Here is a 44,405-nt window from a genome sequence, read left to right as displayed (position 1 = left end):
CCCGTCGGAGGGAGCGGCGGTCAGCCAGTCGTTTCAGACGAACCCTTGTGGGATTGAAGCCACGTCAAAAGATGGTGACAGCGGTGACCCTCTGAACGTTTCAGACGAACCCTTGTGGGATTGAAGCAACCGCTCGTCTGGGAAGACGACCTCCCGGAGCGTTTCAGACGAACCCTTGTGGGATTGAAGCCGTTGAGAGTTCGGTCGCTCCCCGCCCCGTGCGAGCGTTTCAGACGAACCCTTGTGGGATTGAAGCGGACGCGGCACGCGAGATGCGTGACGAGCTTCGCGATGTTTCAGACGAACCCTTGTGGGATTGAAGCTGTCCGGCTTTGTATCCAAACAGGGACATGGCCCGTTTCAGACGAACCCTTGTGGGATTGAAGCCGCGCATAGAAATCGACCGCGAGAAGCTTTGAACCAGTTTCAGACGAACCCTTGTGGGATTGAAGCTCGGAGTGGTCGCCGTTGCCGATGAGCCGCGTGGTGCGTTTCAGACGAACCCTTGTGGGATTGAAGCGCCCCTCCATACGCTTAGAGGTATCGCCACCGACTGTTTCAGACGAACCCTTGAGGGATTGAAGCTGCACCGCGCTGGTGAACCCACCAGGGCCAGCCTTCGTCGACGGAGTGGAAACGGTGGAGGTCGACGGTGTGTCTGTTTGCCTCGAGGTGATTGGTGCGAAAGGTGGTTTCGGAGAACAGACCGTCGAGGTTTCGGTGATAAACTGGGCGTAGAAATCGATAAAGAGGTCACCGAACCTGGGACTTAGAGATGGCAGTGGCTGCGTAGTAGCTGCCGAAGAATACGTAGTAACTGGGGACAGCGCTACTCGCGCTCTCTAGCTACTGCCTACTCTCGCCCACGAAAGCGTCTGTAGGCAGTCAACACACTATTGAATGGTCCGCGCTGAGGCGAGTTCGACATCTGCGTCCCCCAGTCAGACCCCTTGTGCGACTCGTCTAGTTCACGGTCACTCGAGGCCATCTTCACACCCGACAATATGACATGGGGGGTTTTGAATACTTCGTTTTGTATGACATGTATAACTTACAGAAACATGGATGGGTGTTACGATGACTCTGGCTTCAAAATATCGAAGATGTCGTCGGAGTAGTAGACCATCATTCCAAGAACAACACTAACACCCAATTCAAGTGCTAAAAGGCCGTAAGAAACGCCCATCCCCCGAATCTGCAGTACACCTACGAGTACGCCTCCTGAAAAGAGAACAACACCAACGATTGCGAGAATCATTGCCCAGGTGATTGCGTACGCGTTAAACTGGTGAACGCTCTTGTTGTGGCTTATCCACGTTGAGTACTCGTCGCTTAGTGTCTGGAAGAAATCTTCCTGGCTGTTGTTCCCATTTGCTGCCAAATCAACCTGGGATGGGTCAACGCCCATCTCGAATTTAGAGGAGGTGTATGCCATTGCGGCGACAACTGAAGAGACTAATAGAGCAAATGCACCAATCGCTGTGTGAGCATTTAAAAAGCCAGATGTAGCTAGATCATCTGTTCGGACTGAGAGTGATAACGCACTACCAAGCACGCCTATCACTAGCAAATTGACCCGGAAAATACCAACAGCCTTCTGATCCTCTTTATGTATCTTCTCTATCTGTTGGTCAACTGTGTGGCGTGCCTCACCACATGCTATTGCAAGCTTTGATTCCTCTGAGTCGCTGTCCCTGCCAGTTCCCATAGCCACCCATCATTCGTGTCATACTATAGTGCTATTGATTAGTCATTTCCTGCCTGATTTGAGAGCGACATTTTGATTGGATTGGCATTGAATACAGAGGTGCGAAGAAATTTTACGCAGACAAGACCTCGCTACTTACGAGGCGGTTGCTTCCCACGCCGGAACTGAATCCCCATCCAGACGATGGCGTGGATGATCGTGGCCGTTGCTGCTGCTGTTTGAATCGCGGGTATAATTCCCATGGCGAGCGGCCGCCCTACGGCGACATCTCTCGATTAAGCGGGCTTCAGTAAAGCGATTACATCCGTGGGAACCAGAGTGTGAATTTGTATTCTGACCACTATGGGAATCCGCTCGGAGAGGCGTCACGTTGACGCCACAACGGTCCCTCTGACGAGGCTGAGTTCGGCCAATACCAGACACACCGCCGCCAGCACGCGAACAGGCACCAAATCGACGCCAGTCCAGACGCCAGCGTCGAAGAGCAGTTTCAGACGAACCCTTGTGGGATTGAAGCTCGCAGGCAGGTACCAGTGGCGGGGGTCAGACCGTGTTTCAGACGGGATCTTGTGGTATTGAAGCAATACCAATATCGACGTCGACCGAATTGTCCGCTGGATTGAGCGCGCTCACCGGAAAGACACCCAAGAAAATCGAGCGCGAGATCAGCGACTTGAAGTCGGATATCGGCGATCTCGAATGGCCGCTTCGGGAGCGATGACAGTCGCTTAGGTGTGCAACAACCGGGAGTGCCCTGCGACCAGACCGATCATCGCTCCGGTGAAATGTGCAAATAGAGCACTCCCGGGGGCACTGTAAGACATCGTCAGCCCAGCGGCGACGAACACGATCACAACAGCCCCAAACCATCGCGGGAGGCCCAACCGGTCGGAGACAAACTTGGACAGGATATTCGAAGTCAGAACGTAGCCCATCAGCGCAAACGCAGCGCCGCTCGACCCCAGTACGCCAAGAAAGAGTATCGAGTCTTGCATGTGGTAAGCGGCAACCTGTGCAACTCCCGCGGACACGCCCGATATGAGAAAGAAGAGATGGAACCGGAGTGATGTCGTTGAGATCGATACGAGTCCACCAAATATAAGCACCATAATCGCGTTTCCAAGCAGATGATCGGGCCCAATGTGGGCGTACACACTCGTCACAAGCGTCCACGGACGATCCGCAAGCGGTGCAGAGAGAACGAATAACTCGCGAGAAAGCCCGACGAAGTTCGCCACCCACGTGGCCGCAGACACGAGCGACATGAGGAACAGCGTCTGAACGACTGGGTTTCGGACAATCGCGCCGCCTATCGTTTCATCTGCGCCGGGATGGGGTTGCTCCCCACCTTGCCTCCATTCGTTCATTTTCCAATACTTACCACCCGCTCGACATAAAACCAACCTCACGACCACCACCACCAATAAATGACACTTGCCGACAATTCCAGACGAACCCTTGTGGGATTGAAGTTCGAAGGACGACGGCCAGCTGGTCGAGACGGACAACTGTTTCAGAAGAACCCCTGTGAGACCGAGTCCCGTTCGAGCGTACAGTCGTCACAACCGCTGTTGACCGCGACAGACGGCAGAGAACACCATCGCTTCCAGTAAAAATCGAGAGACGGCGTCGCGACTCGCGTTGCAGTTGTTCACGTACTGAAATCGAAGAGTGCCCGGGGTGGGCTCCGAACCCACGATCTCCGCATGTCCCAGGTGCGAGGCCGGCATGACCTCGCGGGGGGCGGAGGCTTCCAAGGCGTTCCGCACCGATTGTGAAACCCTATGAGTGCGGCGCTATGTCCAGCTAAGCCACCCGGGCTCAACTTCCCGTTGTGTGCTGGTTGTATTTAAGCTTCTCATCTTCGGCGACCGCGGGGCGAGTCACCACGCCACTCGATTCGAGACATCACCCGCGGATTTATGTCCCAACACCGGGTGCACACACGCATGAGCCAACCGGAGACCGTCCAGTCCGTCCTCGGAGAGGAAGACGTGGTGACCCGCGTCCACCTCGGGGGCGAGGACGAACTGTTTGTAACTCCGACGCGGACGCTCGTCTATCGGGCCGAAGGCCTCCTTTCGGACGAGTCCGTCGACGAATTCTCGCACGCCGCCGAACGACTGTCCGTCAAGGAGGGGCGACGAAAAGCGAAGATATCGCTCGACTACGGCCTCGACGGAAGCGAGACGTTCTCGCTGTCCGCGAAGCGACTCGACGACGCGCTCCAGCCAATCGTCGAGGGCGTCCTCGCGGCCGCCGGCGTGACCGACGAAGACGGCGAGCGACTCGTGCAGGCGTTCCGATTCAGCGAACTCACGTTCGTCATCACCGACGCCCGCGTCGTCCGGCACATCGGAAGCGCGGTCTGGGACGAAGACTACGAGTCGTACCGCTTCGCCGACGTGACCGACCTCGAATTCGAGTCGGGGAGCGTCGCCACGACGGTCGTGCTCACCGTCGACGGCCGCCAAGAGCGGTTCAAGATTCCCAACGAGCAGGCGCGGCTCGTCCGCGAGAAACTCGCGCGGGCGCTGTGTGACTACCACGGCGTCGGGAGTCTCGAAGAGTTCCGCGTCCAGATGGAGAAAGCGCAGACGGCGGCTGACGCCGCCGACACGGAGCGCGACAACACCGACTTCGGCGCGGGGCCCGACCCACTGAGCGCGAACCCCGGCGAACTCTCCGACGAGCCGGCGAACGCCACTCGCACCGAGGGCGACGCGCCCGCCGAACAGAGCCGGCGGGCCGCCCAGACGCAGTCCGTCGAGTCCGCGCCGGCGACCGGCGCGGTGGCGGAAGCGAAGGCGGCCGAGGCCGCGACGACTCAGTCGGCCACCGAATCGCCGGCCGCCGAGCCGTCGTCCGGCAACGTCGCCGACGCCGGCGACCTCGGGTTCGAGGGGTCCGGCTTCGAATCGGCCGCCGAGTCCGAGGCGGCCGGGGGCGCCGGTTCGGACGCCGACTACGCCGAACTCGCCGCCGAAATCGAGTCGCTCCGCGAGGTCGTCGAGGCCCAAAGCGAGCAGATTCGCCACCAGCAGGAGCTGGTCGAACAGCTCATCGAAGAACTCCGCCGCGGGCGGTAGCGCGGAACGCGGCCACCGACCGGTCGCGACCGCCCGCGAGCGTCACTCCCGACCGAGCACTTTTCTGACACACGACGAGCCGAACGGCCCGAGTTCGCCGGACTCGAACCGCACGAAGTGGCCCGTCGAGATGGACGCGCCACAGCGGCGGCAGTCGAAGTCGCCCTCGCGCTGGACGACCTGACTCTCGAATCGGACGAACGTGCCGCCGCGGTTGTGGCGGATGCGGCCGCCGTCGCGCTCGATGATGCCGCGAAGCTCCGCCGCGTCGAGGATGTCGCGGGTGAGTGTTGGGTCGGTGGTGACCGTCTCGATGCGGTCGACGACCTCGGCGAGGGAGAGTTCGTCGGCTTCGAGGTGCACGAGGAGGTCGAGCGCGAGTTCGACGCGCTCGTCGCGTGTGGGCTCGGTCACGGTTCGGGAGCCAATCGAACGGGGTCGGGCTAAAGCCCTCCGAAGCACAAAGCGTTTGGTCGCCGCGCGACGACGGACCGCAGAGCTTCCGTGCCCCGTCCGCGCCTCGCCGCCGGCCTCGCGCTCGCGGCCGTCGTCGCCGGTCTCCTGCTCGCGTCGCCAGACGCCGTCATCTCGCGCGCGGCGTGGGTCGCCGCCGACCCCGTGCGACTCGTCGTCGTCGTGAGCGCGCTCGCGCTCGTGCGCCCCCTTCTCGCGTGGCCGACGACGCTCCTCGCGCTCGTCGTCGGCTACGGCCTCGGACCGGTCGGCGTGCCGTTCGCGCTGGCGCTCATCGTCCTCACGAGCGTCCCGCCGTACCTCTTCGCGCGGCGCTACCGGGGCACCACCAGACTCGCCGCGGTCGGCGAGCGGGCGGTCGAACAGACCGGGTCGGTGACGGGCGTGGCCGCGAGCCGTCTGTTTCCAATCCCCTCCGACGTGGTGTCGGTGGCGGCGGGCGTCGCCGACGTCCGACTCGGCGCGTTCGCCCTCGGGACCGCCGTCGGCGAACTCCCGTGGGCCGTCGCGGGCGTCATCGCCGGCGCGTCGGTCGAGACGCTCACGACGGAGTCGCTGGCCGCGGCCGTCCGCCCGGAGTTCGTCGTCCTCGCCGCCGTCGCGGGCGTGTCGATGCTCGTCCCGACCGCGTACCGTCGCTATCGAGGCGAGTCCGGCGCGTAGGGGAAGGAGACGGAAAATCGAGCCGAGCGTGCGGGTGGTGACCTATTCTAACAGCGACTCGCCGGTCATCGCGGCCGGCTGGTCGACGTCGACGAGTTCGAGGATGGTCGGCGCGATGTCGCACAGCGAGCCGCCCTCGCGGACGGTCCGGCCGCCCGAAAGCGGGTGGTCGGGGTCGACCTCGGCGTGCTCGCCCTCGGCGTCGTTCTCCGCGGCCGCCTCGTCGTCGCGGTCGGCCGCGAGGTAGACGAACGGGACGGGGTTGAACGTGTGGGCCGTGTGGGGGTCGTCTTCGGTGCCCATGTCGTCGGCGTTGCCGTGGTCGGCGGTGATACAGACGTGGCCGCCGTGGGCGCGGACGCTCTCGACGAGCCGCCCGAGCTGTTCGTCGACGGCCTCGACCGCTTCGATGGCGGCCTCGTAGTCGCCGGTGTGGCCGACCATGTCGGGGTTGGCGTAGTTGAGCACCATCACGTTCGGGTCGTCGGACTCGATGATGTCGATGGCCGTGTCCGTGAGTTCCACCGCGGACATCTCGGGCTGGAGGTCGTAGGTCGGCACGTCGGGGCTCTCGACGATGTTCCGAATCTCGCCGTCGAACTCGACCTCGCGGCCGCCGTTGAGGAAGTAGGTGACGTGGGGGTACTTCTCGGACTCCGCCATCCGCAACTGCGTCATGTCCGCCTCGGCGAGCACCTCGCCGAGCGTGTCCTCGGGCTGTTCCGGCGGGTAGGCGACAGAGACGTCGAACGTCTTGTCGTACTGCGTCATCGTCGTCATGAGAATCTCCGGCGGCGTCGTCTCGAACTCCCAGACGGGCTCGATGTCGCAGAGCATCCGCACGAGCTGTCGCGCGCGGTCGGCGCGGAAGTTGAAGAAGACGACCGAGTCGCCGTCTTCGAGCGCGGGCGCGTCGTCGACGACGGTCGGCTCGACGAACTCGTCGGTGTCGCCGCGGTCGTACGACTCGGTGACGGCGTCGACGGCGGTGTCGGCGGTCCACTCCGCCTCCCGGTTGACGATGGCGTCGTAGGCTCGGTTGGTGCGCTCCCAGTTCTGGTCGCGGTCCATCGCGTAGTAGCGCCCGGAGACGGTGGCGACGCCGCCGGTTCCCTGTTCGTCGGCGACGGCTTCGAGGTCGGCGAGGTATTCCTCGCCGCCGGTGGGGCTGGTGTCGCGGCCGTCGGTGAAGGCGTGGGTGACGGCCTCGACGCCGCGGTCGGCGGCGAGTTCGATGAGCGCGTGGAGGTGCTGTTGGTCGGAGTGGACGCCGCCGTCGGAGACGAGGCCCATGAGGTGGACGCGCCCGTCGTGTTCGTCGGCGTGGTCGTAGGCGGCCGTGATGGCGTCGTTCTCGTAGAACGAGCCGTCGTCGATGCTGTCGCCGATGCGGGTGTACGCCTGCTTGACGACGCGGCCCGCCCCGATGTTGAGGTGGCCGACCTCGCTGTTGCCCATCTGGCCGTCCGGGAGGCCGACGCGCCGGCCGTCGACGATGAGCGTCCCGAACGCGCCCGCGTCGCGGTAGCGGTCGAAGTTCGGCGTGTCCGCCGCCTTGATGGCGTCGCGGCGGTCGTGGTCGCCGAGTCCCCACCCGTCGAGGATGATGAGTGCTGCGTCCATACGTCGCCGTTCGGCGCGCCGGGGTAACTGTCCTTTGCTCCCGACATGGGATGACAACGTATCGCGTACGGAGCCATCGAACCCGGATTTTCGCCCCGACGACCTTTTCTTTCGGCGCGCCGTCCGACTCGGCGATGGGTCTGCGCGATTTCGACCTCGACGCGGCGGTCGACGACTGGGCGGAGTACTACCTCGGAAACGGCCCGAGCCTCGTCGTCTTCCTCGTCCTCAACGCCGCCGCGTTCCTCGTCGGGGTGAGCTTCTACGTCCACTCCGACCCCGCGCTTTCTGACCTGCCGACGTTCCTCTACCCGCTTTTCGGCGACTCGCCGACCGCCCTCGCGCTGATGACGCTGTCGGCCGCGACACTGCTTCCGAACCTCGGTCGCCGCGTCGCCGACGCGCCCGTCAACCGGCCGCTCGCGTACCTCCACACCCTCGCGTTCGTCTGGCTCGTCAAGTACGGCGTCTGGACGGTCGTCGCGCTCAACCTCCGCCCCGACCTCTACGTCGGCTTCTCCGGGGCCGCGCTCTGGGACTACTGGGGCATCATGCTCACCCACGCGGGCTTTCTCGCGCTCGCGCTCCTCGTCCCGCGCTACGGCGCGACCACGAAGGGCGCACTCGGGTTCGCCCTCGTCCTCGCGCTCGTCAACGACGTGTTCGACTACGGCTTCGGCTACTACCCGCCGCTGAAGTACGAGGCGGGGGCGCTCCTCGCGGGCATCACCGTCGCGCTCTCGTTTCTCGCCGTGTTTCTCGCGTCGCGGGCGTTCGACCGCCTCTCGGACCCCCCGGAGACCGCCCCGTGAGCGCCCCGCGAGTCACAATCGCTAATCGCACGACGGCGCGGGGTATCACATGAGTCAGGCTTTTCCCCGCCCGCAGTCTATGACCTCGTAATGGACTCCGCGGTACTGCTCGACCTACTCGGGAACGAAAACCGCCGGCGCATCCTGCGGTTGCTCTCGCACAAACCGTGCTACGTCACCGAGATAAGTGAGTACCTCGGCGTCAGCCCCAAGGCCGTCATCGACCACCTCCGAAAGCTGGAGGACGCGGGGCTCATCGAGTCGCGCACCGACGACCAGCGGCGCAAGTACTTCCACATCTCGCGGAACCTCCGACTGGAGGTGAACGTCTCGCCGTACGGGTTCGGCGCGAAAAGCGCCTACCCGCCGAGTCCGAGCCTCGACATGGCCGGGCGCTGTCCGCACGTGACGCTCGAAGTCGAGAACGCCGGGAGCGACGACATCTCGGAGTTGGCGCGCGAACTCGGGAAACTGGAGGAACTCGACAACGAACTCTCCTTGGCCCAGCGGTGGGTCCAGGGCCGAATCACCGACGTGCTCGACCGCCTCAACGACCGCCTCGGCGTCGACGCCGACAGCCGCTTTTACGCCGAGATTCTGGCCGCGCTCGCCAACGGGTCGAACACCGTCCGCGGCATCGCAAAGGACCTCAACGCGGACCCCGCGGTCGTCGACAGCGCGCTCCACCACCTCGCCGAGGGCGACCTCGTCGCCCACAACGGCGACCGCTGGCGAATCGACTGACGCCTACAGCTCCTGTGTCAGGCCCGCCCGGAGGTCGCGGCCGAAGTAGTGACCGACGAGCGCCGCGAGCCCGCCGCTCGCCGCGCCGACGCCCGCGATGGCGACGCCGTAGTCCGCGAGCAGTTGGACCGCGAAGGGCGCGAACACGGCGAACAGCGTCGAGAGGACGAACGCGAGGCCGGCGGCGATTGCCCCCGCGAGCACGACTTCCGTGTAGCGTCGCTTCGACCCGACGAGGCCGATGAGGAAGCCGGCGGCGGCGATGCCGACGAACCGGCCGATGAAGCCGACGATGGGAATCGCGCCGCCGACGAGGAGGCCGCCGACGGAGAGCAGGAGCGCCGCGAGGAACGCGCGCGGGGAGAACAGCCCGCCGAGGCGACCGCCGCCGGACGACCCCGACGGACGGGTCTGCGTCGCCTCGTCGCGCTCGCGGGTCAATCCGGAGAGCACGTCGTCGACGGACTGCTCAGTCTCCTTTTGGTCCGACCGTTGCATGTGTAGAGGGTCGCGGGCGAGCCTGATGGCTCTTGTGCCGGTGAGTCAGCCGCGGAGACCGTTCGCGTCGGTTCGCGTCGCGTGACGGTGCGCCGCCGGTCTCGGAGCTACGCGTTGCGGCCGAGGATGAAGTACAGGACGAGTCCCAGAAGCGGCGCGAGGAAGACGACGACGGCCCAGAGGAACGCCGGGTGACTGCTGTTTCGCTTCGCGTCGCGGTACGTCCACACCACCATCCCGAGGAACAGGAGGAAAAACAGCAGGCCGATTACGAACGCGCCTGCGCCGCGCGACTGGAGGAGTATCGTGGGGAGCATACGCGGGCCGACGGACGGCCGGCTAAAATGTCTTGTGCCAGTTATGTCGTGGAAGCAGACATCTCATTGGTTGCACCCGGCCGGTTCGGTTCACCCCCGGTCGTCGTCCCGAGTAGTTCGCTTCGCTCGCCACTCGGGATTTTCCCTCCAGATTTTTGCCGTGACCGGGTCGCCGGAGGCGACCCCGAACGGTAAAAAGGTGGGTTTGAAGTCTGCCCCCGCGGTATCCCGCGATATGAACGCAGGGGACCGCGTCCGCGTCACCCGCGCGGACGTCACGAACGAAGGCGTGCTCATGCCGTCTTCCACCGAGGACCACCTCGTCGTCAAGCTCGACGGCGGGTACAACGTCGGCATCGCCCGCGAGGGAGCCGACGTGGACGTGCTCGAAACCGACGTGTACGACATCGAAGACGCGCAGTCCGAGGGCGACGGCACCTCCGAAATCGAGTTCGACGACGACCTCCCGACCGTCTCGCTCATCTCGACCGGCGGGACCATCGCCTCGACGGTCGACTACCGCACGGGCGCGGTGACCGCGCAGTTCGACGCCGAGGACGTGCTCCGGGCCGTCCCCGACCTCGCGGGGCGGGCGAACTACCGCGGCCGCGTCGTCGCCAACATCCTCTCGGAGAACATGACGACCGACGTGTGGGTCGACCTCGCCGAGGCCATCGCCGAGGAAATCGAGGCCGGCGCCGACGGCGTCGTCGTCATGCACGGCACCGACACGATGCAGTTCTCCGCGTCGGCGATGTCGTTCATGCTCGACACGCCCGTGCCCATCGTCTTCACGGGCAGTCAGCGCTCGGCGGACCGCCCCTCCTCTGACAACGTGATGAACGCCGTCTGCGCCGTCGAGGCCGCGAAGGCCGACGCCGCCGAGGTCATGATCTGCATGCACGCCTCGGAGTCCGACGACGCCTGCGCGCTCCACGAGGGGACGCGCGTCCGCAAGAACCACACCTCCCGGCGCGACGCGTTCGAGACCGTCGGCGCGAAGCCGCTCGGCGAGGTCGACTACGAGGCCGAGGAGGTCACGTTCCGCCGCGACTACGCCCCCCGCGGCGAGGCCGACCTCGCGCTCCACGCCGACATCGAGTCCGAGGTGGAACTCGTGAAGTTCACGCCGGGGATGGACCCCGCGGCGCTCGACTACCTCGACGGGAAGGCCGGCGTCGTCATCGAGGGGACGGGCCTCGGCCACGTCCACACCGACCTCATCCCGCGGTTCGAGGAACTCGTCGAGGACGGCACGGTCGTCGCCATGACCTCGCAGTGTCTCGAAGGCCGCGTCTGCGACCGCGTCTACGACACCGGCCGCGACCTGCTCGACGCCGGCGTCGTCGAGGCGGGCGACACGCTCCCCGGCACGGCGAAGGTGAAGCTCATGTGGGCGCTCGCCAACGTCGCCGACCCGACGGGTGCGATGGGTCGGAACCTCGAAGGCGAACTGACTCAGCGCTCGGTCCCGTGGGAGTGACCTGATGGAGATTCGACCCGCGCGGCCCGAGGACTACGACGCGGTCGCCGCGTTCACCCGCGACACGTGGGCCGACCGCGGGGTGTCGGACTACCTCCCCGACATCTACCACGACTGGATTGCCCCCGGCGAGTCGGAGCGGGCGACGCTCATCGTCGATATGGGCGAGGAGACGCCCTCCGACGACGTGGCCGCCATCGCACAGGTCGTCATGCTGTCGGAATACGAGGGCTGGGCGCAGGGCATGCGCGTCGCGCCCGACTACCGCGAGCGGGGGCTCGCGACCAAACTGTCGCGCGCGCTTCTCGACTGGGCGCGCGAGCGCGGCGCGCGCCGCGTCCGCAACATGGTCCACTCGTGGAACGTCCCGAGCCTCGCCACCACCCGCACGGCCGGGTTCGACCCCGGCATCGAGTTCCGGTGGGCGATGCCCGACCCCGACTCGACCGCCGACCCCGAGGCGGCCGTCGGCGACGACGCCGACGCCGCGTGGGCCTACTGGACCGGCTGTGAGGCCCGAACCGCGCTGTCGGGGCTCGCGCTCGACCCCGCGGAGTCGTGGGCGCTCTCCGAGCTGACCCGCGAGCGCCTCCACGACGCCGCGGACGACGACCGACTGTTCGTCGTCGGCGACGACCGCGCGACCGGCTTCACCTATCGCAACCGGACCTTCTCCCGAGAATCCGACGACGAGGGCGAGGTGACGTGGGCCGAGTACGCGGTCGCCGCGTGGGACGACGCGTCGGCCTGCGGGTCGCTTTTGGACGCCGTCCGCCGCGACGCCGCTTCGGTCGGCGCGGACCGGACGCGCGTCCTGTTCCCCGAGCGCGTCGACTGGATTACCGACGCCGCACTCGCCCGGAGCGACCTCGCGGAAGAGCCGACGTTCGTCATGGAAGCCGACGTCTCCTGACGGGCGCGAAAATCGCTTTTCGACGACCGGCCGAACGCCGGTCAGTTCCAGTCGACACCGCGGACTTCGAAGCGTGCCCCGCCGAGTTCCGAGTCGCCCACGTCGAACTGCCAGCCGTGCAGGTCGGCGATTCGTCGCGCCGTCGGGAGATGCGGGGAGTCGTAGTCGACGCCGAGCAACTGGCTCACATCCGCGGTCGCCGCCGCGCGCTCTGCCGGGGACGGGTGGGGGCCGTCGTCGTCGATGTAGAACCCGCCGGCAGTCGTTCCGACGACGACGCTGAACGACGGATCGGCCGACGCGTTCCGCTCGAAGCAGGTCGTGAGCACCGCGACCAGGAACAGCCCGAACAGGTGGCCGTCGGCCGAGAGCGACCCGTCGCCGACGACCCGGAGCGAGGCGTCGCCAGCGTCGTCGAGCGAGGCGACCGCCCACGCCTCCGCGACGCGCTCGCGGAAGTCCACCGGCGCGAGGTCGATTGTGCTCGGGTGCTCGGCGATGCCGATGCCCCACTCGACGAGCGAGTCGATGCGCGAGAGGCTCTGGGAGAGCGCGACCGCGTCGTCGCCGTCGACCGCGGCGAGTCGCTCGGCGGACGCGGCGGCCGACGCGAGCTGTGCTTTGAGTTCCGAGGCGAGCACGCTGACGAGCGCCGCGAGGTGCTCGTTTTTCTCGTTGACCTGCAGTTCCGCGAGCCGCCTGTCGGTGATGTCGAAGTGGGAAACGAGCGCGAAGGTCCCGTGTCTCGGCGTGTCTACCGAGACGACGCGGAGCGCGAACCACCGATAGACCGCGGGCGAGTGACACGGGTACTCGGCGGTAAAGAGGTCGCGGTCGCCGCGGAGCACCGCGCGAATGCCGTCGGCGACGACGCCCGCGAGTTCGTCGGTCTCGCGGGCCGCGTCGCACACCGCGAGGTAGTTGATACCCGTCGAATCGGGGTCGCCCACGTAGTCGTTCGCGTCGGCGAACGCCCGCCACGCCCGGTTCGTGTAGACGATGTCGCCACGCCTGTCGAGGAGCGCAATCGTCGCCGGAAACTCCTCGAACCCCCGTTCGATGAGCGAGACGTCGTCCATCACAGCGTATACGCTGGGAATCGGTTTGACAGTTTCTACCACGCGGGTCTGAACTGCGCGTCGCGTCGCTCGCGGCGCGAAGTATGTGAAAATCGGCGTTCGACCGCCGGCGGTCGGGGTGCAATCGACCGGGCCGTCGAGAGTCGGAGGTCGGGTCGGTCGCGGTCGCGGTCGCGGTGGTCAGTCCGAGGGTGCGACTTGGGGCTTACGCTCGTTTCCCTCCGTACCCGCCATGGCGAGCACGTCGTCGAAGAAGCCGAGCGAGTCGTGGGGACCGGGGTGGGCTTCGGGGTGGTACTGGCGCGTGATGACGCTCAGCTCCTCGCTGGCGAGGCCCTCCGCGGTGTCGTCGTTGACGTTGACCTGCGTCACGTCGAGTTGGTCGCCGGGGTCGGCGACGGTGTAGCCGTGGTTCTGGGTCGTCATGACGACCTTGCCGGTCTGGAGGTCGCGGACGGGCTGGTTGACGCCGCGGTGGCCGAAGGCCATCTTTTCTGTGGTGCCGCCGAGCGCGCTGGCGACGATCTGCTGGCCGAGGCAGATGCCCGCCAGCGGGACCTCGCCGGCGAACTCCTCGACGAGTTCGCGCGTCGCGGTGTAGTTCTCGGGGTCGCCGGGGCCGTTCGAGATGAAAAGCACGTCGGGGTCGAGCGCGGTCACGTCCTCGGCGTCCGCGTCGTAGGGGAGCACGTGAACCGTCGCGCCGCGCTCGACGAGGGAGTCCACGATGGAGCCTTTCGCGCCGCAGTCGACGAGCGCGACGGTGGTGTCGCCGTCGCCCTCGAACGTCGTCAGTTCGGTCGTGGTGACCTGCGCGCCGATGTCGACGTGGTCGCTCATGCCCTTGCACTGCGCGAGTTCCTCCTTTGCGTCCTCCGGAGTCACGTCCTCGCCGACGGCGATTCCGACCTTCATCGCGCCCTCCTCGCGGATGGACGTGACGAGGTCGCGCGTGTCGAGGTGGTCGACCGCCGGGACGCCCTCGTCTGCGAGCCACTCGACGACCTCCTCCGTGAACTCGCGTGCGACGGCCGCCCGAGGGTGGACCCGGTCGGACTCGAATCGCTCGGCTCGGACGCCGTAGTTCCCGATGAGGGGGTACGAGAAGGTGAGGACTTGCTCTTCGTACGAAGGGTCGGTCAGACTCTCTTCGTATCCCGTATATGCGGTTGTGAACACCAGTTCACCGCGTGTGCGCCCCGGAACACGGCCACGCGCTTCGACCACGCGTCCGTCTTCCAGCGCCAGATAGGCGTCCGACATTACGAGAAACGAACGGAACACGGGTGCATAAGTGTTGCTTTCGAAGGTGAGTTACGAAATTCGTAATCGGTAAGTCGCTGGGGTGGACACGTGGTGTATGGACGAGCTTGACCGGCGCATCCTCGATATCCTTCGACGGGACGCTCGGACCCCCAACACGGAGATTGCGGCCGAGGTCGGGACCTCCGAGGGGACCGTCAGGAACCGCGTCGAGCGGTTGGTCGAGGAGGGCGTCATCGAGCGCTTTACGATTTCGACCCGGACGGGGAACCTGAAGGCGATGATAGAGGTGACCGTCGCGGTCGACGTCGACACCAACGACGTCTCCGAGCTGATGGCCGACTGGAAGGACGTTGACTTCGTCTGGCAGGTCTCCGGCGAGGAGGACATCGTCCTCGTCGTCGACGCCGCCGACACCCGCGCCGTCAACGACCTCATCACTCGCGCCCGCGAGCACGACGACGTAAAGAGCACGAAAACCCGCCTGATTCTCGACGAGCGCCTCGGCTGACGGCGCGCCGCCATCGGCCCGCGGCACCCGGTTCGCATCGAAGCTTAGTTGACCCCCGACTCCGACGGAAGGCACATGAGCAACGCCGCGGCCGACGAGGCTACTGAACTCCACAAGAACGCATCTCAGGACGTCATCGCCGTCGACTCCGACGACAACGCGGAGGGAACGGTCAACCGACTCGACGCCCACACGGGCGACGGCATCCGCCACCGCGCCTTTACCTGCCTCGTGTTCAACGAGGAGGGCCAGATACTCCTCGCCCAGCGCGCGCCGAACAAGCGCCTGTGGGACACCTCGTGGGACGGCACCGTCGCCTCCCACCCCGTCGAGGGCCAGACCCAAGAGGAAGCCACCGAAGAGCGCCTCGAAGAGGAACTCGGCATCAGCCCCGACCAGTACTCCGACCTCCGCGTCACGGACAAGTTCGAGTACAAGCGCTACTACGAGAACGCCGGCCTCGAATGGGAGGTCTGTGCCGTCCTGAAGGTCACGCTCGAAGACACCTCGCTCGACCCCGACGAAGACGAGATTGCGGGCATGCTCTGGGCGGACTACGAGCACCTCCACGACAACCCCGAGTGGTACCGCCAACTGCGTCTCTGCCCGTGGTTCGAAATCGCCATGCGCCGTGACTTCGAGTAGGCTCACCCTCGCAGACGACGCGCGAGCTGTGATTCTCTCGCACGCCCGCGAGGGTGCCGCCCGCGACCCGCCCGCGGAGGTCTGCGGCGTCCTCGCCGGCGACGGCGACGCGCGCACCGTCACCGCCGCCCACCCCGTTTCGAACGTCGCCGACGAGCCGCGGGTCGCCTACGAACTCGACCCCGAGGAGACGGTTTCGATTCTCGAAACCGTCGAATCGGCCGGCGACGACGCGGTCGGCTTCTACCACTCGCATCCCGAGTCCGACCCCGTGCCGAGCGCGACCGACCGGGAACAGGCCTCGTGGCCGGGCTACGTCTATCTCATCTGCTCGCCCGACGGCCGGCTGACCGCCCACGAGTGGACCGGCGACGAGTTCCGCGAACTCGACGTCACGGTCGAGTGACTCGTCGGCCTCCCGGACCCTCGCCAGTACGCCGCGCCCGTCGGCGCGCTTCGGTGAGAATATCCTTTCCGAGTCCGCAGACCCGTCCATGGAACCCGACCGCTACGACGACCTCGACGGACAGGTCGCGCTCGTCACCGGCGCGAACCGAGGCATCGGCCGCCAGATAGCCGAGAACCTCCGCGACCGCGGCGCGACGGTGTACGCGGGGTCCCGAAGCGTCACGAACGAGACGCCCGAGGGGACGGAGCGAGTCCTCCTCGACGTGACCCAAGAAGGCGACATCGAGGAGGTCGTCGACGGCGTCTTCGCAGACCAGAGCCGACTCGACATCCTCGTCAACAACGCCGGCGTCGGCGGGTTCGGCGACGATATCGTCGCCGAGCCGACCGAGCGAATCGACCGCACCCTCGGCGTCAACCTCCGCGGGCCGATGCTCATGTGCAAGCACGCCGTTCCCCTCCTCCTCAAGTCCGACGGCGGCCGCGTCGTCAACGTCTCGTCCGGCATGGGCGCGCTCGGCGAGGAGCAGTCCGGCGGGTCGCCCGCGTATCGAATCTCGAAGACCGGCCTCAACGGCCTCACCGCCTACCTCGACGGCCAGTACGGCGACGACGGCCTCATCGCCAACTCGGTGTGTCCCGGCTGGGTCCGCACCGACATGGGCGGCGAGGAGGCCGCTCAGCCGGTCGAGAAGGGCGCGGAGACGCCGACGTGGCTCGCCACGTTCAAGCCCGGCGCGCCCTCGGGGAAGTTCTGGCGCGACAAGGAAGTCATCGACTGGTAAGCGACCGACGCCCCGCCGCCGCGACGCTCACGTCACGCCGCCGCTCTGCATCTCGAACGCCTCGTATTCGTCCTCGTCCAGAGTCTCGCGGAAGTGCTCGACCGCCCGGTACACGTCCTCGAAGCCGACGTAGGCCGGCGCGGGAGCCATGCGAACGACGTTCGGTTGGCGGAAGTCCACGACGACGCCGCGCTCCTTGAGCGCGAGGCTGATTCGGTAGGCCTCGGGGTGTTCGACCGCGACGTGGCCGCCGCGGGCCGCGGGGTCACGCGGGGTGCCGACCTCGCACTCGGGTAGTCGCTCGTCCACGAGGTCGATGAGGTAGTCCGTGAGCGCCAGCGACTTCTCGCGGAGCGCCTCCACGCCGCCGGCGTTCTCGACGATATCGAGCGCGCCGTCGAGGGGGGCCGCCGACAGCACCGGGACCGTCCCCGACTGGAACGCGCCGGCCGACTGGGCCGGCTCGTAGGTCATCGCCATGTCGAACTGCGTCTCCTTGTCGTTGCCCCACCAGCCGGCGAGCGCGGGCGTGATGCCGAAGTGACGCTCGTTGACGTAGAGACCGGCAATCGCGCCGGGACCGGCGTTGAGATACTTGTAGTGGCACCAGACGGCGAAGTCCGCGCCCACCTCGGAGAGTCGGTGCGGGACTGCGCCGACCGAGTGCGCGAGGTCGAAGCCGGCCAGCGCGCCGGCCTCGTGAGCCGCCTCGGTGATGGCCTCGATGTCGAACAGTTGCCCGCTCCGGTAGAGGACCGAGGGGAGAAACACCATTCCCACGTCGTCGTCGATGGCGGCGAGCACGTCTTCGGTCTCGATGGTCCGCCCGTCGCGGCTCTCGACCACGCGGAGCGCCTCGTCGGGGTCGCGGCCGGCCGCCCGGAGTTGCGCGCGAACCGCGTAGTGGTCCGTCGGGAAGTCGAGCGAGTCCACGACGACTTTTTCGCCGCGGTCGGGGTCGTAGAACGTCCCGACGAGCGCGTGGATGTTGACGGTGGTGGAGTTGGCGACGACGACCTCCTCGGGCGTCGCGCCGACGAGCGGGGCGAGTCGCTCGCCCAGTCGCTCGCCGTAGCTGAACCACTCGGGGTCGGCGTCGGTCCACCCGCGGATGGCGAGGTCGCGCCACTCGTCGACGACGCGTTCGAGCGCCGCCGCCGCGTCGACGGACAGCGGGCCGAGCGAGTTGCCGTCGAGGTACAGTTCGCCCTCCGGGAGGAGAAAGCGGTCGCGGAGGTCCGAAAGCGGGTCCGCCGCGTCCATCTCGCGGGCGGCGTCGACGGTGAACTCGCCGAATTCGTCGGAGTCGTCGGAGTCGTCGAGGTCGCCGGAGTCGACGGAGTCGGTCATACCCGCCTCGAAGCGCCCGCGCGACAAGTAGGTGCGCGGCCCGCGCTGGAAACCGAGTGGGGGGTCCGCTTATTCGGGGTCCGCGCCCGACGACTCGGCCTCGCGGGCGAGTCGGTCGTAGGCGGCCCACGAGGGGTCAACGTCGGGGTGTTCGATGCGCTCGCCGTCGACGACGACGCCCTCGCCCGCGACGACGGTGCCGGCGACGCCGACGGGGGTGCCGCGGTCGTCGAGCGCGGCGACCACGTCGTCCGTGACCGAGGGGTCCGTGGCGACGACGAGCGACCCGGCGGTGGTCGAGCGCCACGGGTCGATGCCGAGGTACTCGCAGGTCTCGCGGACGCCGGGTCGGAGCGGGATGCTCGACTCGTCGATTTCGAGTTGGACGCCCGCGCTCTCGGCGATTTCGTTGAGCGCGCCGTGGACGCCGCACTCGGTGGCGTCGTGCATGGCGTGGACGCCGCGGCCGCCGGCGGCCGAGACGGTCATCGCGTCGCGGACGGCGTCGGTCTCGTCGAGTCGCGCCTGCGCGGCGGCGAGCACGTCGGCGTCGAGGTCGGCGAAGGCGTCGGGAAAGAGCGTCGTCAGGAGGCCGGTCGCCTCGACGCCCGGCCCCTTCGTCACGAGCACGTCGTCGCCGGGGCGCGCGCCGTCCGGGCGGACCACGTCGTCGTGGTCGCCGACGGCGAGGGCGGTCGCGCCGCCGACCCACGGGTACGAACAGCCGGCGTAGCGGGCGGTGTGGCCGGTGACGATGCTGACGCCGAGGTCGGCGGCCTCGTCGTGCATCGCTTCCCAGAGTTCGGCGAACTGCTCGTCGGTCATCTCGGGCGGGAGCGTAAAGGAGACGGCGAGATGCGAGGGGTCCAGCCCCGAGACGGCGATGTCCGAGAGGACGATGTCGATGGCGAACCGGCCCGCGCGCTCGAAGCCGAGCGCGGGGAGCACGGAGACGGGGTCGGTCGCGATGGCGACGGCGGTGCCGCCGATGTCGAGGAGGCCGAAGTCGACGCCGTGGGTCGGGCCGAGCGCCACGTCGTCGCGGGCCGCGCCCAGCCGCGGGTAGATGTACTCGTCGAAGAACTCGCGGTCGACCTTTCCGAGGTCGGTCATACGCGACCTGCGGGGGCCGCGAGTAAGAACGTACTCATCCGCCGCCGGCGGGGCCGCCCCGGTCGCGTTCGAGACCCGCTCGTCGGCGCGGCCGCTCGCCGGTCGAAAGGTGGGACGGTCCCCCGTCCCTGCTCATGAAGAGACGCGGAGACGGTTCGAAGGGGCATGGAAAGTCCCACCACCGGACTGCCCGCGTCGCTTCAACCTGAACGCCGGACGTACAAGAACCTCGCTAAGTTCCCTCGATGGACCTATATAGCTCCACGAAGGCGGCGGAGAATACTGCCGCTTCGAGAAAATCGACCGCCGACAGTCAGACCGGTCGGTGGCCCGCTTCGTCGGGGGTGTTGTTCGGCGTCCGCCACGCGTCGTCGAGGTGTTCGACGACCGCGCGGGCGACGGCGACCGGCTCCTCGTGGTGGACCCAGTGGGTCGCCTCGCCGAAGATCTTGAGGTGGCCGTCCTCGCAGAACGCGAGGCTCTCGCGCGCCATCTTCGGCCGGAGGAACCTGTCTTTGCTCCCCCAGACGACGAGCGTCGGCGGTTCGACCGTCTCGGCGCGGGGACGCGGCCGCTCGCGGACGACCGCGCGGTACCAGTCCACCATCGAGCCGTAGGCCCCGGGCACCGACCACGCGGCGCGGTAGCAGTCGAGGTCGGTCGCCGAGAACGTGCCGGGGAGCGCGGAGCCGGTCAGCGCCCGTTCTAGGACGGCCCAGTCGCGGACGGGGGCGACGAGTTCGGGGAGCTTCGGAAGCTGGAAGAACAGGACGTACCAGCTCCGGAGCTGTTGGGCCGGGTCGCGGCGGAGGTGGCGGGCGAACACCGCGGGATGCGGGAGGTTCATCGCGGTGACAGAGCGCACCCGGTCCGGGTGGTGGAGCGCGGTCCACCACGCCACCGCCCCGCCCCAGTCGTGGCCGACGACGTGGACCTTTTCGCGGCCGAGCGCGTCCGCGACGCCGACCACGTCGCCGGCGAGTTCGTCGATGCTGTACCACTCGACGCCCGCGGGGCGGTCGCTCAGGTTGTAGCCGCGCTGGTCGAGCGCGACGACCCGATAGCCCGCCTCGGAGAGCGGACGGAGGTAGTCCGCCCACGCGTACCAACACTCCGGGAAGCCGTGGAGGAGGACGACGAGTTCGCCGTCTTCCGGTCCGGCTTCGACCGCGTGGAGCGTGACCTCGCCCGCCTCGATGCGACGGCTCGTCGCCTCGACGGACAGCTCCACGTCGTCGCGCGACAGCCCCGATTGCTTCGCCATACCCCTCGCTACGGCGGCGAGGGACAAATGTGCCGCGGCGACGCGCGGCCGTCGTCTGCGAGAAACGAGTCGGTCCTGCGGGCGGCGGGACGGGGCAGGGAAGGGCGAGGTGGGGCGGTGCGGAGCGAGGCGACTCGACGCGGACCGGACTACCCGAACAGGCGCTTTCTGATGCTCCGCGTGCGGCTCTGTTCGGCCATGAGCACCGAACACTCCACGTCGTCGACGACGTCCATGACGACGGTGCCGCTGACGAGCCGCGAGAGCAGGCCGCGCTCCGTCGCACCGACGACGAGGAGCGACGCGTCGGTCGCGTGGGACTCGATGGCCGTCTCGACGTCGCCGGTCTCGACGGTGAGCGTGGCGTCGCCGAGGCCGCGCTCGTCGGCCCACTCCCGGAGGAAGCGCTCTCCTTCGGCCGCGTCGTCGGCGACGTGGAGGAGTTCGACCTCGGCGTCGCAGAACTCCCGGAGGACCGAGGCGATGGACGCCGAGAGGTCGGAGTCCGGGCCGCCGGCGGTCGGGACGAGCACGTGCGAGGGGTCGAAGCCGCGGTCCTTCAGCACCAACACGTCGTAGGGGAGCGCGTGGGTTATCTCCTCGAACGCGCTCTCGGCGCGGCCGGGCGACCCGTGGCTGTCGGGGCCCCAGCCCATGACGACGAGGTCGGCGTTGTAGGTCTCCGCCGCGTCGAACACCTCCTCGAACGACCGGTGGGAGAGGACGGTGTGGGTCTCGATGTCCACGCCGAGTTCGCCGGCGTCGGCGCGGGCCTGTTCGAGCAGGCGGTCGGCCTCGTCGAAGTCGTACTCCTCGCGGGCCGATTCGAGGGCGGTCTGGTCCGGCACTTTGACGATGTGGACGCCGACGAGCGTCCCGTCGTTGGCCTTGGCGACCGACCCGGCGAGCGACACGAGGTCGCGCTCGCTTTCGGGGTTCGAAAGCGGGACCATGACGCGGTAGCCCCCGTCGGGTTGGACCGACGTGGCGGCCGAGACCGCGGCGTCGGGCAGTTGCTCCGACTGCTGGAGCAGGTACTTCCCGAGGATGCCCTGCTTGGTCGCCTTCGTGCGGGCGTAGGCGGCGTACCACAGCATGGCGAACGCGACGAAGCCGACCGCGAGGAGGACGATGGTGTCGGCGAAGAAGGCGATGAGCGCGAACGACGTAATCGCCCCGAGGACGGGGGTGATGGGGTACAGCGGGACTCGGAAGTCCGGCTGGTAGTCCTCGGGGTCGGACACGCGCATCACGACGAGCGAGACGTTGAGCAGTCCGTAGATGATGAGGTGGAGGACGCTCCCGGCGTTCGCGAGGGTGCTGACGTCGGCCAGCAGGATAAACAGGAGAATGAACCCGCCGGTGATGGCGATAGAGCGGTACGGCGTGCCGAATCTGGGGTGAATCTCGTTGAGTTCCTCGGAGACGATTCGGTCGCGCCCCATGGCGAAGTTGATGCGCGAGGAGGCGAGAATCGAGGCGTTCGCGGACGAGGCCGTAGCGAGGAGGCCGCCGAACAGCATCGCGCCCGCGCCGACCGGGCCGATGAGGAGCCGGGCGACGTCGACGACGGCGGTCTCGTTGCCGGCGACGACGCTGTTGTCCACCGCGGCCAGCACGGTCAGGAGGACGAGCGCGTACACCAGCGTCACGATGACGACGCTACCGAGGACGGCCCGCGGGAGGTTCTTGCCGGGGTTCTTAATCTCCTCGGCGACGGAGGTTATCTGCACGAACCCGAGGTACGAGACGAAGATGAGGCCGGTCACGGGCAGGAGCGGCGACATGCCCTTGTCCGGCGGGACGAACGGGCGGAGTTTGGCGAGGTCCGCGTTCAGGAGGCCGAAGACCGTGAACACGGCGAGAATGGCCAGCAGAATGAGCACGATGGCGTTCTGTAGCTTCCCCGTCTCCTTCGCGCCGACGTAGTTGACAAATACGAAGAGGAGGCCGCCCGCGAGGGCGACGAGCTTCACGGCGGAAACCGTGATACCGCCGAGGACGAGGCTCGGAACGGGGAGGAACGTCACCACGTACTGACCGAAGCCGGTCATGTAGAACGCGGAGGCGAACGCGAGTCCCATCCAGTTTCCCCAGCCGGCGACGCTCCCGAACAGCGGCCCGAGCGCGTGGTTGATGTAGTAGTACGCGCCGCCGGATTTCGGCATCGCGGTGCCGAGTTCGCTGGCCGACGCGGCGGTCAAGAGCGCGATAACGCCGCCGAGGACGAACGCGGCGGCCGAGAGCGGCCCGGCCTCCTGGACCGCCGCGCCGGGGAGCACGAAGATTCCCGCGCCTATCATCGTCCCGATACCGATTGTCAACGCCGCGAGCGGGCCGAGGTCCTTGGCGAGTTCCTCGTCGGTCATGTTTCACCCCCGGCGTCGCCGTCGTCGTCCGCTCCGGCCGGCAAAACGACCACGGGCCGGTCGCTGTGCCGGACCAGTTGGTCGCGGACCGCGCCCGAAAACAGGTCCCACCACGAGCGACCGCCGCGCGGGGTGAAGACGATTGCCGTCGCGTCGGCGTCTTCGGCGGCGTCGAGGATGGCGTCGCCGACATCGGTCGCAAACCGGAGGTCGGTGTGGAGGTCGATACCGGCGTCGTCCGCGGCGCGGCGGGCGACCTCGAACAGTTCGTCCGCGACCTCCTCGCGCTGTTCGACGCCCGCTTTGTCCGGCGCGCCGCCCGCCTTCTCGATGACGTGGACGACGGAGGCCCGACCGCCGGCCGCGGCGATGCGCGGGAACGCGGCGGCGCAGGTGAGTTCGGCGTCGTCCGCGTTCGCGAGCGGGAGCAGGGGACGCGAGAACAGCGGCTCGACGTGGTCTGTCATCTGTCGAACCCGCGAAGTTGGGAGTGTCGGAGGCGATTCCACCCGGCGGAACGGGATTGTGCCGGGGTGCCGATGCCCGATTCACAACGTGACCGTCGGGAATTCATGTGCCGGGGTTGTGCGCCAATCGGTTTAGAAGTTCGCAAACCGGGGTACGGTGTCGAGCGATTCGGTCCCTGCGAGACGGAGCCCTCAGACGGCGGTGACCCACGCCCGGTACGCGTCGTCGCGGCCGTAGACCGCCTGAAACACGCGGTCCGCGAAGCCGGCGAGGCGATTGGCGTCCGAGCGAGCGGTGATGCGGACGTTCGTCCCCTCGGCCTCCTCGGGGCTCTCCAACCGGTCGATGCGGAACTCGGGGAACTCCGAGAGGAGCGTCTTGAGGCGGTCGAGTTCGCCTTCGGTCACGTCCATGTTGAACGTCTGGTCGGCGAACTGAATCCACGGGCCGGGGCCCTCGCCGTCGATGTCGTCGAGGCGCTCGGCCTCGATGGTGAGAAAGGCACTGCCGCGGTCGCGGTGCGCCGACACGGCGTCGGCGAAGAGCTTCCGGCGCTCGCGGGGGGTGTCGGCCTCGAATCGAGTCATGTGGACGGATACAGCCGCGCGGTACAAAAGCGACCCGCGTCGATGCGGCGGGGGGCGGCCGCTGGACGACCGCCGGAGCGCGCCCACACGTCAGAACAGCACGAGGACCGCGGCGAGCGCGAGCGCGCTGACGGTCAGCAGTTGCACGCCGAGGACGGCGAGCGGGGCCGCGCCCGTCTCCCGCATCGCATCGAGTCGGACGTCGAGGCCGAGGCCGACGAACGCGAGCGCGAACAGGGCGTCGCTGGCGGTGCCGACGGTCGCGAGCGTCGGGTCCGAGAGCAGGCCGAGGTTGGCGACGGCGGCGACGGCGACGAAGCCGACGAGGAACCGGGGGACGCCGTCGAAGACGGCGCGCAGGCCGGTCGCGGCCTCCTCGGCCCGACCGGCGTAGCGGACCGCGTAGGCGACGGCGACGAAGCCGAGCATGGAGTTGCGCGCGAGCTTGGTGACGGTCGCCCAGCGACCCGCCACGTCGGAGTGGGCGAAGCCGGCCGCGGTGACGGGGCCGGTGCTGAACATGCTCAGACCGGCCCAGATGCCGAACTGGCGGCCGGACAGCGGGAGCAGGTCGCCGGCGATGGGGAACACCGCGAGCGTGAGGGCGTCGAACAGGAGGACCGCGGCGACGACGTGGGCGAGCGACTCGCCGTCGGCGTCGATGGTGCCGGCGATGGCGGTGGCCGCGGAGACGCCGCAGACGCTCGCACCCGCCGCGAGGAGCGACCCGGTCTTGTCGGCGAGGCCGAACACGCGCCCGGCGACGGCCTCGACGAGGAGAACGCCCGCGGCGACGGTGACGACGACGAGCGCGACGAGCACGGGGCCGGAGGCGACGAGTTCGTCGACGGCGATGCGAGCGCCGAGCAGGACGATACCCGTTTCGAGGAGGAGTTTCTGCGTGTCGACGCCGGGCCGCGCCCAGTCGGGGACGCCGACCGTGTTGGCGACGGCGGCCCCGAAGAAGACGCCGAGCAGGAGCGCGTTGACGCCGGGGACGACCCCGGCGACGAGGGTGGCCGCCGCCGCGAGAGCGACGAGGAGGCCGACGCCGGGGGCGAGTCGCGCGAGTCGACCGACGCCGGCGTCCGTGGCGTCCGTGGCGTCCGTGTCTGCCCCGGCGCTCACGGCCCGAGCGCCGCGAGGACGGTCACGACGACGAGTCCGAGGGCGGTCGCGCGCCAGCCGCGTTCGAGCGTACACCACAATCCGTACGCGCGCTCGACGGCGGTCGCGCCGAGCGCGTCGCGCATGAGGGACGAATCGCGCATCTGTCAGTGCCACGCGGGCCGCCCCGTTGAACGTGTCGCTTCCGTCTGTGAAACCGGCAACAAAACCCTCGAATACCGCGGTGGGACGGCCGAACGAGCTGTGGGCCGACAAACAAGGAGCAACATTTTCTCGTTCCTCTGACCGTCGCCGTCGCAGAACTCAGTACGTATCTTCAACACTATATGCTCTCGCTGGATGGGTTCAGATATGGGAAAGCGCATCCTCCTGCTCGGAGCGCCGGGCGCAGGTAAGGGCACACAGTCGAAGCGACTCGCCGAGACCTACGGCGTCGAACACGTCACCACCGGCGACGCACTGCGCGCGAACAAGGACATGGAGACCGAGTACGGAACGCCCCGTTCGTTCATGGAGAAGGGCGAACTCGTCCCCGACGCGGTCGTCAACGAAATCGTCGAGGCCGCGCTGGCGGACGCCGACGGCTACGTCCTCGACGGCTACCCGCGGAACCTCTCGCAGGCGGAGTACCTCACCGAAATCACCGACCTCGACGCGGTCATCTACCTGCAGGTCGCCGAGTCCGAACTCGTCGAACGGCTCACCGGCCGCCGCGTCTGCGACGACTGCGGCACGAACTTCCACGTGAAGTTCAACCAGCCCGAAGAGGAGGGCGTCTGCGACGACTGCGGCGGCGAACTCGTCCAGCGCGACGACGACACCGAAGAGACCGTCCGCGAGCGCCTGTCGGTGTTCGAGGAGAACACCGAGCCGGTCATCGAGCACTACCGCGACGAGGGCGTCCTCGTCGAAGTCGACGGCGAACAGACCCCCGACGAGGTCTTCGAGGACATCCAGTCCGTCGTCGACGACGCGTAAGCGCGGGTCCGACGCGCGAACCGCCTCACCGACGCAGTTCGGCTCGACGTTTTTCACCGACGGAACGGGAGCGCCAGCGTCGCCGCCGGCGCGCTCGCTGTCGTCCGCAGAGTAAAACCTTGATAACAGCCGGTTGCTAAAGAGCCGGTAATGGCACGAATCGAATCTCGGGTGCGCGACCTCGTCGGCTCCGACGCCGACATGCGCGCCGCCGTCGAGACCGTCCTCGACCGGGCGGACGACGGAGAAGTCGAGTGGGCCGACGTTCGCGACGAGCTCACGAGCGGCCAGTGGGGTCGCCTCATCGAGAAGGGTATCCTCGTCGACGGCGACGAGGGGTTCCGGCTCGCCGACGTGGGTGAGACCCGCGCCGGCCTCGAAGACGACACGTCCGGCTCCGGCGGCTCGTCGTCCTCGTCGACCGACATCGACAGCGGCGACTCGTCGTGGTCGAAGTACGACAAGGGCGCGGCCGTCGTCACGGTCGGCCTGTTCCTCGGCTACTCCGTCTCCGAGGTCCGCAACGTCATCGGCGGCGTGATGGACGTGGCGCTCGGCCCGCTCGCCGAGATGCTTCCGTTCTACGCCGTCGTGATGGTCCTCGCGCTCGCGACCGGCCTCTACTCCACGCTCCTGCAGGCGAACCTCATGGACATGGAGAAGATGGGCATGTATCAAGAGCGGATGAAGGACATCCAACAGCGGCAGAAGGACGCCAAGGAGCGCGGCGACGACGCGGAGCTCGAAAAGATTCAAGAAGAGCAGATGGAGGCGATGGGCGACCAGATGGGCATGTTCAAAGAGCAGTTCCGCCCGATGGTCTGGATTATGTTCCTCACCATCCCGGTGTTCCTCTGGATGTACTGGGCCATCGGCGTCGGCGGGAACGCCCAGCCGCACATCATCACCGGGAACATCGTGCTCCCGCTCGTCGGCACCGCCGAGTGGACGCAGGGCGTTCTCGGTCCCATGCAGGCGTGGATCGTCTGGTACTTCCTCTGCTCGATGGGCTTCACCCAGATCATCCGCAAGAGCCTGAACATCGACATGTCGCCGTCGGCGTCGTAAGCCGGTTCGGGCGACTCGAAACAACCCGATTTCTCTCTCCGTTTCCGACACTCACCAGCCGCGCGCCAGCCGCGGGACGCCACCTCGTTGCGCCGCCGCGAGCTGTCCGCCCTGACCCCGTGCGAAGCCTCCGCAGGGGCCGTCGGCAACGATAACACCTTTTAGCCGACCGCACACAGCATGGATATGTTACTGACCGTCTCCGGACCACCGGGCAGCGGAAAGAGTACGACCGCCGCCGCGCTCGCCGAGGCGTTCGACCTCGAACACATAAGCGGCGGGGACATCTTCCGCGAGCTCGCCGCCGAGCGCGACATGACCGCCGTCGAGTTCAACAAACTCGCCGAGGAGGACGACCAAATCGACCGCGACCTCGACCGCCGCCTCCGCGATATCGCGCTCGACCGCGACGACGTGCTCCTCGAATCCCGACTCGCCGGCTGGCTCGCGGGCGACGCCGCCGACCTCCGCTTCTGGCTCGACGCCCCGGTGGACGTCCGCGCCGAGCGCATCGCCGACCGCGAGGACAAAGCGCCCGACATCGCCCGCGAGGAGACCACGACCCGCGAGGCGAGCGAGGCCAAGCGGTACGACGCGTACTACGACATCGACATCACGGACCTCTCTATCTACGATATCGCGCTCAACACCGCCCGCTGGGGCCCCGACGAGGTGACGGCCGTCTGCATCGCCGCGGTCGACTCCTACGACCCCGAGGCCGACGAGGGCAAATACCCGGTCGAAGGCGTCCGCTACGACTTCTGACCATGCTCCGAGACCCGCCCGAACACCGGAGCGTCGACGACCTGCTCTCGTTCGGCGTCGTCAACCTCGACAAGCCGCCGGGGCCGTCGGCCCACCAGGTCACCGGCTGGGTCCGCGACATGGCCGACGTCGACCGTGCGGCCCACTCGGGGACGCTCGACCCGAAGGTAACCGGCTGTCTCCCCACGCTCCTCGGCGACGCGACCCGCATGGCGCAGGTGTTCCTCGAAGGCGCAAAGGAGTACGTCTCCGTGCTCGAACTCCACGGCCCCGCGCCGGCCGACATCGACTCGACCGTCGCCGAGTTCGAATCGAAGCTCTACCAGAAGCCCCCGCGGAAGTCCGCCGTCTCGCGTCGCCTCCGCGTCCGCGAAATCTACGACCTCGACCTCCTCGAAGTGAAAGACAGACAGGCGCTCCTGCGCATCCGCTGTGAGTCGGGGACGTACATCCGAAAGCTGTGTCACGACCTCGGACTCGCGCTCGGCACCGGCGGTCACATGGGTCACCTCCGCCGGACCGCGACCGACCCCTTCGACGACGCGGACCTCGTGACGCTCCACGACCTCGCGGACGCCCTCGCGTTCGCCGCGGAGGGCGACGAGTCGTGGCTCCGCGACGTGGTCTCGTCCGCCGAACGGGCGCTGTCGCACCTCCCGTCGGTCACGATTGCCAACAGTGCCGCCCGCGAGGTCGCCAACGGCGCGCCCGTCTACGCCCCCGGCGTCTTCGACGTCGACGCCGACGCCGCCCGCGGCGACCTCGTCGCCTGTTTCACCGACGACGGCTCCGCGGTCTGTCTGGGCGAACTCGTCGGCGACGCCGACGCCGACTCGGGGACGGTCGTCTCGCTGGAAGCCGTGTTGGTCTGAAGCGCGACGCTACTTTCTCCGGCGCTTTCTGTCCGCGTCCGCGAGCGTCTCCGCCTGCTCGTTGACCGAGGCGACCTCCCGCTTCGCGTCCGATTTGTCGAGGTCGTAGACGTAGCGCCACGACGCCAACGGGTAGCCGCGCGACTCCTCGGGGCGGTCCGCGGCCGGTTCGGACTCGCCACCGCGGCGAATCGACCACCACCTGACGGCCGCGACGCCCACTGCGAGGAGGACGAGGAGCATCACGACGAACGGGAGCAGTCCGAGCGGGACGCTCTGGAGGGACGTGAACATGGGTTGTCATTACTTCCGAGGCGACAAAAGCGTATTCGCGGCGCAACGCCGAGGGGTCGAGAGCGTTCGAACCGCGGGACGACGGTGCGATACCGTGGCACGTCATCCCGTCGCGTCGCCGCGACGAAACGAAGGGCTTAACCGCGAGACACGCATCGCTTTGAATGCACCCCGGGACCGTGGGGTAGTGGTATCCTCTGCCGATGGGGTCGGTAGGACCTGAGTTCGACTCTCAGCGGTCCCATACTTTTACCGACGCAACGCGACGAGCCGTGAGTCCGTCAGGGCTCCGGCGAGGCACATCGCGTCGGGTACCGTATGCACGGAGCTGAGCGTCGAGCCCGGAAGTCGAAGCCCGCGAGCGAAGCGAGCGGGACCGTCTTCCGACGTTCGACTCTCAGCGGTCCCACTTCTCACTTACGTGGAGTAAAATCACCAGCAGTACAAGCCCTCTCTGTACATCTCCAGGGCCGACTGGGAGGTGTCAGTTCAAACCGTCTCGTGCTCACAAACGAGGATGATCTCCGCGTCTTTTCCGTAGTTTGCGCCCCGAGCGTCGCAGTACTCTTCGGTCACTTCGTAGCCAGCGGTTTCGAGTAGGGAAACGACCTCATCCCGATCGAACTCAACGACGACCTCGCCATCATTGCGCACCGCGTGATGTTCGACAACGAGTCTTTCCGGTGGTTGGTCGACGCGAGCAAGGGAACGAAGGATAGAGAACTCCGCCCCGTCCGCGTCGATACCGAGGACGTCCGACTCCGCAACGCTGGAGACCGGAACGACGTCCGCTTTCCCTTTGTCCGACCGTAAGGAGATGTCGTCACCGACGACTGCATGTCGAATCTGCGCGTTCTCCACGTCGTTCAGGTGGAGCGCTCTGCGCCCCGCTCGGACCTGGTTTTCCCCGCCTTCGTACGTGGTCACAAAGCCGTTCGACCCGACCATCTCCGCCGCTCTCACCGTCGAGACGCCCTCACCGCCACCGATAAGCGTGACTTCGGACCCAGTGAAACAGACGTCCGAGAGGCCACTGACGTACTGGTACTCATACGCAGGTTCGTCATTGACGACGAACTTCGTAACAGCGTCCGGAAGCACCTCGTCAGTCCAGATGGTCTTCGACTCCACACGGACGCCGTTTAACATCGCGTTCCGACCATTCAGTCGGGGCAGGGCTGTCAACTGTTGGTATATGATCGCGGGTATGTCGGCGTTCATAGGGCGATTCAGGCCCTGTTCGGTATAGTACTATCTGTGAATTTATTAGAGCTGAGAACGATAACCGCGTGCATCGAACACTCCCACCGTCCGGACTGACCGACCAGCTAGTCGCCGGCCGCCTCGCAGGCGGCGAGGGATTGGGACTCTAAGAAGTGGCCACCGTACACCGATGAGCCACGACGTTCACTCCCCGTAGAACAGATACGAGAACGCCAGAAACGCCAGCACCGACCCGACGAACACCGCCGAGACGCCGCCGACGAGCGCGGACCCGAAAGGAGAAACGCCCCGCGTTGCCACTCTTCGACGAACTCGACCATACTCTTTTCAGCAATCCGACAGTCCTCTCGCCGCCGGACAGAAGTGTCGTGGTAACTCCAGAGTCGACGCGGCGTGAATCGTCGTCACTCGCGGGCAACAGCCCAAAAAACCGGCCGAGAACCGCTATTCAGGTCGAGACGGCATCGCAGGTCCAGCCGGGGTCGGTGCCCGTCCGCCGGATGAGGTCCGCGCGGCACGCCGGACAGTAGTCGGGGACCGTCGATTCGCCCCGCGGGACATAGACGCCACCGCCGCATTCCACGCACGCATCGGCGACGACTGTCGTGCAGTCCGCACACAGGTTGAAGTCGTCAACCGTGAGGTCGCGCAGCACTTCGAGCTTTTTGTCCAGGATGTACTCGTCGATAACCGCCTGACAGCTGTGGCACGGCTTCATAGCGATACAGCGTGTCAATTGAGACCATGCCACATATACTTGTCGTCGGAGGAGTCTCTTGTCGCGGAATCTCAGTCGGAGGAGACCCTCGGCGGAGACGGAAACTGTCACGTATACGCGCGAGAAGGGCTAGCGCGACCGATGCGAACGTGATTCACAGAATACATAAGTAACTCGGTGACGAGTTACTACTTGCTGCTGTCAGAGGCACATCGTGGTGGCGAACGGAATCAGTCGCCCTCCACACCACCCATTCTCCCGCGTCTACTGGTTCGAGTAACGGCTCCGAGGACCGACGCTCAGCTCCCTGCGCCCGCGTCGGTGGGGTCTCCGTACATCTCGGCGAGCACCGCGTCCGCCATCTGATGTGCCCCCACGAGAACGACCACGCTCGCGACGATGGTCGCGACCGACTGGGGCGTCGAGAGCAGGCCGAGCGAGACGATGAGCGTCGTCGCGCACGCCGGCGGGTGGACCGCGTCGAGTTCGACCATCCCCCAGCTCGTCGCGGCGACCGAGACCGCCCCGCTCGTGACGAGTCGGAGCGTGTCCGGCGACGCGGCCGGAAGCGACGAGCCGAGCGTCAGACCGGGCGCGACGAGCGCGTAGGCCGCGAAGCCGACGACGGCACCGACGGCGTGCCCGCCGACGATGCGAGTCGAACGGGCGCGCGCGCCCCGCCGCCGGAACGCGAGGACGAACGCCGTGGGGCCGAGGCTCGGGAAGACGAACGGCTCGCCGGTGGCCCACGCGATACCGCCGAGTGCGGCGACGAGCAGGCCGGCGGAGAGCCCCGTTTCGAGGCCGCGTCGAGACATGCGACACGCTCTGTCGACGTCGAGTGAAAACGCTGTCTGATTCGAGCGAAGCGAGAGGAGACCGCGAGGTCGGCGGGCGAGGAAAGCCTAAATCCAGCCCTCTTGGGCGAGCAGTTCGCCGTTGAGGACGGAGGCGCCGGCCGCGCCGCGAATCGTGTTGTGCGCGAGGCAGTTGTACTTCACGCCGTGGTCGGTCGACTGGATGCCGCCGGCCGAAATCTGCATCCCGTCGCCGCGGTCGCGGTCGAGACGGGGCTGTGGGCGGAACTCGTCTTCGAAGACGTGGATGAGCTGTTCGGGTGCGCTCGGGAGGTCGACGCCGGGGTACTCGCGCATCGCGGCGGCGACGTCCTCGGGGGAGGCGTCGTCGGCGAGGTCGGCGAAGACGCTTTCGAGGTGGCCGTCCAGCGTCGGGATGCGGTTACACGAGGCGTTGACCTCCGCGCCGTGGAGCGCGACCTCCGCGCCGTCGAACGAGCCCAGAAGCTTGCGGGACTCCGTCTCCATCTTCTCGTCTTCGCCGCCGATGTGCGGGATGGCGTTGTCGATAATCTCCATCGAGGTGACGCCGTCGTAGCCCGCGCCGGAGACGGCCTGCAGGGTCGTGACGTCGACGCGTTCGAGGCCGAACTGGTCGAGCGCCGCGAGCGTCGGGACCATCGTGATGGTCGAGCAGTTCGGGTTCTTCACGAGCGCGCCGTCCCAGCCGCGCTCGTCGCGCTGGACCTCGATGAGGTCGAGATGCTCCGGGTTTATCTCCGGAATCGTGAGCGGCACGTCGGGGGCCATGCGGTCGTTCGAGGAGTTCGAGGAGACGACGTAGCCCGCTTCGAGGAACTCGGGTTCGACCTCGGCGGCGACCGACGACGGGAGCGACGAAAACAGGAGGTCGATGTCGTCGGACACGTCCGCGGGGTCGGTGCTACCGACTTCCATCGCGGCCACGTCGTCCGGGATGGGCGTGTTGACGCGCCACTTCGCGGCCTCGTCGTATCGCTTGCCCGCGCTCGACTCGCTCGCGGTCAGCGCCGCGAGTTCGAACGTCGGGTGGTCGTCGAGGAGTTGGATGAATCGCTGTCCGACTGCGCCGGTTGCACCGAGGATGCCGACTCGTACTGCCATTACCCGTGTCGTAGTGTGGCACACGCATAAGGCCGTTTGGATTTGAACCAGTATTCGCGGCGGATAGTGCCAGAGAAGTGTAAGCTCGGCCGTTCTTTCACGGTCGAACACGTAAATCGTCGTCTGTCGAATCGGCCACCGACGTGCGTTGGGAAAATCGATAGAATAACGTGCGGTTCCCTGAAAGACTACCGCAAATGTTCAGCAAGGTTCTCGTCGCCAACCGAGGCGAGATCGCGGTGCGCGTCATGCGCGCCTGCGAGGAGTTAGGAGTCCGAACCGTCGCCGTCTACAGCGAGGCGGACAAACACGGCGGGCACGTGCGGTACGCCGACGAGGCGTACAACATCGGTCCCGCCCGCGCGGCCGATTCCTACCTCGACCACGAGTCGGTCATCGAGGCCGCGCGGAAGGCCGACGCCGACGCCATCCACCCCGGCTACGGCTTCCTCGCGGAGAACGCCGCGTTCGCCCGGAAGGTCGAGGCGTCCGAGTTCAAGTGGGTCGGCCCGTCGGCCGACGCCATGGAGCGCCTCGGCGAGAAGACGAAGGCCCGCGCGCTCATGCAGGACGCCGACGTGCCGGTCGTCCCCGGCACGACCGAGCCCGCCGACTCCGCCGACGACGTGAAGGCCGTCGCCGACGAGTTCGGCTACCCGGTCGCCATCAAGGCCGAAGGCGGCGGCGGCGGCCGCGGCTTGAAGGTCGTCCACTCCGAGGACGAGGTCGACGAGCAGTTCGAGACGGCCAAACGCGAGGGCGAGGCGTACTTCGACAACGCCTCCGTCTACGTCGAGAAGTACCTCGAAGCGCCGCGCCACATCGAGGTGCAGATTCTCGCCGACGAACACGGCAACGTCCGCCACCTCGGCGAGCGCGACTGCTCGCTCCAGCGCCGCCACCAGAAGGTCATCGAGGAGGCCCCGTCGCCGGCGCTGTCCGACGACCTCCGCGAGCGCATCGGCGAGGCCGCCCGCCGCGGCGTCCGCGCCGCCGACTACACCAACGCCGGCACCGTGGAGTTCCTCGTCGAGGACGGCGAGTTCTACTTCATGGAGGTCAACACGCGCATCCAGGTCGAACACACCGTCACCGAGGAAGTGACGGGTCTCGACGTGGTGAAGTGGCAACTGCGCGTCGCCGCCGGCGAGGAACTCGACTTCTCGCAAGAGGACGTGGACATCGAGGGCCACTCGATGGAGTTCCGCATCAACGCGGAGGCCCCCGAAAAGGAGTTCGCGCCCGCGACGGGCACGCTCGCGACGTACGACCCGCCGGGCGGCATCGGCGTCCGCATGGACGACGCCGTGCGCCAGGGCGACGAAATCGGCGGCGACTACGACTCGATGATTGCCAAGCTCATCGTCACCGCCTCGGACCGCGAGGAGGTCCTCGCCCGCGCCGAGCGCGCGCTCGCCGAGTTCGACATCGAGGGGCTTCGCACGGTCATCCCGTTCCACCGCCTCATGCTCACCGACGAGGCGTTCCGCGAGGGGAGCCACACGACGAAGTACCTCGACGAGGTGCTCGACCCCGACCGCATCCAGGCCGCCGTCGAGCGCTGGTCGCCCGAGGCCGTCGCCGACGATGACGACGACGACGAGGTCACGGAGCGGACCTTCACCGTCGAGGTCAACGGCAAGCGCTTCGAGGTCAGCCTCGAAGAGCGCGGCGCGCCCGCCATCCCGGTCGGCAACGCCTCCGCGGGCGGTTCCAACTCCTCCGGTCCGCGCAAGCGTCGCGACGACGGCGGCGACGACTCCCAGCAGATTATCGAGGGCGACGGCGAGTCCATCACCGCCGAGATGCAGGGGACCATCCTCTCGGTCGAAGTCGAGGAAGGCGACGAAGTCGAACCCGGTGACACCGTCTGCATCCTCGAAGCCATGAAGATGGAAAACGACGTGGTCGCCGAGCGCGGCGGAACCGTCTCGCAGGTCCTCGTCGCCGAGGGCGACAGCGTCGACATGGACGACGTGTTGCTCGTCCTCGAATAGGCCCGAGGCCTCGGACCCAACGCCGGAACCGCGAACCTCTTTTCCCGTGCGCCGGTACCGACCTCCATGAGCGACACGCGACGCGCCCTCCTCGACGCACTCGCCGCGGGTCCCGTCTCCGGGCCCGAGCTCGCCGACCGACTGGGCGTCTCCCGCGCCGCGGTCTGGAAGCACGTCGAATCACTCCGCGACGAGGGGTTCGGCGTCGAGAGCGCCGACGACGGCTACGTCGTCACCGACGTGCCGGAGTACGGCGGCCCGGCAATCGAGTACGGTCTCGACGCCGACTACGACGTGGAGTTCCACGAGACGCTCGACTCCTCGAACGACCGCGCCCGCGACCTCGCCGCCGAGGGCGCGAGCGACGTGGTCGTCGTCGCCCGCGAGCAGACCGCCAGCCGGGGCCGGAAACGTCGGGAGTGGTCCGCGCCGGACGGCGGCGTCTGGCTGAGCCTGCTCGTCCGACCGGACGAACCGCCGGCGTACGCCCCGCTGTACACGCTGGCGATGGCCGTCGCCGTCTGCGACGCGGCGCGCGAGGCCGGGGTGGACGCGAAAATCAAGTGGCCGAACGACGTTATCGTGAGCGAAGCGAACGATAACTCATCTGACTCGGCAGAGTCAGATGTAGTTGCCACGAGCGGAGCGAGTGGCAGTTCGTCTGCGAATGCAGACGGTGTTTCCGCGAACGAAGTGAGTGGAGGCTCACCGGCTCAGGCAGGTGGTGTTGCCACGAGCGAAGCGAGTGGCGGTTCGAACGACGTTATCGTGAACGAAATGAGCGATAACTCATCTGACTCGGCAGAGTCAGATGTAGCCGCCACGCCCGACGGCCGCGGCTACCGAAAGCTCTGCGGCATCCTCACCGAGATGGAAGGCGAGGCCGACCGCGTCTCGTGGCTCGTCATCGGAGCCGGTGTCAACGTCAATCTCGACCCCGCGAACCTCCCCGCAGGCGCGACGAGCGTCGCCGCCGAGGCCGGCCCCGTCGAGCGCCGCGTGTTCGTCCAGCGGGTGCTCGAACGCTTCGACGAACTGCGCGGCGACCTCGACGCCGTCCTTCCGGCGTGGCGCGAGCGGGCGGACACGCTCGGCAGGCGGGTCCGCGTCCACACCGCGAGCGGCGTCATCGAGGGGGAAGCAGTCGATATCGAACACCCCGGCACGCTCGTCGTCCGGACCGACGAGGGCGAAAAACGAGTCCACGCCGGCGACTGCGAGCACCTGCGCCCGGCCGACGGCGGGCGCTGAGCCCGCGACCGAACCTGTTCTGCTGTTTCGTTCCGCTACTCGCCGCCGTCGGCGGTCGCCGTCGAGTCGGCGGCCGCGTCCGCGTCCGCCTCCGCGGGCGACTCGACGGGCGTCTCCGGCGCGGCCTCGCCCGGCACCTCGACGGCGTGCTCGTCGGCGTCGTCGCCGCCGCCCTCGATGCGGACGGTCAGGACGGGAACTTTCGACGCCCGAACGACCTTTTCCGCGACCGACCCGAGGAGGAGGCGGTCGATACCGCCGCGGCCGTGGGTCCCCATCACGATGAGGTCGCACTCGCCGCGCTCGGCGAACTCGACGATTTCGCGGCTCGGGGTCCCTTCGAGGACGTGCGTCTCGGCGGGGACCCCCTGCGCCTCGGCCGCGCGCTCGACTTTATCCAGCGCCGACTCGGCGTCGGCGCGCAACATGTCGTCGAGCCCCTCCCACGACGATTCCATCGGGAGGCCCGCGAAGCTCCCGGCGTTCACCACGTACACCCCGTGGAGTTCCGCATCGTGGACGGCCGCTAACGCCGCCGCGTGGACCGCGACGCGCTCGGAACCGGCGGAGCCGTCGATGGGAACGATGATTCGGTCGTACAACACCATGACACTTGATAACATATTCTCGGGGTCGGTAATAACCCTTTGCTACGGGAGGAGTACTGCGAGAATAGGTCGGCGTTCGTGAGCGTTCTCCGACTCGTCGGGGGCGGATTCAGGAAGCGGGGAGTCGCCCGAACTCAGAGGTACACGTCTTTCACGTCCGCCTGTCCGGCCCGGCGGACGACGGCGCGGACCACGTCCTCGACGCCCGCGAGGTTGTCCGTGTCGCCGTCGAGGACCAGAAGCTTGGCGTCGCGGCCCTCCTCGACGAGGCCGTAGTTCAGCCCGGCGATGTCGGCCCCGTTGACGGTCGCCATGCGGAGGACTTCGGCGGCCGACACGTCCGCCAGCTTGGAAGTGAACTCCATCTCGCGGAACATCGAGGGGCTGTTGAGCATCACGTTGTCCGTGCCGAGCGCGACGGTGGTGCGGTCGACCAGTTCGCGAATCGGCGCGACGCCCGCGTCGGTGACGAGGTTCGACCGCGGGCAGATGACGACGGGAATCTCGCTGTCCTCGACGCGTTCGAGGTGGAGCGCCTCGGGGTGGACCATGTGGACGAGGAAGTCCGGTTCGAGGTCCAACGCGGCGTTGATGTCGTGGGCGTCGCGCTCGCCCGCGTGGATGCCGAACAGCTTTCCGGCGGCCGCGGTCGCGTTCCGGAGCGCGCCGAACTCGCCGTCCCGCGCGCCCGACGCACCGAACCCGTCGGCGATTTCCATCGCGTCCGCCGTCTCGCGCCCGAGGACGACCGCCTCGATGTCGCGGCCGTCGAGCGCCCGCCGGATGACGTCGACGCCCTCGACGCCGCCCTCGCGGAACTCCAGACAGGCCGCCGTCCCGCCGGCTTCCATCATCCGGAGCGACCGATGCATCGCGGCGGCTTTCTCCTCGGTGCTGGCCGCGCGGAGGAGCCGGTGTTTCAGCCCGTCTGGCGGCGCGACGAGGTCGTCGAGCGACAGCCCCTCGCCGGCCTCCTTGGCGATGGAGTCGCCGAGGTGGGTGTGGGCGTTGACGAACGCAGGCAGGACGATGTCCGTCGAATCGGTCGCCGTCTCCTCGATTGCGGTTATCGTGCCGTCTTCGACGACGACGCGCCCCTCGACCGGGTCGAAGTCGCGGCCGCGGAGTATCGTACCCTCGAGTTGCATCGCTCTCGACTGCGTCTCGGCGGTGCTTGAACCTCCCGTCTCGGGACGGCGGCTACTCGAACTCGTCGAGCGTCGCGTTGAGGCCGCTTCTGACCTCGGCGACGAGCGCGCCATCGACGTCGAGGCCGAGCACGTCGGCGGCCGCGCGGCCGACGCGCTCTGTCTCCTCGCGCGGGGCGTAGACGCCGAGTCGCCACTGCTGTTCCTGTGCGGTCCGGAGCGCCTGCACGAGCGGCGACTCCCGCTCCAACTGCCGAATCTCGCCGTTGACCATCACCCGCGACGACGACTCGGTCATCGACGGGCGCGAGGGCACGTCGAGGATGACCGACTCGGGCGACACGTCGGCGGCGTCGGCGATGTCCCGCTCGAACGCCGCGAGCGCGTCGTGTTCGGCGTCGATAATCGAGTCGGGGACGTTCGGCAACTCCGCCCAGACGGCCCGCTTGTAGAGGTCGCGGGTGGCCAGTCGCTCGGCGAACCCCTTCGTCGAGTCGGTGAGACGGAGCGCGACGAGCAGGTCGGGGTCGTCCATCCGGCGGAGCTCCTCGGCGTCGATGTCGGGCTCGTCGAGCAGTCGCTCCGACGCGCGCCGGAGCATCGCCTTCGAGATGCGCGCGACGTGGTGCTGGTAGACGGTCGGGTTCATGAGCGCGCGGGCGAGAAGCAGGGACTCGGCCGTCTGGACGTTCCCCTCCGCGAGGACCAACTCGCCGTCGACGAACGTCAGTTCCCGAATCAGGCGCTCGTGGTCGATGGTTCCGTAGGGGACGCCGGTGTGGTGGGCGTCGCGGACGAGGTAGTCCATCCGGTCGACGTCCAACTCCCCGGAGACGAGTTGGCCGAACTCGCCGTCGCCCTCGACCAAGGCGGCCACGCGCTCGGGGTCTAACCCCTCGGCCTCCAGCGTCTCGCCGACGGTTCCGCGGGCGACGAGTCCCTCCACGTCGTCGTGGTACTTGCCGGTGTGGCGGTGGGTAACGTCCTCGATGTTGTGGCTGTAGGGACCGTGGCCCACGTCGTGGAGGAGCGCCGCGGCCTCGACGTGGGCGGCGGCGTCACCCTCGATGCCGAGGTGGGAGAGAGCGCGGGAGGCGAGGTGGTAGACGCCGAGGCTGTGTTCGAACCGCGTGTGGTTCGCGGAGGGGTAGACCAGCTGGACGGTTCCCAACTGCTTGATGTGCCGGAGTCGCTGCATCTCCGGCGTATCGAGGAGGGCTTCGGCCGCGCCCTCGACCTCGATGTGGTCGTGGACGCTGTCCTTGATGGTCGTCATGGTGGGTGAGTCGACCGCCATCGGTGAAAAAGGGTCGGACGGCCGTGTCTCGCCGACTCTCCACGCGATTCAGACCGGCGTCGTCACGCGCACGGGAAGCCCGAGCACGTCCACGGCGGCCGCGGCCACCTCGTCGCGGACCGCCTCGGGCGCGTAGACGCCGAGTCGCCACTGCGTCCGCTCAGTCGACCGGAGCGCGCCCACGAGTTCCGAGGCGTCTTCGAGCCGTCGGACGACGCCGTTGACGACGACGCGCGACCGGGACTCCTTGATTCGCGGCCGCGACGGCGCGTCCACGATGACCGACTCGGGCGACACGTCGGCGGCGTCGGCGACCTCCCGCTCGGCCGCCCGCGTCGCCTCGTAGTCGAGTTCGACCACGTCGGTCGGCACGGCGTCGATGGGGGCCCAGACGGCCCGCTTGTACAGGTCGCGGCGCTCGATGCGACGGCCGAGGTCGGGCACGCGCTCGCCGAGGGCGACGAGCAGGTCGTGGTCGGCCATCCGGACGAACTCCTCGATTGGCACGCCGTCGTCGACGAGGCGCTCGGAGGCGCGTTCGAGCATCGCGCCCGCGATGCGGGAGACGTGGTGGCGGTAGACGGTCGCGTTCATCAGCGCCCGCGCGAGAAGCAGTGATTCGGCGGTCTGGACGTTCCCCTCAGCCAACACGAGTTCGCCGTCCCGATACCGGAGTTCGCGGACGAGGCGGCCGTGGTCGATGGTTCCGTAGGGGACGCCGGTGTGGTGGGCGTCGCGAACGAGGTAATCCATCCGGTCAACGTCCAACTCACCCGAGACTAACTGCCCGAGGCCCCCCGCACCGTCGACCATGTCGGCGACGCGGTCCGGGTCGAGGCCGTGGTCGGTCAGGACCGCGCCGACTTCGGTCCCGTCGAGCAGGTGGTGAATCTCGTCGTGGTCGCGGCCGGTGCGCCGGCGGATGAGCTCTTCGGTCTGGTGGCCGTAGGGGCCGTGGCCGATGTCGTGGAGGAGCGCGGCGGCGCGGACGTGGGCGGCGCGGTCGCCGTCGACGCCGAGGTGCGAGAGGGCGCGGGAGGCGAGGTGGTAGACGCCGAGGCTGTGTTCGAATCGCGTGTGGCTCGCGGAGGGGTAGACGAGCCGGACCGTCGAGAGCTGTTTGATGTGTCGAAGCCGCTGGAACGCGGGCGTGTCGACCAGTTCGGCGGCCACGGGGTCGAGGGAGATGTAGTCGTGGACGCTGTCCTTGACGGCGGTCATGGCGGGTGTTACACGAGAGGAGTCAAATAGCCGAGCATTCGGTTCGTCGCGGGGGCGCGATAGGCGGGCCGACTCCCGTTCGACCGCCCACAAACCGTTTCACGCGGGGGCGACGATACGCGCCCATGAATCCCCGGTCGGCGCTCAGAAACGTACTCGGCTACGCCCTCCTCGGTCTCGCGTGCCTGTCCGTGATTTTCGCGGGCTACTGGGCCGCCATGAGCGCCCTGACCGGCGTGGCCGCCGGACGCGCGTCATGTCCGGCCTCGGTGCGGCGCTGATAACCGGCTTCTCAGGCTACTTCGTCAGGAAGGCGGTCGCCGGACAGGTGATGCCCTCGGAGTTCGACGTGTCGGTGGCCTACCGCGGCGGTCCCTGACGGGAGCTTCGTCGGTCTACACGGCCGTCTCGACCGCGCGGCCCGCGCGGCCCGCGACCGGCCGGCGTCTCCGGTGAAGGAACTTTCAAACGGGCACTCGCCGTACGGCGCACCATGGTTACCTTCCTCGCCGGGGGTACGGGCACCCCCAAACTCCTTGACGGGGCCGCCGGGGTGTTCGACCCCGACGAGACGACCGTCGTCGCCAACACCGGCGACGACGTGGAACTCGGCGGCCACCTCGTCTGTCCCGACGTGGACACCGTCCTCTTCGCCGGCGGCGGCGTCCTCGACACCGACCGCTGGTGGGGAATCGCCGACGACACCACCGCGACCGACGACGAACTCCACCGCCTCGCCGACGCGGCCGGCCTCGAATCCGGCCCGCGCTACCTCCCCGAGTCGGCCCAGACCGCCGGCCGCGACATCGCCCGCTGGCGGCGCTTCTCCGGCGTCGCGGAGTTCATGGAAATCGGCGACCGCGACCGCGCGGTCCACATCACCCGCACCTCGCTTCTCGACGAGGGGAACTCGCTCACCGAGGTCACCCGGACGCTCGCCGACGCCTTCGACCTCGACGTGTCACTCCTCCCGATGAGCGACGACCCCGTGGCGACGCTGATTCACACCGACGAAGGGACGATGCACTTCCAGGAGTACTGGGTCCACCGCCGCGCCGACCCCGCCGTCCGCGACGTGGAGTTCCGCGGGGCCGACGACGCCGCAGTCACCGACGAAGTCGCCGACGCCCTCGCGGACCCCGTCGTCGTCGGCCCCTCGAACCCCGTCACGAGCATCGGGCCGATGCTCGCCATCGACGGCTTCGCGGACGCCCTCGCGGACACGCCGGTCGTCGCCGTCTCGCCGTTCGTGGAGGACACCGCGTTCTCCGGGCCGGCCGCCGACCTCATGGAAGGCGTCGGCTACGACCCCTCGACCGCGGGCGTCGCCGAGGCCTACCCCTTCGCCGACGCGTTCGTCCTCGACGCGGCCGACGGCACCGACCTCGACCGGCCGGTCGTCAGAACCGACACGCGAATCGACGGTCCCGACGACGCCGAACGCGTCGCTCGCGCCGTTTCCGAGGCGCTCAGCGAGGTGTCGTGATGTTCGAACCGCGAGTCGCCGTTTCGAGCCTCAGCGGCGAGTCGGACGCCGCGTGGGCCGAGGGCGCGGCCCCCCACGTCGGCGCGGCGTTCCTCGGCGGCGTCGCCCTCGACGAGCCCTCGCAGGCGGCGGCCAGCGACCTCGTCGCCCGCGGGCGCTCGGAGTTCCTCGCCGACGACCCGGTCGCCTTCGTTTCCGACCAACTCGACGCCCTCGCCGGATTCGACGGCGAAGACCGCTTCGTCGCCGTCAACGTCAGAGCGACCGCGGCCGACCCGATTCGAGAGGTCGCCGCCGTCTGCGCCGACCGCGGCGCTGGCGTGGAGATAAACGCCCACTGCCGACAGGACGAACTCTGCGCCGTCGGCTGTGGCGAGACGCTCCTGCGCGATTCCGACCGGCTGGCCGCGTACGTCGCCGCGGCCGCCGAGTCGGACGCGCCGGTCGGCGCGAAAGTCCGCGCCGAAATCGACGGCGTTGCCCTCCCGAGCCTCGCGGTCACGCTCGCCGACGCGGGGGCCGACTGGCTCCACGTCGACGCGATGGACTCCGAGGCCGTGATTGCCGACGTGGCCGCCGCCGCGCCCGACCTCTTTCTCGTCGCCAACAACGGCGTCCGCGACCGCGAGACGGCGACCGAGTACCTCGACTACGGGGCCGACGCCGTGAGCGTCGGGCGGCCGAGTGACAATCAGACGGTCCTCCGTCGGGTCCGAACCGCCGTGGACGACTGGTTCGCCGGGCGCGAAGACGCCGCCGAGTCGGGCGACGAGAGCGGGGTGTCCGCCTGATGGTCGCGCCCGTCTCCGACCGCGGGTTCGGCCCCGCGCGCCACGCCGAACTCGCGCTCTTGCTCGAAGTCGCGGGCACGCCCAAGCCGGGGAACGTCGACCGCCGCCGCGACCTCTCGGACCTGCACTTCGAACACTTCCTGACCGGCGCTGTCGGCTCCGCGGCCGGTCTCGAACTGGCCGAGTCAGGCGCGCCGGTCGGCGAGGCGTTCGAGGAGGCGGTCGCCGGGATGAGCCGACAGGGCGGCGGAAACACGCAGTTCGGCTGTCTCCTGCTTCTCGTGCCGCTCGTCCGGGCCGCCGCGGACGACGACCGCGACCTCACTCCCGCGGGCGCGACCGACGTGGTCGAATCGACCACCGTCGCCGACGCGGTCGGGTTCTACCGCGCGTTCGAACACGTCGACGTGGCCGTCGGCGACGTGCCCGAGGACGCCCCGGACCTCGACGTTCGGCGCGGCGGCGACGCGGCCGACGCGCTCCGAGACCGCGGAGTCACGCTCTCCGACGTGATGGACCTGAGCGCCGACCGCGACGCCAACGCCCGCGAGTGGACCGGCGGGTTCGCCCGGACCTTCCGCGCGGCCGAGACCATCCTCGCCGACGACGGCCCCGTCACCGACCGCGTCGCTCGCGCGTTTCTGGACCTGCTCGCGGAGGAACCCGATACGCTCGTGGCGACGAATCACGGCGAGGCCGTCGCCCGCGACGTGATGGCCCGCGCGGCCGACGTTTCGGACCTCAGTGAGGCCGAGGAACTGGCCGAGGCGTTCGTCGCCGAGGGAATCAACCCCGGGACGACCGCCGACATCGCCTGCGCGGCGACGTTCGTCGCGCTGGAGCGGGGGGTCCCGCTGTGAGCGACGAGCGCGAATCCGGCCCCGACAGCGCGGTTGACTGGCCCGTCGAACTCCGCGGCGTCACCGAGACGGTCGTCGCCACGCTCGGGCCGAACGACCGGTGGAACTTCGCGGCGCTCGGCGTCCACGCGCCGGAGACCCGCGACGCTCCCGCCGGCGTGTCCTCCGGGTCGCCACCGCTGGCGACCGCGACGACGTGGGGCAACACCCGGACCCGTCGGAACTTCCACCGGCAGGGCGGCGGCGTCGTCCAGTTCGTCTCCGACCCGCGGGCGTTCGTCGAGGCCGCGATGACCATCTACGAGCGGGAGTTGCCGGTCCTCGACTCGGCCGACGCGTGGGCCGAAGTCGAGGCGGCGCCGGTTGAGTCCGGCGAGGACGGCGGGACCGAGTGGGAGACGTGGGAACTCCGACCCGTCGACGCCGCGGTCGAGCGGACCCGGCCGTTCACCATCAACCGCGGCTTCGGCGCGGTCGTCGACGCGACGGTGGCGGCCTCGCGCCTCGACGTGCCGGTGTTCGACACCGGCGACCTGCTTGACCGGCTCGACTACTTCGCCGAGACGGTCGAGAAATGCGGCGGGAAAAGAGAG

The 44,405-nt window shown here is 67.9% G+C and carries 45 protein-coding genes, 2 tRNA genes, 1 pseudogene and 1 CRISPR repeat array (1 of these 49 running past the window's edge); of the genes and pseudogenes, 22 read left to right on the top strand and 26 right to left on the bottom strand.

Going from position 1 to position 44,405, the window contains the following annotated elements:
- Positions 1-30: 30 nt before the first annotated feature.
- Positions 31-585: a CRISPR direct-repeat array (repeat unit 30 nt; unit sequence GTTTCAGACGAACCCTTGTGGGATTGAAGC).
- A gap of 487 nt (positions 586-1,072) precedes the next feature.
- From C438_RS19385 to C438_RS12850, 3 genes are all read right to left on the bottom strand, one after another.
- The gene (locus C438_RS19385) at positions 1,073-1,708 is read right to left on the bottom strand and encodes a hypothetical protein (RefSeq protein WP_152421772.1); all 636 of its coding nucleotides are present in this window, start codon (positions 1,706-1,708) and stop codon (positions 1,073-1,075) included.
- A gap of 728 nt (positions 1,709-2,436) precedes the next feature.
- Complete coding sequence (locus C438_RS12855) at positions 2,437-3,075, bottom strand: rhomboid family intramembrane serine protease (protein WP_004969895.1); 639 nt, start codon at positions 3,073-3,075, stop codon at positions 2,437-2,439.
- A 305-nt stretch (positions 3,076-3,380) separates the two neighbouring features.
- Positions 3,381-3,529, bottom strand: a tRNA-Met gene (locus C438_RS12850).
- Positions 3,530-3,657: 128 nt separating this feature from the next.
- Here C438_RS12850 and C438_RS12845 point away from each other — a divergent pair.
- The gene (locus C438_RS12845; RefSeq protein ID WP_004969889.1) at positions 3,658-4,797 is read left to right on the top strand and encodes a DUF7115 domain-containing protein; all 1,140 of its coding nucleotides are present in this window, start codon (positions 3,658-3,660) and stop codon (positions 4,795-4,797) included.
- 42 nt (positions 4,798-4,839) lie between these two features.
- On the opposite strand, the gene C438_RS12840 is transcribed toward C438_RS12845, so the two are convergent.
- Positions 4,840-5,211: a DUF5830 family protein gene (locus C438_RS12840; RefSeq protein ID WP_004969887.1), complete on the bottom strand. Its 372-nt coding sequence runs from the start codon at positions 5,209-5,211 to the stop codon at positions 4,840-4,842.
- Positions 5,212-5,301: 90 nt separating this feature from the next.
- On the opposite strand from C438_RS12840, the gene C438_RS12835 reads away from it, so the two are divergent.
- Positions 5,302-5,934 (top strand): TVP38/TMEM64 family protein, encoded by a 633-nt coding sequence (locus C438_RS12835; protein WP_004969886.1) that lies wholly within the window; start codon positions 5,302-5,304, stop codon positions 5,932-5,934.
- A 42-nt stretch (positions 5,935-5,976) separates the two neighbouring features.
- Here C438_RS12835 and gpmI read toward each other — a convergent pair whose 3' ends face one another.
- Positions 5,977-7,557 (bottom strand): 2,3-bisphosphoglycerate-independent phosphoglycerate mutase, encoded by a 1,581-nt coding sequence (gene gpmI, locus C438_RS12830; protein ID WP_004969885.1) that lies wholly within the window; start codon positions 7,555-7,557, stop codon positions 5,977-5,979.
- A 134-nt stretch (positions 7,558-7,691) separates the two neighbouring features.
- Here gpmI and C438_RS12825 point away from each other — a divergent pair, with 134 nt between their 5' ends.
- Together C438_RS12825 and C438_RS12820 are read left to right on the top strand one after the other, a co-directional pair.
- Positions 7,692-8,369 carry a DUF1405 domain-containing protein gene (locus C438_RS12825; RefSeq protein ID WP_004969884.1) on the top strand — a complete coding sequence of 226 codons (678 nt, stop codon included), beginning with the start codon at positions 7,692-7,694 and terminating at the stop codon, positions 8,367-8,369.
- A 90-nt stretch (positions 8,370-8,459) separates the two neighbouring features.
- On the top strand, positions 8,460-9,113 hold the full coding sequence (locus C438_RS12820) for an ArsR/SmtB family transcription factor (protein ID WP_004969883.1): 654 nt from the start codon (positions 8,460-8,462) through the stop codon (positions 9,111-9,113).
- Positions 9,114-9,116: 3 nt separating this feature from the next.
- Here the strand turns inward: C438_RS12820 and C438_RS12815 are convergent, their stop codons facing one another.
- Positions 9,117-9,611 carry a hypothetical protein gene (locus C438_RS12815; RefSeq protein WP_004969882.1) on the bottom strand — a complete coding sequence of 165 codons (495 nt, stop codon included), beginning with the start codon at positions 9,609-9,611 and terminating at the stop codon, positions 9,117-9,119.
- Positions 9,612-9,718: 107 nt separating this feature from the next.
- Entirely contained in the window at positions 9,719-9,928 is a 210-nt protein-coding gene (locus C438_RS12810; RefSeq protein ID WP_004969881.1) for a PLDc N-terminal domain-containing protein, read from the bottom strand.
- A 235-nt stretch (positions 9,929-10,163) separates the two neighbouring features.
- Here C438_RS12810 and gatD point away from each other — a divergent pair, with 235 nt between their 5' ends.
- Entirely contained in the window at positions 10,164-11,411 is a 1,248-nt protein-coding gene (gene gatD / locus C438_RS12805; RefSeq protein ID WP_004969880.1) for a Glu-tRNA(Gln) amidotransferase subunit GatD, read from the top strand.
- 4 nt (positions 11,412-11,415) lie between these two features.
- Complete coding sequence (locus C438_RS12800; protein WP_004969879.1) at positions 11,416-12,324, top strand: GNAT family N-acetyltransferase; 909 nt, start codon at positions 11,416-11,418, stop codon at positions 12,322-12,324.
- Between the two features lie 41 nt (positions 12,325-12,365).
- Here C438_RS12800 and C438_RS12795 read toward each other — a convergent pair whose 3' ends face one another.
- Positions 12,366-13,403 (bottom strand): PAS domain-containing protein, encoded by a 1,038-nt coding sequence (locus C438_RS12795; RefSeq protein ID WP_004969878.1) that lies wholly within the window; start codon positions 13,401-13,403, stop codon positions 12,366-12,368.
- Positions 13,404-13,583: 180 nt separating this feature from the next.
- The gene (gene carA / locus C438_RS12790; RefSeq protein ID WP_049918035.1) at positions 13,584-14,666 is read right to left on the bottom strand and encodes a glutamine-hydrolyzing carbamoyl-phosphate synthase small subunit; all 1,083 of its coding nucleotides are present in this window, start codon (positions 14,664-14,666) and stop codon (positions 13,584-13,586) included.
- Positions 14,667-14,763: 97 nt separating this feature from the next.
- On the opposite strand from carA, the gene C438_RS12785 reads away from it, so the two are divergent.
- The 4 genes from C438_RS12785 to C438_RS12770 all read left to right on the top strand — a co-directional run bounded on the left by C438_RS12785 (position 14,764) and on the right by C438_RS12770 (position 17,015).
- A complete protein-coding gene (locus C438_RS12785) occupies positions 14,764-15,177 on the top strand; it encodes an Lrp/AsnC family transcriptional regulator (protein WP_004042482.1) in 414 nt (137 codons plus the stop codon).
- A gap of 75 nt (positions 15,178-15,252) precedes the next feature.
- Positions 15,253-15,822, top strand: coding sequence for an NUDIX hydrolase (locus tag C438_RS12780; RefSeq protein WP_004969876.1), 570 nt, complete (start codon positions 15,253-15,255; stop codon positions 15,820-15,822).
- Positions 15,809-16,228 carry a desampylase gene (locus tag C438_RS12775; RefSeq protein ID WP_049918033.1) on the top strand — a complete coding sequence of 140 codons (420 nt, stop codon included), beginning with the start codon at positions 15,809-15,811 and terminating at the stop codon, positions 16,226-16,228. The genes C438_RS12780 and C438_RS12775 overlap by 14 nt, the downstream gene beginning before the upstream one ends.
- A gap of 88 nt (positions 16,229-16,316) precedes the next feature.
- Complete coding sequence (locus C438_RS12770) at positions 16,317-17,015, top strand: SDR family NAD(P)-dependent oxidoreductase (protein WP_004969874.1); 699 nt, start codon at positions 16,317-16,319, stop codon at positions 17,013-17,015.
- 27 nt (positions 17,016-17,042) lie between these two features.
- On the opposite strand, the gene kynU is transcribed toward C438_RS12770, so the two are convergent.
- The 8 genes from kynU to C438_RS19525 all read right to left on the bottom strand — a co-directional run bounded on the left by kynU (position 17,043) and on the right by C438_RS19525 (position 25,437).
- Positions 17,043-18,365: a kynureninase gene (gene kynU / locus C438_RS12765; RefSeq protein WP_004969873.1), complete on the bottom strand. Its 1,323-nt coding sequence runs from the start codon at positions 18,363-18,365 to the stop codon at positions 17,043-17,045.
- 69 nt (positions 18,366-18,434) lie between these two features.
- Positions 18,435-19,478 carry a HypE family hydrogenase expression/formation protein gene (locus C438_RS12760; protein ID WP_004969872.1) on the bottom strand — a complete coding sequence of 348 codons (1,044 nt, stop codon included), beginning with the start codon at positions 19,476-19,478 and terminating at the stop codon, positions 18,435-18,437.
- 313 nt (positions 19,479-19,791) lie between these two features.
- Positions 19,792-20,742 carry an alpha/beta fold hydrolase gene (locus tag C438_RS12755; protein ID WP_004969870.1) on the bottom strand — a complete coding sequence of 317 codons (951 nt, stop codon included), beginning with the start codon at positions 20,740-20,742 and terminating at the stop codon, positions 19,792-19,794.
- A 149-nt stretch (positions 20,743-20,891) separates the two neighbouring features.
- Positions 20,892-23,111 carry an amino acid permease gene (locus tag C438_RS12750; RefSeq protein WP_004969869.1) on the bottom strand — a complete coding sequence of 740 codons (2,220 nt, stop codon included), beginning with the start codon at positions 23,109-23,111 and terminating at the stop codon, positions 20,892-20,894.
- Positions 23,108-23,578: a universal stress protein gene (locus C438_RS12745; RefSeq protein WP_004969868.1), complete on the bottom strand. Its 471-nt coding sequence runs from the start codon at positions 23,576-23,578 to the stop codon at positions 23,108-23,110. Before C438_RS12745 ends, C438_RS12750 begins: the two co-directional genes overlap by 4 nt.
- Positions 23,579-23,770: 192 nt before the next feature.
- The gene (locus tag C438_RS12740) at positions 23,771-24,166 is read right to left on the bottom strand and encodes a hypothetical protein (RefSeq protein ID WP_004969866.1); all 396 of its coding nucleotides are present in this window, start codon (positions 24,164-24,166) and stop codon (positions 23,771-23,773) included.
- Positions 24,167-24,256: 90 nt separating this feature from the next.
- Positions 24,257-25,294 carry a YeiH family protein gene (locus C438_RS12735; protein ID WP_004969864.1) on the bottom strand — a complete coding sequence of 346 codons (1,038 nt, stop codon included), beginning with the start codon at positions 25,292-25,294 and terminating at the stop codon, positions 24,257-24,259.
- Entirely contained in the window at positions 25,291-25,437 is a 147-nt protein-coding gene (locus C438_RS19525) for a hypothetical protein (protein ID WP_160166870.1), read from the bottom strand. Before C438_RS19525 ends, C438_RS12735 begins: the two co-directional genes overlap by 4 nt.
- 208 nt (positions 25,438-25,645) lie before the next feature.
- Here C438_RS19525 and C438_RS12730 point away from each other — a divergent pair, with 208 nt between their 5' ends.
- From C438_RS12730 to C438_RS12715, 4 genes are all read left to right on the top strand, one after another.
- Positions 25,646-26,272 carry an adenylate kinase gene (locus C438_RS12730; RefSeq protein ID WP_004969862.1) on the top strand — a complete coding sequence of 209 codons (627 nt, stop codon included), beginning with the start codon at positions 25,646-25,648 and terminating at the stop codon, positions 26,270-26,272.
- Between the two features lie 150 nt (positions 26,273-26,422).
- Entirely contained in the window at positions 26,423-27,340 is a 918-nt protein-coding gene (locus C438_RS12725) for a DUF106 domain-containing protein (RefSeq protein ID WP_004969860.1), read from the top strand.
- A 186-nt stretch (positions 27,341-27,526) separates the two neighbouring features.
- Positions 27,527-28,105 (top strand): (d)CMP kinase, encoded by a 579-nt coding sequence (cmk, locus tag C438_RS12720; RefSeq protein WP_004969859.1) that lies wholly within the window; start codon positions 27,527-27,529, stop codon positions 28,103-28,105.
- Positions 28,106-28,107: 2 nt separating this feature from the next.
- The gene (locus tag C438_RS12715; protein WP_004969858.1) at positions 28,108-28,977 is read left to right on the top strand and encodes an RNA-guided pseudouridylation complex pseudouridine synthase subunit Cbf5; all 870 of its coding nucleotides are present in this window, start codon (positions 28,108-28,110) and stop codon (positions 28,975-28,977) included.
- Between the two features lie 9 nt (positions 28,978-28,986).
- Here C438_RS12715 and C438_RS12710 read toward each other — a convergent pair whose 3' ends face one another.
- Positions 28,987-29,271 (bottom strand): hypothetical protein, encoded by a 285-nt coding sequence (locus tag C438_RS12710; protein WP_004969857.1) that lies wholly within the window; start codon positions 29,269-29,271, stop codon positions 28,987-28,989.
- A gap of 173 nt (positions 29,272-29,444) precedes the next feature.
- Between C438_RS12710 and C438_RS12705 the strand changes: the two genes are divergently transcribed.
- Positions 29,445-29,515 (top strand) — tRNA-Pro (locus C438_RS12705).
- Between the two features lie 245 nt (positions 29,516-29,760).
- Here the strand turns inward: C438_RS12705 and C438_RS12700 are convergent.
- The 4 genes from C438_RS12700 to asd form a co-directional block, all read right to left on the bottom strand.
- Positions 29,761-30,492, bottom strand: a complete 732-nt coding sequence (locus tag C438_RS12700) for a hypothetical protein (RefSeq protein WP_004969856.1) — start codon at positions 30,490-30,492, stop codon at positions 29,761-29,763.
- A 451-nt stretch (positions 30,493-30,943) separates the two neighbouring features.
- Positions 30,944-31,213, bottom strand: coding sequence for a DUF7571 family protein (locus tag C438_RS12695; RefSeq protein ID WP_004969854.1), 270 nt, complete (start codon positions 31,211-31,213; stop codon positions 30,944-30,946).
- A gap of 299 nt (positions 31,214-31,512) precedes the next feature.
- Positions 31,513-32,031, bottom strand: a complete 519-nt coding sequence (locus C438_RS12690; RefSeq protein WP_004969853.1) for an HPP family protein — start codon at positions 32,029-32,031, stop codon at positions 31,513-31,515.
- 87 nt (positions 32,032-32,118) lie between these two features.
- A complete protein-coding gene (gene asd, locus C438_RS12685) occupies positions 32,119-33,153 on the bottom strand; it encodes an aspartate-semialdehyde dehydrogenase (protein WP_004969852.1) in 1,035 nt (344 codons plus the stop codon).
- Positions 33,154-33,350: 197 nt separating this feature from the next.
- On the opposite strand from asd, the gene pccA reads away from it, so the two are divergent.
- Together pccA and C438_RS12675 are read left to right on the top strand one after the other, a co-directional pair.
- Entirely contained in the window at positions 33,351-35,150 is a 1,800-nt protein-coding gene (pccA, locus tag C438_RS12680) for a propionyl-CoA carboxylase biotin carboxylase/biotin-carboxyl carrier subunit (protein ID WP_004969851.1), read from the top strand.
- 66 nt (positions 35,151-35,216) lie between these two features.
- Positions 35,217-36,401 carry a bifunctional biotin--[acetyl-CoA-carboxylase] synthetase/biotin operon repressor gene (locus tag C438_RS12675; RefSeq protein ID WP_004969850.1) on the top strand — a complete coding sequence of 395 codons (1,185 nt, stop codon included), beginning with the start codon at positions 35,217-35,219 and terminating at the stop codon, positions 36,399-36,401.
- 35 nt (positions 36,402-36,436) lie between these two features.
- On the opposite strand, the gene C438_RS12670 is transcribed toward C438_RS12675, so the two are convergent.
- The 4 genes from C438_RS12670 to C438_RS12655 form a co-directional block, all read right to left on the bottom strand.
- Entirely contained in the window at positions 36,437-37,009 is a 573-nt protein-coding gene (locus C438_RS12670; RefSeq protein ID WP_004969849.1) for a universal stress protein, read from the bottom strand.
- Positions 37,010-37,143: 134 nt separating this feature from the next.
- Positions 37,144-38,157, bottom strand: coding sequence for an amidohydrolase family protein (locus tag C438_RS12665; RefSeq protein WP_004969848.1), 1,014 nt, complete (start codon positions 38,155-38,157; stop codon positions 37,144-37,146).
- 52 nt (positions 38,158-38,209) lie between these two features.
- On the bottom strand, positions 38,210-39,433 hold the full coding sequence (locus C438_RS12660) for an HD domain-containing protein (RefSeq protein ID WP_004969847.1): 1,224 nt from the start codon (positions 39,431-39,433) through the stop codon (positions 38,210-38,212).
- Between the two features lie 69 nt (positions 39,434-39,502).
- Positions 39,503-40,675, bottom strand: coding sequence for an HD domain-containing protein (locus C438_RS12655; protein WP_004969846.1), 1,173 nt, complete (start codon positions 40,673-40,675; stop codon positions 39,503-39,505).
- 125 nt (positions 40,676-40,800) lie between these two features.
- Here C438_RS12655 and C438_RS20185 point away from each other — a divergent pair.
- The 5 genes and pseudogenes from C438_RS20185 to C438_RS12630 all read left to right on the top strand — a co-directional run.
- A pseudogene (locus C438_RS20185) lies at positions 40,801-41,054 on the top strand (hypothetical protein).
- Between the two features lie 114 nt (positions 41,055-41,168).
- Positions 41,169-42,161 carry a 2-phospho-L-lactate transferase gene (cofD, locus tag C438_RS12645; protein ID WP_004969845.1) on the top strand — a complete coding sequence of 331 codons (993 nt, stop codon included), beginning with the start codon at positions 41,169-41,171 and terminating at the stop codon, positions 42,159-42,161.
- Positions 42,161-42,952 carry a tRNA-dihydrouridine synthase gene (locus tag C438_RS12640; RefSeq protein WP_004969844.1) on the top strand — a complete coding sequence of 264 codons (792 nt, stop codon included), beginning with the start codon at positions 42,161-42,163 and terminating at the stop codon, positions 42,950-42,952. Before cofD ends, C438_RS12640 begins: the two co-directional genes overlap by 1 nt.
- Positions 42,952-43,812 (top strand): triphosphoribosyl-dephospho-CoA synthase, encoded by an 861-nt coding sequence (locus tag C438_RS12635; RefSeq protein WP_004969843.1) that lies wholly within the window; start codon positions 42,952-42,954, stop codon positions 43,810-43,812. The genes C438_RS12640 and C438_RS12635 overlap by 1 nt, the downstream gene beginning before the upstream one ends.
- Positions 43,809-44,405 carry the 5' portion of a DUF447 domain-containing protein gene (locus tag C438_RS12630; protein WP_004969842.1) on the top strand. The gene runs 78 nt beyond the window's last position, so the window shows 597 of its 675 coding nt (coding positions 1-597); it begins with the start codon at positions 43,809-43,811; its stop codon lies beyond the right edge, outside the window. The genes C438_RS12635 and C438_RS12630 overlap by 4 nt, the downstream gene beginning before the upstream one ends.

The sequence above is a fragment of the Haloferax denitrificans ATCC 35960 genome, from assembly GCF_000337795.1.
Lineage (GTDB): Archaea > Halobacteriota > Halobacteria > Halobacteriales > Haloferacaceae > Haloferax > Haloferax denitrificans.
The sequence above is the reverse complement of the archived record's forward strand: the minus strand, read 5'-3'. Positions and strand labels throughout refer to the sequence as shown.

Coding starts and splice junctions, on each gene's coding strand:
- C438_RS12785 (WP_004042482.1), top strand. CDS start 14,764: ATGGACGAGCTTGACCGGCGCATCCTCGATATCCTTCGACGGGACGCT.
- C438_RS12845 (WP_004969889.1), top strand. CDS start 3,658: ATGAGCCAACCGGAGACCGTCCAGTCCGTCCTCGGAGAGGAAGACGTG.
- C438_RS12770 (WP_004969874.1), top strand. CDS start 16,317: ATGGAACCCGACCGCTACGACGACCTCGACGGACAGGTCGCGCTCGTC.
- gatD (WP_004969880.1), top strand. CDS start 10,164: ATGAACGCAGGGGACCGCGTCCGCGTCACCCGCGCGGACGTCACGAAC.
- C438_RS12690 (WP_004969853.1), bottom strand. CDS start 32,031: ATGTCTCGACGCGGCCTCGAAACGGGGCTCTCCGCCGGCCTGCTCGTC.
- C438_RS12760 (WP_004969872.1), bottom strand. CDS start 19,478: ATGACCGACCTCGGAAAGGTCGACCGCGAGTTCTTCGACGAGTACATC.
- C438_RS12655 (WP_004969846.1), bottom strand. CDS start 40,675: ATGACCGCCGTCAAGGACAGCGTCCACGACTACATCTCCCTCGACCCC.
- C438_RS12695 (WP_004969854.1), bottom strand. CDS start 31,213: ATGAAGCCGTGCCACAGCTGTCAGGCGGTTATCGACGAGTACATCCTG.
- pccA (WP_004969851.1), top strand. CDS start 33,351: ATGTTCAGCAAGGTTCTCGTCGCCAACCGAGGCGAGATCGCGGTGCGC.
- C438_RS12675 (WP_004969850.1), top strand. CDS start 35,217: ATGAGCGACACGCGACGCGCCCTCCTCGACGCACTCGCCGCGGGTCCC.
- C438_RS12820 (WP_004969883.1), top strand. CDS start 8,460: ATGGACTCCGCGGTACTGCTCGACCTACTCGGGAACGAAAACCGCCGG.
- C438_RS12700 (WP_004969856.1), bottom strand. CDS start 30,492: ATGAACGCCGACATACCCGCGATCATATACCAACAGTTGACAGCCCTG.
- C438_RS12795 (WP_004969878.1), bottom strand. CDS start 13,403: ATGGACGACGTCTCGCTCATCGAACGGGGGTTCGAGGAGTTTCCGGCG.
- C438_RS12635 (WP_004969843.1), top strand. CDS start 42,952: ATGGTCGCGCCCGTCTCCGACCGCGGGTTCGGCCCCGCGCGCCACGCC.
- C438_RS12725 (WP_004969860.1), top strand. CDS start 26,423: ATGGCACGAATCGAATCTCGGGTGCGCGACCTCGTCGGCTCCGACGCC.
- C438_RS12740 (WP_004969866.1), bottom strand. CDS start 24,166: ATGACTCGATTCGAGGCCGACACCCCCCGCGAGCGCCGGAAGCTCTTC.
- C438_RS12745 (WP_004969868.1), bottom strand. CDS start 23,578: ATGACAGACCACGTCGAGCCGCTGTTCTCGCGTCCCCTGCTCCCGCTC.
- gpmI (WP_004969885.1), bottom strand. CDS start 7,557: ATGGACGCAGCACTCATCATCCTCGACGGGTGGGGACTCGGCGACCAC.
- carA (WP_049918035.1), bottom strand. CDS start 14,666: ATGTCGGACGCCTATCTGGCGCTGGAAGACGGACGCGTGGTCGAAGCG.
- cofD (WP_004969845.1), top strand. CDS start 41,169: ATGGTTACCTTCCTCGCCGGGGGTACGGGCACCCCCAAACTCCTTGAC.
- C438_RS12730 (WP_004969862.1), top strand. CDS start 25,646: ATGGGAAAGCGCATCCTCCTGCTCGGAGCGCCGGGCGCAGGTAAGGGC.
- C438_RS12750 (WP_004969869.1), bottom strand. CDS start 23,111: ATGACCGACGAGGAACTCGCCAAGGACCTCGGCCCGCTCGCGGCGTTG.
- C438_RS12640 (WP_004969844.1), top strand. CDS start 42,161: ATGTTCGAACCGCGAGTCGCCGTTTCGAGCCTCAGCGGCGAGTCGGAC.
- C438_RS12810 (WP_004969881.1), bottom strand. CDS start 9,928: ATGCTCCCCACGATACTCCTCCAGTCGCGCGGCGCAGGCGCGTTCGTA.
- C438_RS19385 (WP_152421772.1), bottom strand. CDS start 1,708: ATGGGAACTGGCAGGGACAGCGACTCAGAGGAATCAAAGCTTGCAATA.
- C438_RS12710 (WP_004969857.1), bottom strand. CDS start 29,271: ATGTTCACGTCCCTCCAGAGCGTCCCGCTCGGACTGCTCCCGTTCGTC.
- C438_RS12855 (WP_004969895.1), bottom strand. CDS start 3,075: ATGAACGAATGGAGGCAAGGTGGGGAGCAACCCCATCCCGGCGCAGAT.
- asd (WP_004969852.1), bottom strand. CDS start 33,153: ATGGCAGTACGAGTCGGCATCCTCGGTGCAACCGGCGCAGTCGGACAG.
- C438_RS12780 (WP_004969876.1), top strand. CDS start 15,253: ATGAGCAACGCCGCGGCCGACGAGGCTACTGAACTCCACAAGAACGCA.
- C438_RS12660 (WP_004969847.1), bottom strand. CDS start 39,433: ATGACGACCATCAAGGACAGCGTCCACGACCACATCGAGGTCGAGGGC.
- C438_RS12665 (WP_004969848.1), bottom strand. CDS start 38,157: ATGCAACTCGAGGGTACGATACTCCGCGGCCGCGACTTCGACCCGGTC.
- C438_RS12825 (WP_004969884.1), top strand. CDS start 7,692: ATGGGTCTGCGCGATTTCGACCTCGACGCGGCGGTCGACGACTGGGCG.
- C438_RS12800 (WP_004969879.1), top strand. CDS start 11,416: ATGGAGATTCGACCCGCGCGGCCCGAGGACTACGACGCGGTCGCCGCG.
- C438_RS12815 (WP_004969882.1), bottom strand. CDS start 9,611: ATGCAACGGTCGGACCAAAAGGAGACTGAGCAGTCCGTCGACGACGTG.
- kynU (WP_004969873.1), bottom strand. CDS start 18,365: ATGACCGACTCCGTCGACTCCGGCGACCTCGACGACTCCGACGACTCC.
- C438_RS12755 (WP_004969870.1), bottom strand. CDS start 20,742: ATGGCGAAGCAATCGGGGCTGTCGCGCGACGACGTGGAGCTGTCCGTC.
- C438_RS12670 (WP_004969849.1), bottom strand. CDS start 37,009: ATGGTGTTGTACGACCGAATCATCGTTCCCATCGACGGCTCCGCCGGT.
- C438_RS19525 (WP_160166870.1), bottom strand. CDS start 25,437: ATGCGCGATTCGTCCCTCATGCGCGACGCGCTCGGCGCGACCGCCGTC.
- C438_RS12715 (WP_004969858.1), top strand. CDS start 28,108: ATGCTCCGAGACCCGCCCGAACACCGGAGCGTCGACGACCTGCTCTCG.
- cmk (WP_004969859.1), top strand. CDS start 27,527: ATGTTACTGACCGTCTCCGGACCACCGGGCAGCGGAAAGAGTACGACC.